This is a genomic window from Micromonospora sp. CA-246542, assembly GCF_050942905.1.
In the GTDB taxonomy this organism is placed as follows: Bacteria; Actinomycetota; Actinomycetes; order Mycobacteriales; family Micromonosporaceae; genus Micromonospora.
Genome location: NZ_CP192040.1, coordinates 2,742,501 through 2,800,171 on the forward strand (window position 1 = coordinate 2,742,501; position 57,671 = coordinate 2,800,171).

The 57,671-nt window shown below is 70.8% G+C and carries 43 protein-coding genes, 1 tRNA gene, 2 rRNA genes and 4 pseudogenes (1 of these 50 only partly in view); 33 read left to right on the forward strand and 17 right to left on the reverse strand.

All coding sequences use genetic code 11. The annotated features are described in order from the left end of the window. Positions 1–121 precede the first annotated feature (121 nt). Both ACQP0N_RS12855 and rrf read left to right on the forward strand, forming a co-directional pair. Positions 122–3,234: ribosomal RNA gene (locus ACQP0N_RS12855) — 23S ribosomal RNA — on the forward strand. Positions 3,235–3,310: 76 nt separating this feature from the next. After that, positions 3,311–3,427, forward strand: a 5S ribosomal RNA gene (gene rrf, locus ACQP0N_RS12860). A 90-nt stretch (positions 3,428–3,517) separates the two neighbouring features. Here the strand turns inward: rrf and ACQP0N_RS12865 are convergent. Further along, a complete protein-coding gene (locus tag ACQP0N_RS12865) occupies positions 3,518–5,365 on the reverse strand; it encodes a hypothetical protein (RefSeq protein WP_433120231.1) in 1,848 nt (615 codons plus the stop codon). Between ACQP0N_RS12865 and ACQP0N_RS12870 the strand changes: the two genes are divergently transcribed. Both ACQP0N_RS12870 and ACQP0N_RS12875 read left to right on the forward strand, forming a co-directional pair. After that, complete coding sequence (locus tag ACQP0N_RS12870; protein WP_433120233.1) at positions 5,354–6,322, forward strand: tetratricopeptide repeat protein; 969 nt, start codon at positions 5,354–5,356, stop codon at positions 6,320–6,322. The genes ACQP0N_RS12865 and ACQP0N_RS12870 overlap by 12 nt on opposite strands. Beyond that, positions 6,319–7,344: an HAD-IIA family hydrolase gene (locus ACQP0N_RS12875; protein ID WP_433120235.1), complete on the forward strand. Its 1,026-nt coding sequence runs from the start codon at positions 6,319–6,321 to the stop codon at positions 7,342–7,344. The genes ACQP0N_RS12870 and ACQP0N_RS12875 overlap by 4 nt, the downstream gene beginning before the upstream one ends. A gap of 135 nt (positions 7,345–7,479) precedes the next feature. Here the strand turns inward: ACQP0N_RS12875 and ACQP0N_RS12880 are convergent, their stop codons facing one another. Further along, a complete protein-coding gene (locus ACQP0N_RS12880; RefSeq protein WP_355050207.1) occupies positions 7,480–7,818 on the reverse strand; it encodes an SCP2 sterol-binding domain-containing protein in 339 nt (112 codons plus the stop codon). Between the two features lie 111 nt (positions 7,819–7,929). Here ACQP0N_RS12880 and ACQP0N_RS12885 point away from each other — a divergent pair, with 111 nt between their 5' ends. From ACQP0N_RS12885 to ACQP0N_RS12905, 5 genes are all read left to right on the forward strand, one after another. After that, positions 7,930–8,670: a hypothetical protein gene (locus tag ACQP0N_RS12885; RefSeq protein ID WP_433120237.1), complete on the forward strand. Its 741-nt coding sequence runs from the start codon at positions 7,930–7,932 to the stop codon at positions 8,668–8,670. Then, positions 8,657–8,947, forward strand: coding sequence for a hypothetical protein (locus ACQP0N_RS12890; protein ID WP_433120239.1), 291 nt, complete (start codon positions 8,657–8,659; stop codon positions 8,945–8,947). The genes ACQP0N_RS12885 and ACQP0N_RS12890 overlap by 14 nt, the downstream gene beginning before the upstream one ends. Before the next feature lie 42 nt (positions 8,948–8,989). After that, positions 8,990–9,844 (forward strand): TlyA family RNA methyltransferase, encoded by an 855-nt coding sequence (locus tag ACQP0N_RS12895; protein ID WP_433120241.1) that lies wholly within the window; start codon positions 8,990–8,992, stop codon positions 9,842–9,844. 88 nt (positions 9,845–9,932) lie between these two features. After that, the gene (locus ACQP0N_RS12900) at positions 9,933–10,817 is read left to right on the forward strand and encodes an NAD kinase (protein ID WP_355050203.1); all 885 of its coding nucleotides are present in this window, start codon (positions 9,933–9,935) and stop codon (positions 10,815–10,817) included. A gap of 158 nt (positions 10,818–10,975) precedes the next feature. Beyond that, a complete protein-coding gene (locus tag ACQP0N_RS12905) occupies positions 10,976–14,695 on the forward strand; it encodes a S8 family serine peptidase (RefSeq protein WP_433120243.1) in 3,720 nt (1,239 codons plus the stop codon). Positions 14,696–14,749: 54 nt separating this feature from the next. Here the strand turns inward: ACQP0N_RS12905 and ACQP0N_RS12910 are convergent, their stop codons facing one another. Then, a complete protein-coding gene (locus ACQP0N_RS12910) occupies positions 14,750–15,769 on the reverse strand; it encodes a helix-turn-helix domain-containing protein (protein ID WP_433120245.1) in 1,020 nt (339 codons plus the stop codon). Positions 15,770–15,871: 102 nt separating this feature from the next. Between ACQP0N_RS12910 and recN the strand changes: the two genes are divergently transcribed. From recN to ACQP0N_RS12955, 9 genes and pseudogenes are all read left to right on the forward strand, one after another. After that, the gene (gene recN, locus ACQP0N_RS12915; protein ID WP_433120247.1) at positions 15,872–17,629 is read left to right on the forward strand and encodes a DNA repair protein RecN; all 1,758 of its coding nucleotides are present in this window, start codon (positions 15,872–15,874) and stop codon (positions 17,627–17,629) included. Positions 17,630–17,748: 119 nt separating this feature from the next. Continuing rightward, positions 17,749–18,927: a putative cytokinetic ring protein SteA gene (steA, locus tag ACQP0N_RS12920; protein WP_433120249.1), complete on the forward strand. Its 1,179-nt coding sequence runs from the start codon at positions 17,749–17,751 to the stop codon at positions 18,925–18,927. Positions 18,928–18,954: 27 nt separating this feature from the next. Then, positions 18,955–19,896 (forward strand): copper transporter, encoded by a 942-nt coding sequence (locus tag ACQP0N_RS12925; RefSeq protein WP_355050198.1) that lies wholly within the window; start codon positions 18,955–18,957, stop codon positions 19,894–19,896. Positions 19,897–19,939: 43 nt separating this feature from the next. Further along, positions 19,940–20,805, forward strand: a pseudogene (locus tag ACQP0N_RS12930) (hypothetical protein). 1 nt (position 20,806) lies between these two features. Beyond that, positions 20,807–22,489: a murein biosynthesis integral membrane protein MurJ gene (gene murJ, locus ACQP0N_RS12935; protein ID WP_433120251.1), complete on the forward strand. Its 1,683-nt coding sequence runs from the start codon at positions 20,807–20,809 to the stop codon at positions 22,487–22,489. Positions 22,490–22,520: 31 nt separating this feature from the next. Then, positions 22,521–23,668 (forward strand): annotated as a pseudogene (locus ACQP0N_RS12940) (glycosyltransferase family 4 protein). Beyond that, positions 23,668–26,064, forward strand: a pseudogene (locus tag ACQP0N_RS12945) (hypothetical protein). The pseudogenes ACQP0N_RS12940 and ACQP0N_RS12945 overlap by 1 nt, the downstream one beginning before the upstream one ends. Positions 26,065–26,227: 163 nt before the next feature. Next, positions 26,228–27,973 carry a CTP synthase gene (locus tag ACQP0N_RS12950; protein ID WP_355050193.1) on the forward strand — a complete coding sequence of 582 codons (1,746 nt, stop codon included), beginning with the start codon at positions 26,228–26,230 and terminating at the stop codon, positions 27,971–27,973. Continuing rightward, positions 27,970–28,569, forward strand: a complete 600-nt coding sequence (locus ACQP0N_RS12955) for an NUDIX domain-containing protein (protein WP_433120253.1) — start codon at positions 27,970–27,972, stop codon at positions 28,567–28,569. The genes ACQP0N_RS12950 and ACQP0N_RS12955 overlap by 4 nt, the downstream gene beginning before the upstream one ends. A gap of 159 nt (positions 28,570–28,728) precedes the next feature. On the opposite strand, the gene ACQP0N_RS12960 is transcribed toward ACQP0N_RS12955, so the two are convergent. Next, positions 28,729–29,052 (reverse strand): TM2 domain-containing protein, encoded by a 324-nt coding sequence (locus tag ACQP0N_RS12960; RefSeq protein ID WP_433121598.1) that lies wholly within the window; start codon positions 29,050–29,052, stop codon positions 28,729–28,731. Between the two features lie 225 nt (positions 29,053–29,277). Between ACQP0N_RS12960 and ald the strand changes: the two genes are divergently transcribed. The 11 genes from ald to ACQP0N_RS13015 all read left to right on the forward strand — a co-directional run bounded on the left by ald (position 29,278) and on the right by ACQP0N_RS13015 (position 39,645). Beyond that, positions 29,278–30,393: an alanine dehydrogenase gene (gene ald / locus ACQP0N_RS12965; protein WP_433120255.1), complete on the forward strand. Its 1,116-nt coding sequence runs from the start codon at positions 29,278–29,280 to the stop codon at positions 30,391–30,393. Next, positions 30,390–31,385, forward strand: a complete 996-nt coding sequence (locus tag ACQP0N_RS12970) for a site-specific tyrosine recombinase XerD (RefSeq protein ID WP_433121601.1) — start codon at positions 30,390–30,392, stop codon at positions 31,383–31,385. Before ald ends, ACQP0N_RS12970 begins: the two co-directional genes overlap by 4 nt. 181 nt (positions 31,386–31,566) lie before the next feature. After that, entirely contained in the window at positions 31,567–32,490 is a 924-nt protein-coding gene (locus ACQP0N_RS12975) for a ParA family protein (RefSeq protein WP_355050189.1), read from the forward strand. A 41-nt stretch (positions 32,491–32,531) separates the two neighbouring features. Beyond that, positions 32,532–33,476 carry a segregation and condensation protein A gene (locus ACQP0N_RS12980; protein ID WP_433120258.1) on the forward strand — a complete coding sequence of 315 codons (945 nt, stop codon included), beginning with the start codon at positions 32,532–32,534 and terminating at the stop codon, positions 33,474–33,476. Positions 33,477–33,801: 325 nt separating this feature from the next. Beyond that, complete coding sequence (gene scpB, locus ACQP0N_RS12985; protein ID WP_433121603.1) at positions 33,802–34,635, forward strand: SMC-Scp complex subunit ScpB; 834 nt, start codon at positions 33,802–33,804, stop codon at positions 34,633–34,635. Further along, positions 34,622–35,392 carry a pseudouridine synthase gene (locus ACQP0N_RS12990; protein ID WP_355050187.1) on the forward strand — a complete coding sequence of 257 codons (771 nt, stop codon included), beginning with the start codon at positions 34,622–34,624 and terminating at the stop codon, positions 35,390–35,392. The genes scpB and ACQP0N_RS12990 overlap by 14 nt, the downstream gene beginning before the upstream one ends. A 195-nt stretch (positions 35,393–35,587) precedes the next feature. After that, positions 35,588–36,268: a (d)CMP kinase gene (gene cmk, locus ACQP0N_RS12995; protein ID WP_433120260.1), complete on the forward strand. Its 681-nt coding sequence runs from the start codon at positions 35,588–35,590 to the stop codon at positions 36,266–36,268. Beyond that, on the forward strand, positions 36,265–37,668 hold the full coding sequence (der, locus tag ACQP0N_RS13000) for a ribosome biogenesis GTPase Der (RefSeq protein WP_433120262.1): 1,404 nt from the start codon (positions 36,265–36,267) through the stop codon (positions 37,666–37,668). The genes cmk and der overlap by 4 nt, the downstream gene beginning before the upstream one ends. A 171-nt stretch (positions 37,669–37,839) precedes the next feature. Beyond that, positions 37,840–37,913 (forward strand) — tRNA-Pro (locus tag ACQP0N_RS13005). 119 nt (positions 37,914–38,032) lie between these two features. Beyond that, positions 38,033–39,178: a tyrosine-type recombinase/integrase gene (locus tag ACQP0N_RS13010; protein WP_433120264.1), complete on the forward strand. Its 1,146-nt coding sequence runs from the start codon at positions 38,033–38,035 to the stop codon at positions 39,176–39,178. Between the two features lie 221 nt (positions 39,179–39,399). Then, complete coding sequence (locus ACQP0N_RS13015; RefSeq protein ID WP_433120266.1) at positions 39,400–39,645, forward strand: helix-turn-helix domain-containing protein; 246 nt, start codon at positions 39,400–39,402, stop codon at positions 39,643–39,645. 525 nt (positions 39,646–40,170) lie between these two features. Here ACQP0N_RS13015 and ACQP0N_RS13020 read toward each other — a convergent pair. Next, positions 40,171–41,497, reverse strand: a pseudogene (locus ACQP0N_RS13020) (IS701 family transposase). 69 nt (positions 41,498–41,566) lie between these two features. Here ACQP0N_RS13020 and ACQP0N_RS13025 point away from each other — a divergent pair. Then, positions 41,567–42,208: a DUF4259 domain-containing protein gene (locus ACQP0N_RS13025; protein WP_433121605.1), complete on the forward strand. Its 642-nt coding sequence runs from the start codon at positions 41,567–41,569 to the stop codon at positions 42,206–42,208. Here ACQP0N_RS13025 and ACQP0N_RS13030 read toward each other — a convergent pair. The 3 genes from ACQP0N_RS13030 to ACQP0N_RS13040 all read right to left on the reverse strand — a co-directional run bounded on the left by ACQP0N_RS13030 (position 42,128) and on the right by ACQP0N_RS13040 (position 44,722). Next, positions 42,128–42,658 (reverse strand): hypothetical protein, encoded by a 531-nt coding sequence (locus tag ACQP0N_RS13030; protein WP_433121915.1) that lies wholly within the window; start codon positions 42,656–42,658, stop codon positions 42,128–42,130. The two genes, ACQP0N_RS13025 and ACQP0N_RS13030, sit on opposite strands and share 81 nt — an antisense overlap. A gap of 606 nt (positions 42,659–43,264) precedes the next feature. Beyond that, positions 43,265–43,546 carry a cupin domain-containing protein gene (locus tag ACQP0N_RS13035; RefSeq protein ID WP_433121607.1) on the reverse strand — a complete coding sequence of 94 codons (282 nt, stop codon included), beginning with the start codon at positions 43,544–43,546 and terminating at the stop codon, positions 43,265–43,267. A 366-nt stretch (positions 43,547–43,912) separates the two neighbouring features. Then, the gene (locus ACQP0N_RS13040; RefSeq protein WP_433120268.1) at positions 43,913–44,722 is read right to left on the reverse strand and encodes a hypothetical protein; all 810 of its coding nucleotides are present in this window, start codon (positions 44,720–44,722) and stop codon (positions 43,913–43,915) included. A gap of 204 nt (positions 44,723–44,926) precedes the next feature. Between ACQP0N_RS13040 and ACQP0N_RS13045 the strand changes: the two genes are divergently transcribed. Then, complete coding sequence (locus tag ACQP0N_RS13045) at positions 44,927–47,602, forward strand: LuxR C-terminal-related transcriptional regulator (RefSeq protein ID WP_433120270.1); 2,676 nt, start codon at positions 44,927–44,929, stop codon at positions 47,600–47,602. Here the strand turns inward: ACQP0N_RS13045 and ACQP0N_RS13050 are convergent. Together ACQP0N_RS13050 and ACQP0N_RS13055 are read right to left on the reverse strand one after the other, a co-directional pair. Further along, complete coding sequence (locus ACQP0N_RS13050; protein WP_433120272.1) at positions 47,541–47,735, reverse strand: hypothetical protein; 195 nt, start codon at positions 47,733–47,735, stop codon at positions 47,541–47,543. The genes ACQP0N_RS13045 and ACQP0N_RS13050 overlap by 62 nt on opposite strands. A 163-nt stretch (positions 47,736–47,898) precedes the next feature. Continuing rightward, on the reverse strand, positions 47,899–48,039 hold the full coding sequence (locus ACQP0N_RS13055; protein WP_433120274.1) for a hypothetical protein: 141 nt from the start codon (positions 48,037–48,039) through the stop codon (positions 47,899–47,901). A 598-nt stretch (positions 48,040–48,637) separates the two neighbouring features. Here ACQP0N_RS13055 and ACQP0N_RS13060 point away from each other — a divergent pair. Beyond that, positions 48,638–49,102, forward strand: a complete 465-nt coding sequence (locus tag ACQP0N_RS13060) for a hypothetical protein (protein ID WP_433120276.1) — start codon at positions 48,638–48,640, stop codon at positions 49,100–49,102. A 466-nt stretch (positions 49,103–49,568) separates the two neighbouring features. On the opposite strand, the gene ACQP0N_RS13065 is transcribed toward ACQP0N_RS13060, so the two are convergent. The 7 genes from ACQP0N_RS13065 to ACQP0N_RS13095 all read right to left on the reverse strand — a co-directional run bounded on the left by ACQP0N_RS13065 (position 49,569) and on the right by ACQP0N_RS13095 (position 56,451). Next, entirely contained in the window at positions 49,569–49,850 is a 282-nt protein-coding gene (locus tag ACQP0N_RS13065; protein ID WP_433120278.1) for a cupin domain-containing protein, read from the reverse strand. A gap of 284 nt (positions 49,851–50,134) precedes the next feature. Further along, complete coding sequence (locus ACQP0N_RS13070) at positions 50,135–50,545, reverse strand: hypothetical protein (protein WP_433120280.1); 411 nt, start codon at positions 50,543–50,545, stop codon at positions 50,135–50,137. 530 nt (positions 50,546–51,075) lie between these two features. Next, on the reverse strand, positions 51,076–52,017 hold the full coding sequence (hemC, locus tag ACQP0N_RS13075; RefSeq protein WP_433120282.1) for a hydroxymethylbilane synthase: 942 nt from the start codon (positions 52,015–52,017) through the stop codon (positions 51,076–51,078). A gap of 132 nt (positions 52,018–52,149) precedes the next feature. Beyond that, positions 52,150–52,809 (reverse strand): response regulator, encoded by a 660-nt coding sequence (locus ACQP0N_RS13080; RefSeq protein WP_433120284.1) that lies wholly within the window; start codon positions 52,807–52,809, stop codon positions 52,150–52,152. After that, positions 52,806–53,993, reverse strand: a complete 1,188-nt coding sequence (locus ACQP0N_RS13085) for a sensor histidine kinase (RefSeq protein ID WP_433120286.1) — start codon at positions 53,991–53,993, stop codon at positions 52,806–52,808. Before ACQP0N_RS13085 ends, ACQP0N_RS13080 begins: the two co-directional genes overlap by 4 nt. 123 nt (positions 53,994–54,116) lie before the next feature. Continuing rightward, entirely contained in the window at positions 54,117–55,742 is a 1,626-nt protein-coding gene (locus ACQP0N_RS13090) for a COX15/CtaA family protein (protein WP_433120288.1), read from the reverse strand. Between the two features lie 52 nt (positions 55,743–55,794). Beyond that, a complete protein-coding gene (locus tag ACQP0N_RS13095) occupies positions 55,795–56,451 on the reverse strand; it encodes a DUF2306 domain-containing protein (RefSeq protein WP_433120290.1) in 657 nt (218 codons plus the stop codon). Between the two features lie 1,205 nt (positions 56,452–57,656). Here ACQP0N_RS13095 and ACQP0N_RS13100 point away from each other — a divergent pair. After that, on the forward strand, positions 57,657–57,671 hold the beginning of the coding sequence (locus ACQP0N_RS13100) for a hypothetical protein (protein ID WP_433120292.1). It continues 351 nt past the right edge of the window; only the first 15 of its 366 coding nucleotides appear in the window; the start codon lies at positions 57,657–57,659; its stop codon lies off the right edge, out of view.

The window sequence follows — 57,671 nt, forward strand, 5'->3', positions numbered from 1 at the left end:
GGAGTCTGCCAGGCATGGCCTGGCCTCACATACCGATCACTGTGGTGGTGCTGGTGTGGGGTTGTTGGGTTGTGGGTTGGTTGTTTGTTGAGAATTGCACAGTGGACGCGAGCATCTTTGTGGTCAAGTTGTCAAGGGCGAACGGTGAATGCCTTGGCACCAGGAGCCGATGAAGGACGTGGGAGGCCGCGATAGGCCTGGGGGAGCTGTCAACCAAGCTGTGATCCCAGGGTGTCCGAATGGGGAAACCTGGCACCAGTCATGTGGTGTCACCCACACCTGAACACATAGGGTGTGTGGAGGGAACGCGGGGAAGTGAAACATCTCAGTACCCGTAGGAAGAGAAAACAATTTAGTGATTCCGTGAGTAGTGGCGAGCGAAAGCGGATTGAGGCTAAACCGGCTGCGTGTGATACCTGTCAGGGGTTGCGTGGTCGGGGTTGTGGGACCCTGCTGAACAAGCTGACACTTGTTCGAGGAGTTACAAAGTTGATGGCTAGTCGAACAGTCTGGAATGGCTGACCGTAGACGGTGAGAGTCCGGTAGGTGAAAGCTGTTGACCTTCTGTGGGTGTTCCCGAGTAGCGGCGGACCCCTGAAATCTGCCGTGAATCTGCCAGGACCACCTGGTAAGCCTAAATACTTCCTGGTGACCGATAGCGGACGAGTACCGTGAGGGAATGGTGAAAAGTACCCCGGGAGGGGAGTGAAATAGTACCTGAAACCGTTCGCCTACAATCCGTCGGAGCCTTGCGGGGTGACGGCGTGCCTTTTGAAGAATGAGCCTGCGAGTTAGTGGCATGTGGCGAGGTTAACCCGTGTGGGGGAGCCGTAGCGAAAGCGAGTCTGAATAGGGCGCTTTAGTCGCATGCTCTAGACCCGAAGCGGAGTGATCTAGCCATGGGCAGGCTGAAGCGCGGGTAAGACCGCGTGGAGGGCCGAACCCACCAACGTTGAAAAGTTGGGGGATGACCTGTGGTTAGGGGTGAAAGGCCAATCAAACTCCGTGATAGCTGGTTCTCCCCGAAATGCATTTAGGTGCAGCGTCGCGTGTTTCTTGCCGGAGGTAGAGCACTGGATGGTCTAGGGGGCCCACAAGCTTACCGAAATCAGCCAAACTCCGAATGCCGGTAAGTGAGAGCGCGGCAGTGAGACTGCGGGGGATAAGCTTCGTAGTCGAGAGGGAAACAGCCCAGATCACCAGCTAAGGCCCCTAAGCGTGTGCTAAGTGGAAAAGGATGTGGGGTCGCATAGACAACCAGGAGGTTGGCTTAGAAGCAGCCACCCTTTAAAGAGTGCGTAATAGCTCACTGGTCAAGTGGTTCCGCGCCGACAATGTAGCGGGGCTCAAGCACACCGCCGAAGCTGTGGCATTCACATTTTAACCACGCGGAGACTTGATTTTCCGTGCAGGTGTGTGGATGGGTAGGGGAGCGTCGTGCCGGGGGTGAAGCAGCGGGGTGACCCAGTTGTGGACGCGGCACGAGTGAGAATGCAGGCATGAGTAGCGAAAGAAGGGTGAGAAACCCTTCCGCCGGATGACCAAGGGTTCCAGGGCCAGGCTAATCCGCCCTGGGTGAGTCGGGACCTAAGGCGAGGCCGAGAGGCGTAGTCGATGGACAACGGGTTGATATTCCCGTACCCGCGAAAGAGCGTCCCTGATGAACCTCGTTGTGCTAACCACCCAAACCGGCTGCGACCTTCGGGTCAAGGTTGGGGAGCGTGGGAACCTGGCGGGTAGTAGTCAAGCGATGGGGTGACGCAGGAAGGTAGCTGAGCCCGGCCGGTGGTTGTGCCGGGGTAAGCGTGTAGGCCGTGTCGTAGGCAAATCCGCGACACATGGAGGCTGAGACGTGATGCCGAGCCGATTCAGGTGAAGTCAGTGATCCTATGCTGCCGAGAAAAGCCTCTAGCGAGTTCTTAGCGGCCCGTACCCCAAACCGACACAGGTGGTCAGGTAGAGAATACCGAGGCGATCGGGCGAACTGTGGTTAAGGAACTCGGCAAATTGCCCCCGTAACTTAGGGAGAAGGGGGGCCGGAGACGTGAAGCCCCGCGCGGGTGGAGCGTTGTATGGCCGCAGAGAGCAGGGGGAAGCGACTGTTTACTAAAAACACAGGTCCATGCGAAGAAGTAATTCGATGTATATGGACTGACGCCTGCCCGGTGCTGGAACGTTAAGGGGACCTGTTAGCTCTTTCGGGGGCGAAGCGGAGAACTTAAGCGCCAGTAAACGGCGGTGGTAACTATAACCATCCTAAGGTAGCGAAATTCCTTGTCGGGTAAGTTCCGACCTGCACGAATGGCGTAACGACTTCCCCACTGTCTCAACCACAGGCCCGGCGAAATTGCAGTACGAGTAAAGATGCTCGTTACGCGCGGCAGGACGGAAAGACCCCGGGACCTTTACTATAGCTTGACATTGGTACTTGAGTTAGCTTGTGTAGGATAGGTGGGAGCCGGTGAAGTCCATACGCCAGTATGGGTGGAGGCAATCTTGAAATACCACTCTGGTTGATTTGGGTATCTAACTTCGGACCGTTATCCGGTTCAGGGACAGTGTCTGGTGGGTAGTTTAACTGGGGCGGTTGCCTCCTAAAAGGTAACGGAGGCGCCCAAAGGTTCCCTCAGCCTGGTTGGCAATCAGGTGTTGAGTGCAAGTACACAAGGGAGCTTGACTGTGAGACTGACAGGTCGAGCAGGGACGAAAGTCGGGACTAGTGATCCGGCACTTGCGAGTGGAAGCGGTGTCGCTCAACGGATAAAAGGTACCCCGGGGATAACAGGCTGATCTTCCCCAAGAGTCCATATCGACGGGATGGTTTGGCACCTCGATGTCGGCTCGTCGCATCCTGGGGCTGTAGCAGGTCCCAAGGGTTGGGCTGTTCGCCCATTAAAGCGGTACGCGAGCTGGGTTTAGAACGTCGTGAGACAGTTCGGTCCCTATCCGCCGTGCGCGTAGGATACTTGAGAAGGGCTGTCCCTAGTACGAGAGGACCGGGACGGACGAACCTCTGGTGTGCCAGTTGTCCCGCCAGGGGCACGGCTGGTTAGCTACGTTCGGAAGGGATAACCGCTGAAAGCATCTAAGCGGGAAGCCTGCTTCAAGATGAGGTATCCCACCCACCTTTGGTGGGGTAAGGCCCCCAGCTAGACGACTGGGTTGATAGGCCGGAAATGTAAGCCCGGTAACGGGTTCAGTTGACCGGTACTAATAGGCCGAGGACTTGACTACTAAGCTGCTACGCGTCCACTGTGCAACTCTGAACAAACACCCACCGTGTTGGTGATGGTTGATATGTTCATAGAGTTACGGCGGTCATGGCGGAGGGGAAACGCCCGGTCACATTCCGAACCCGGAAGCTAAGCCCTCCAGCGCCGATGGTACTGCACTCGTGAGGGTGTGGGAGAGTAGGACACCGCCGGACAATCTTCCAGTCGAGGGCCGCCCCATCAGGGTCGGCCCTCGACTGCGTGGCGCCATTGGTGGCGCAATCAGGAAGGATGTACCTGTGAGTTCAGGACCGCAGGGCGGAGACCGTCCCCGTCGTAACGAGGACCGCACCGACGGCCCCGGTGGACGCGACCGTGGAGCGCGCCGCGACGACCGGCCCCCGTACCGGGGAGACCGTGACAACGCCGGCGGCGCCCGTGGCGGCAACACCGGCGGCCGCGACGGCGGCGCCCGCAGTGGCGAGCGTCGTGAGGGCGGGTTCCGTGGCGGCGACCGTGACGGTGGCTTCCGTGGCGGTGACCGTGGTCGTTCCGGCCCGTCCCGTGAGGGTGGCTTCCGCGGCGGTGACCGCGAGGGCGGTTTCCGTGGTGGCGACCGTCGTGAGGGTGGCTTCCGGGGCGGTGACCGCGAGGGCGGTTTCCGTGGTGGCGACCGTCGTGAGGGTGGCTTCCGGGGCGGTGACCGTGACGGTGGTTTCCGTGGTGGAGAGCGCCGTGAGGGTGGCTACCAGGGTGGCGGTGACCGTGGTCGTTCCGGTCCGTCCCGTGAGGGTGGCTTCCGTGGTGGCGACCGTGACGGTGGTTTCCGTGGTGGAGAGCGCCGTGAGGGTGGCTACCAGGGTGGCGGTGACCATGGTCGTTCCGGTCCGCCGCGTGAGGGTGGCTTCCGCGGTGGTGACCGCGAGGGCGGTTTCCGTGGTGGCGACCGTCGCGAGGGTGGCTACCAGGGTGGCGGTGACCGTGGTCGTTCCGGTCCGTCCCGTGAGGGTGGCTTCCGTGGTGGCGACCGTGACGGTGGTTTCCGTGGTGGAGAGCGCCGTGAGGGTGGCTACCAGGGTGGCGGTGACCGTGGTCGTTCCGGTCCGCCGCGTGAGGGTGGCTTCCGCGGTGGTGACCGCGAGGGCGGTTTCCGTGGTGGCGACCGTCGCGAGGGTGGCTTCCGTGGTGGTGACCGTGACGGTGGTTTCCGTGGGGGCGACCGCCGTGAGGGTGGCTCCCGCGACGCGACGCGCTCCGGCGGGCCGCGCGAGGGTGGCTTCCGCGGTGGTGACCGCGAGGGTGGTTTCCGTGGTGGGGACCGTCGTGAAGGTGGCTACCAGGGTGGCGGTGACCGTGGTCGTTCCGGTCCGTCCCGTGAGGGTGGCTTCCGAGGCGGCGACCGCGAGGGTGGTTTCCGTGGTGGAGAGCGCCGTGAGGGCGGCTACCAGGGTGGCGGTGACCGTGGTCGTTCCGGTCCGTCCCGTGAGGGTGGCTTCCGAGGCGGCGACCGCGAGGGCGGTTTCCGTGGTGGAGAGCGCCGTGAAGGCGGTTTCCGTGGTGGTGACCGTGACGGTGGTTTCCGTGGGGGCGACCGCCGTGAGGGTGGCTCCCGCGACGCGACGCGCTCCGGCGGCCCGCGCGAGGGTGGCTTCCGTGGCGGTGACCGCGACGGTGGCTTCCGTGGGGGCGACCGCCGTGAAGGCGGTTTCCGTGGCGGTGACCGCGAGGGCGGCTTCCGTGGTGGGGACCGTCGTGAGGGCGGCTACCAGGGTGGTGGTGACCGTGGTCGTTCCGGTCCGTCCCGCGAGGGTGGCTTCCGGAGCGGTGAGCGTGGCGCGTCGCGCGAGGGTGGTTTCCGGGGTGGCGACCGTGATGGCGGTTTCCGAGGTGGCGACCGCCGGCAGGGTGGTGCTCCCCGTGAAGGTGGGTACCGCGGTGGCGACCGTGACGGCGGCTTCCGGTCCGACGACCGGCCGCGTCGCGAGGACGACCACCGCCGCGACGAGCGTGGGGCGGGCCCGGAGGCGTCCGAGGGTGGGCGCGGCGCGGCCCCGGCACTGCCGGACGACATCGTCGCGACCGACCTCGACAAGGACGTCCGTGCCGAGCTGCTCTCGCTGAACAAGCCGGTCGCCGAGACCGTGGCCCGACACCTGGTCGCCACCGGTCAGCTGATCGACGAGGACCCGGCCGAGGCGTTGGCCCACGCGCTGGCCGCCCGGCGGCTGGCGTCGCGGATCTCCGCCGTCCGCGAGGCGGTCGGCCTGGCCGCGTACCACGCGGGGGAGTGGCAGAGCGCGATCGCCGAGCTGCGGACGTACCACCGGATGACCGGTTTGCAGAGTCACCTTGCCGTGCTCGCCGACTGCGAACGCGCGCTCGGCCGGCCGGAGCGGGCGATCGACCTGTACCGGGGCGCCGACCAGGAGAAGCTGGACCAGGCCGTCGCGATCGAGCTGCTGATCGTCGCCGCCGGAGCACGGGGTGATCTCGGCCAGAAGGACGCCGCTGTCGCCATGCTCCAGGTGCCCGACCTGACCAGCGAGACGGCAGCGCCGTGGACGGCGCGACTCCGGTACGCGTACGCCGACGCGCTGCTCGCGGTGGGCCGGCGTGAGGAGGCCCGCGAGTGGTTCTCCCGCGCCGCCGACGTGGACACCGAGGGCGAGACCGACGCCGCGGAGCGGTTGCTCGAGCTCGACGGCGTCGTCATCGAGGGCGACGAGGAGGACGAGGCCGAGGAGATCGCCGCCGGACCGGGCACGCCGGGCGCCGTACCGGCTCAGCCGGACACGGACCTGACCGCCGGTGACGACGCTGACGAGGACGACCCCGACGGCGACGAGGACTTCGACGACGAGGACGAGGACTTCGACGACGACGAGGAGGACGGCGTCACCGGCCGCCTGGCGCAGGACGCCGACCGGGTGGACGACGAGGACGTCGACGGTGACGACGAGGACGTCGACGCTGACGACGACGTGCTCGCTCCGGAGAGGGACGACTCCTCCCCGGCCCTGACCACGCCCGCCGACGACGGTGGCCGTGTCGTGAGCGGCGACGGGACCGCCCCCGTCCGGGGCGACGAGCCGGAGTCGACGCAGCGGTGAGCGCGGACGCCGGGAAGCGGCTGATCGACGGGTACAGCCTGGTCGTCTTCGACCTGGACGGTGTGATCTACCTGATCGACCGGCCGATTCCCGGCGCCGTCGAGGCGGTGGCCCAACTGCACGCCGAGGGGCGGGCGGTGGCGTACGCCACCAACAACGCCTCGCGTCGCTCCAGCGACGTCGCCGACCTGCTGACCGGGATGGGCGTGCCGGCGCGGCCGGAGGAGGTCCTCACCTCCGCGGCGGCGGCGGCCGAGCTGCTCCGCGACCGGCTGCCGGCCGGCGCTCGGGTGCTGGTGGTCGGCGCGGAGGCGCTGCGCGCCGAGCTACGGGCGGTCGGACTGACCCCGGTCGGTCGCGCCGACGAGAAGCCGGCCGCGGTGGTGCAGGGCTACGGCCCGCAGGTCGGCTGGGCCGAGTTGGCCGAGGCGTCGCTCGCGGTCCGGGCCGGCGCGATCTGGGTCGCCACCAACACCGACCGCACGCTGCCGAGCGCCCGAGGCCCGCTGCCGGGGAACGGGTCACTGGTCGCGGTGCTGCGGACCGCGTTGGAACGGGATCCGGACGTGGTGGTCGGTAAGCCGGAGTCGGCCCTGTTCGAGACCGCCGCCCGGCGCGGCGACGGCGGGAAGGCACTTGTCGTCGGAGACCGGCTGGACACCGACATCGAGGGCGCCCGCCGTGCGGGGTTGGACAGTCTGCTCGTCCTCACCGGTGTCAGTGACGTACCCGAGCTGCTCGCGGCCGAGCCACGACGGCGGCCCACGTACGTAGCGCGGGACCTGGCGGGGCTCTTCGACCCGGCGGCGGCGGTGCGGGTCCCGGGCCCGACGGACGCCGGCGGCTGGGCCGTCACGGACCGCGACGGGACGCTGGAGCTGGCGGGGAACGGCCGGGCGCTGGACGCGCTTGCCGCCCTGTGCGCGGCGGCGTGGGCGGCCCCGACGCCGCCGGCGATCCGCCCGGCGGGCACGGACGCGGCTGCCGCCCTGAAGAGCTTCGGGCTGCCCACCAACGCGTGAGGCCAGCCGCCGCGTGAGGCCAGCCGCTGCGTGAGGCCAACCATCGCGTGCGGCGGCCCGTGCGGCGTGCAACCGGCTGACGGCGGGACGGCTGACGGCCAGCCACGCCACACCGGGCCGGGGGAGCGTGAACCTCTAGAGCAGCTTGCGCAGCTTCATCAGGTCGAACGGGTTGGCCTTGATCGACACTCGGCGGGACGTGACCGCCTTGGTGACGTCCAGGTCGCCGCGGACCAGCGCGAGCAGGTCGTCGCTGGACGTGCTGAGCGCGATCTTGGCCTTCGGGTCGTCGCCGTCGGCCAGCTCGACCAGCCGGCCACCGCTGATCCGTCCGTGAAAGGCCGTGTCCAGGTCGGTGATGCGGCAGGCCAGCGTGCGTTCGAGGTCGATACGCTCACGGACCGTCTCGGCGTTGCGGTCCAACCGGGCGGCCAGCTCCTGCAACGCCTGCCGGCACTCGTCCACGCTGGCCACATGTCCCCCTCGCCGATTGCCACGCCGTCCCCGGCACCGTACCGCACGGGACAGTCCGGGGTGCCCGGTAGCGTGACACCTGCAGACCCCGCCCGATGGAAGGACCAAGGCATGCAGGACGCGTGGCGCGCCTACCTCGAACTGGCCCTGGGCCTGGCGGAGGCGCCCCGGAAAAAGGCGCAGGACGCGGTGCGTCGTGTCGTCGGCACAGGCGGGGCGACCGCCGCCCAACTGCAGGCGCTCGGCGAGGAGTTGCTGAGCACCAGCGCCGCCAACCGGGAGGCGTTGACCAAGCTGGTCCGCTTCGAGGTCGACCGGGCCCTCGGCGCGGTCGGTCTGGCGACGGCCGACGAGGTGGCCGAGCTGACCCGACGGGTACGGGATCTGGAGCGGCAACTGCGCGAGGCGCGGGCCAGCGAGTCTCCCGCCGCGACGACGGCCAGCGCTCCGTCCGCCGGTGAACCCGCGCCGAAGTCCGCCGCCGAGCCCGCGCCGAAGTCCGCCGGTGCAGCCGCGCCGAAGTCCGCCGCCAAGCCCGTGCCGCAGCCCGATCCGACCCGCGCGGCGTCGCCCGGTGACGGCCCGGTGCCGTCGGACGGCCCCGCCGGAGCGCCCGTCGCCCAACAAGCCGCCGTGCCCGCCGCGCCCGTCGCGCAGCAGGCCGTCGCGCCCGTCGCCAAGAAGGCGATCGCGAAGAAGGCCGTCGCGAAGAAGGCCATCGCCCGCAAGCCACCCGCGACGATCAGCCGGACCGGCGACGACCAGTCCGCCGACCAGGACGACACCCCGACTCCGGCGGACATGCCGGCGAAGAAGGCCGTCCGTAAGCGCCGCCCGGATGGTGGGTCGTGACCGACGGCGCTCGTCCCGGCCCACCCGGGGCTTCCGGCCCGGCCCGCCGCCGGCCGGCTCGTTCGCGGCCCGGCCGGGTCCGCCAGCCGGCGCCCGCCCCGGCCCGCCGCCCGACCTGCCGACGGGTGCCGACGACGCGGCGAGCCACCCGGCGGTCGAGGCGGCCGTGCGGGCCATGGACAACGCGGCGGCGCTCGCCCCGGCCGACCAGATCGCGCAGTACGAGGCGGCCTACGAGACGCTGCGCGAGACCCTCGCCACCATCGACCAGACCTGACCTGAGCAGGGCGAATCCGCCCGACAGACCGGAGAAACACCCATGGCACGTCGCAACCGGCTGGACGCCGAACTCGTCCGTCGCGGGCTGGCCCGCTCGCGTGAGCAGGCCGCCGCGCTGGTCGAGGCCGGCCGGGTCCACCTGCGCGGAGTGACCGCGCGCAAGGCCGCCGCGATGGTCGACCCCGCCGACCCGCTGCTGGTCACCGGCGAGGACCCGACCGAGGAGTACGTCTCCCGGGGCGGGCACAAGCTCGCCGGGGCCCTCGCCGCGTTCGGTGGGCTGCGCGTCGCCGGGCGGCGCTGCCTGGACGCGGGAGCCTCGACCGGGGGCTTCACCGACGTGCTGCTGCGCGCCGACGCCGCCGAGGTGGTGGCCGTGGACGTCGGCTACGGGCAGCTCGCCTGGTCCCTGCGGACCGACGAGCGCGTCCGGGTCCTGGAACGCACGAACGTCCGTACCCTCGTGGCGGACGCGATCGGTGGGCCGGTCGACCTGACGGTGGCCGACCTGTCGTTCATCTCGTTGCGGCTGGTGCTGCCGGCGTTGGCCGGCTGCACCCGCGACGACGGCGACCTGGCCCTGATGGTGAAGCCGCAGTTCGAGGTGGGCAAGGAACGGGTCGGGGCCGGCGGCGTGGTCCGCGACCCGGCGCTGCGCGCCGAGGCGGTGCTCGACGTGGCCGCCGCGGCGGCCACGCTCGGTCTCGGCCTGGCGGACGTGGCGGCCAGCCCGCTGCCGGGGCCCAGCGGCAACGTCGAGTTCTTCGTATGGTTGCGCCGGGGCGCGCCGGCGGCCGACCCGCAGCGGGTCCGGGCCGTGGTGGACGCCGGGCCGGACGGCACGACGACGGCCGGCGACGTGCCGGGCGTGGCGGCGGAGGAGGTCGCGGGGTGAAGGCTTACAGCGAGCGGCACACGACGGCACGCGGGCGTGCCGGTGCGTGGTCGTCGGGCCGTACGGTCGCGGACGGGCGGCCGGTCCGATGAGCCGCACGGCACTGCTGGTGACGCACACCGGTCGTCGGCGCAGCACCGAGCACGCCCGCTCGGTCGCCGCCGACCTCATCGCGGCGGGCTTCGAGGTGCGGGTGGTCGCCGAGGAGGCCGAGGACCTCGACCTGCCCGGGACGGTTCCGGTCACCGGCCCGGAGGCCGCCGAGGGCGCCGAGATCGTCTTCGCGCTCGGTGGTGACGGCACCTTCCTGCGCGCCGCCGAGCTGGCCCGCCCGGCGAAGGCGCCGCTGCTCGGCATCAACCTCGGCAAGGTGGGCTTCCTCGCCGAAGCGGAGATCAACGATCTGGACCACGCGGTCCGGGACGTCGTCGAGCGCAACTACACGGTGCACGAGCGGCTCACGCTCGACGTCACGGCCGAGTTCGACGGTGGCCCGACCATCGAGTCGTGGGCGCTCAACGAGATCAGCGTCGAGAAGGGCGAACGGGCGCAGATGCTCGAACTCCTCGTCGACGTGGACGGTCGCCCGCTGTCCCGCTACGGCTGCGACGGCGTGGTCTGCGCCACCCCCACCGGGTCCACCGCGTACGCGTTCTCCGGCGGCGGTCCGGTGGTCTGGCCGGAGGTGGAGGCCCTGCTGCTGGTGCCGATCAGCGCGCACGCGTTGTTCAGCCGGCCCCTGGTCACCGCACCCACGTCGACGTTCGTGATCACCGTCGACCCGTTCACGACCCTCGCCGTGCTCGCCTGCGACGGCCGGCGGGTCTACGACCTGCCGCCCGGCGCCCGGGTGACGGTGCGTCGGGGCGCCCTGCCGGTTTGCATCGTCCGGCTGCGTGCCCGTCCGTTCACCGACCGGCTGGTCGCCAAGTTCGGCCTGCCGGTGCACGGCTGGCGGGGCAGCCGCCGGTGACGGTGGCGCACACCGTCGGTGTCCGGCGGTTGTCCACCTGACGACATGTCGCCGCTGCGGCGGCGAGAGGCTAGTGACCTGGTTGTGCGCTGCGTCGCAGACTCCCATCGGTCCTCATCCACGGATGTCGGGCCCGAAGGAGTGAAGGAGCGCATCGCATGCACTGGTCCCCCCGCTGGCTCAGCGCCGGCGCGGTCGGCGCGTTGGTGGTCGGCCTCGCCGCGCCGGCTTCCGCCGAGCCGTCCGTCCGGCCCACCGGCCCGAGCCGGGGCGCGTCCGCCCCGGCCGTCGCGCCCGTCCGCATCACCCTCATCACCGGCGACCAGGTCGAACTGTCGCCGGCCGCGCCGGGTCGGGTTGCCGCCACCGTACGCCCGGGGCCCGGGCGGGAGCGGATCATCTTCCAGACCCTCGAGGTCGACGGCGGGCTGCGGGTCCTGCCCAGCGACGTCGCGCCCTTCATCTCCAGCGGCGTCCTCGACGCCAACCTGTTCGACGTGCAGGAGTTGGCCGCCGACGGCTACGGCGACGCGGCGCAGGGCGCGCTGCCGCTGATCGTGCGCTACCAGCAGCCGTCCGCCGGCCGGGTCCGGCCGCTCGGCGGCGTCACCGACGCCCGGCCCCTGCCGAGCATCAACGGGGCCGCGCTGCGGGTCGGCAAGGCTGACCTGGGTGGCCTGTGGACCACGCTCGCCGGCACGCCGACCGCCCGGACCACGACCGCCGCGCCCCGGCTGGGCGGCGGCGTCGCCCACGTCTGGCTGGACGGCCGGGTACGCCCGACGTTGGAGCACAGCGTCCCGCAGATCGGCGCTCCGGCGGCCTGGGCGGCCGGCCGCGACGGCAGTGGCGTGACGGTGGCCGTGCTCGACACCGGCGTCGACGCCACCCACCCCGACCTGGCCGGCCGGATCGCCGAGGAGCGGGACTTCTCCGGCAGCGGTAGCGCCCGGGACGGCCACGGCCACGGCACCCACGTCGCCGCCACCATCGCGGGCGGCGGAGCGGCGTCGGCGGGGCTGCGCAAGGGCGTCGCCCCGGGCGCGCGGCTGCTGGTCGGCAAGGTGCTCGACGACGGCGGCGCCGGCTACGACTCGGCCATCATCGCCGGCATGGAGTGGGCCGCCCACTCCGGCGCGAAGGTCGTCAGCATGAGCCTCGGCGGCGGCCCGACCGACGGCACCGACCCGATGAGCCAGGCGGTGAACGACCTGACCGCCGAGACGGGCGCGCTGTTCGTGATCGCCGCCGGCAACTCCGGCGAGGCGCGGAGCGTCAACGCGCCCGGCGCGGCCACGGCGGCGCTCACCGTCGGCGCGGTCGACCGCGACGACAACCTGGCGGACTTCTCCAGCCGGGGACCGCGCGTCGGTGACAACGGCATCAAGCCCGAGATCACCGCGCCGGGCGTGGGCATCATCGCCGCGCGGGCCGCCGGCACCATCATGGGTACGCCGGTCGACGACGCCTACACGGCGGCGTCCGGAACGTCCATGGCAACCCCGCACGTGGCGGGCGCGGCGGCGATCCTCGCCCAGGACCACCCGGACTGGAACGCCGGCGCGCTCAAGGACGCGCTGGTCAGCACCACGAAGGCGAACCCGGAGCTGACCGTCTTCGAGCAGGGCGGTGGTCGGGTCGACGTGGCGCGGGCGCTCACCCAACGGGTGTACGGGTCGGCCACCGCCGACTTCGGCCGGGTCACCACCGGCGGGCCGGTGGTCGAGCGCAGTGTGACGTACACCAACGGCACCTCCGTCGCGCGGACCCTGCGCCTGGCCCTGGAGCTGCGCAACCTGGACACCGGCGCGGCCGAGACCGACGGCGTCGCCGTCGGCGCGGGCGAGGTGACCGTGCCGGCGGGCGGCAGCGTGGCCGTGCCGCTGCGCGCGGACCCGGCGAAGCTGGCCCGGGGCCCGCACGGGGGCGCCCTGGTGGCGACCGGCGCGGACGGCGTCGCCGTGCGTACCCCGGTGGGCCTCACCGTCAGCGGGCCGCAGCACGACGTCACGATCAAGGTGCTGGGCCGGCAGGGTCAGCCGACCCTCTCGCCCGCCCTGACCCTCTTCGGTGAGCAGCCCGAGTCGGACTACTGGGGCTGGTGGCCCGGCGAGGGCACCCTGCGGGTCGAGGAGGGCACCTATCTGCTGACCGCGCTCATCGAGCACGGCGCTCCCCTGGACGAGCAGTTGACCCAGACCGTCGAACCCGAGCTGACCGTCGACCGGGACCTGACCGTCGTGCTCGACGCCCGTAAGGGCACGCCGGTACGCGTCGAGACGCCGAAGCCCAGCGAGCAGCGGGCCACCCTCAGCTTCTACGTCCACCGGGTGCTGGGCAACGGCCGGCAGATCGACCACGGCGTCATGGCGTACAGCACCGTCCAGCAGGTCAACGTCACGCCGACCCGTCCGGTGCGCCAGGGTGAGTTCGAGTTCGCCTCCCGCTGGCAGCTCGTCGCGCCCATGGTGGACGCCAGGGTCACCGGTGTGTCCGCGCCGTCGGACATCAACCTGCTGGGCTCGTCCCCGGCGCCGACCGGGCGACGGAAGCTGCCGCTGGTCTGGGCGGGCACCGGCACGCCCGGCGAGCTGACCCGGGTGCGGGGCGCGGCGGCGTTGCTCACCACCGATGAGAACCGCAGCGAGGAGGAGCAGGTGGCCGCGGCGGCGGCGGCCGGCGCGGCGGCGGTGCTGATCGTCCGCCCCGGGGACCAGAGCGCGTGGACGGTCTGGCGTCCCGAGGGGGAGCGGCTTCCCGTCCCGGCGATGGTCGTGGCGTACGACGACGGGCAGCGGCTCATCGCGGCGGCGCGAACGGGTCGCGCGACGCTGGACCTCACGCTGACCGTGGACAGCCCCTACCTGTACGACGTGTGGCAGGTGTCGAAGGGGCGGGTGCCGGAGCGCATCCTGCACACGGTGAACGCGGGAAACACCGCCGAGGTGACCGCGCGCTACGGCGACACGGGCGCGGGTTGGGCCACCGAGGAGCGGTTCGGCTGGCGTCCGTGGCAGGAGTACGCCTGGAACGACGACCAGCGCCTGGTCCACAACGGGACCACCCGGCAGGAGTTCGTCAGCGCCGGTGACAACTGGTGGCAGCACCGGGTGCTGCACAAGCAGATGTTCATGCAGTGGGGGCAGTTGACCGGCGGGCTCACCCAGGAGCCCCGGCGGTACGCCGCCGACGACCGCGAGACCGAGTCCTGGCACGCTCCGGTGGTCCGTCCGGCCGTGCCGGCGACCGGCGTGCCGGTGCCGACGCGCAAGGGCGACGTTCTCGACGTGCGGGTGCCCGAGTTCGTCGACGCCGACGGGCACTACAGCGTGGCGGGCAACAGCGAGGAGTCGGACGACGTCGAGGCCCGCCTCAGCCGGGACGGGCGGCAGATCGCCGACCTGTCCGAGGGCTGGACGCCGGTGTCGACCACGGCGGGGGCGGCCCGTTACCGCCTCGACGTGACGACGCGGCGGGCCTCGGACGGGTGGCGCTACGGCACCCGGACGGACACGGCGTGGCAGTTCACCTCGGCCCGCCCGGCGGGTGCGGCGGCGACGCCGCTGTCGCTGCTGCAGGTGGACTACCGGGTGCCGGCCGACCTGTCCGGCACCGTGCCCGGCAACCGCCCGCACCAGGTGGGGCTGACCCTGCGTCAGCCCGCCGGAGTGGCCGCTCCGAAGGGCGTCGGCGTGACCGTGCAGGTCTCCTTCGACGAGGGCGTCACCTGGCGGTCCGTACCGACCCACGGGTCGGGCGTCCGCTACACGGCGACGGTGCCGGCCGGACGCGGAACGGTGTCGCTGCGGGTGCACGCCGCCGACCGGGCCGGAAACACCGTCGACCAGACGGTGCTGCGGGCGTACGGGCTGCGCTGATCGTCGAACCCGGCCGGGCCCACCGTCGTGTCGATGGTGGGCCCGGCCGCGTCGTCAGAGCCAGCCGCGCCGGGCGACCTGGAACGCCAGTCCGGGACGCGTGTCGACGCCGGCGGCGTCCATCAGGTCGGCGAGGCGGCGCTGCACCGTCCGGCGACTGACCCCGAGTTGGGAGGCGATGGACTTGTCCGGTACGCCGGCCACGAACAGCGACAGCAGTCGCGCCTCGTCGGCGTCGGGCCGGTAGCCGTCGGCCGGACGGTCGTCGCCGGTGTCGCGGCGGTGCTCGGTTGTCGCTCCGGCGAGCGGGTCGTCGAGCCGCAGTCGGGTGGCGACCCGCCAGTGACTCTCGAAGAGGGCGAGCAGCGCGTCGAGCAGTTGGCTGCGACCGATCACCGCGGCGCTCGGCTCGCCGCCGTACCGGTCGGGCACCAGCGGGCAGATGGCGGTGCGCCCGTCCACGATGGCCAGTCGGACCGGCAGGCGGTCCAGCACGCGGGCCTGCTCACCGGCGGCGACCCCCTTGCCCAGGTCGGCCAGCGCGCCCGGTTCCAGCAGCAGGTCCCGCTCGTAGATGGCGCGGTAGCTCACCCCGCGGGCGAGGGCGTCGAACTCCTCGACGTTCTCCGGGCCGGCCATCGCGAGGGGGTTGGCGCGGCAGAACCACAGCACCTCCTCGCGGGCCGAGTTCTGCAGGTCACGCAGTCGGTCGCGGAGCGTCCGTCCGCCACGGATCACCTCGACCAGGTGGTCGACGTGGTGGCGGCGCAGGCCGGCGCGGTACTCCTCGGCCAGTTGGGTGACCCGGCGGCGGGCGGCCTCCAGGTCCTCCTGGCGGCGCAGCAGGGTGGCGCCGAGGGCGACATCCGGCGCGGTCGGGCGCAGCGGGCCGTCCGGGTCGTTCTCGGTGGGCTGCACGAGACCCTTGGCCCGTAACGCCTCGATCTGCTCGACGACCTGCGCCCGGGGCCGTCCCAGCCGGCCGGCCAGCTCGTCGACGCGAGCCGTGGTGAGCTGGAGCAGGCAGCGGTACAGCTCCTCCTCGGCGGGGGTCAGGCCGATCACGTCCAACACGGGGCAAGACTGTACGTCGGGGAGGTAACGGCCGCAGCGCGGCCCGGTCGTGGGGCCCGTCGGCTGGTCAACTGTCGGCCCACGCGTCTACTGTCGGGTGCTGTGCTGGAAGAGCTGCGCATCACCGGACTCGGCGTCATCGAGGACACCACACTGCCGTTGACCGGCGGCATGAACGTCATCACCGGCGAGACCGGTGCCGGCAAGACGATGGTGGTCACCGGCCTCGGCCTGCTCTTCGGCGGCCGGGCCGACGCCGGGCGGGTGCGTGCCCAGCCGGGCCGGGCCGTGGTCGAGGGACGGCTGCGCCTCACCGGTCGCGTCGCCGACACGGTGCACGCCCGGATCGGCGACGCCGGTGGCGAGCCCGACGAGGACGGCTCGCTGCTGCTGAGTCGTACGGTGACCGTGGAGGGTCGCTCGCGGGCCCACCTGGGTGGCCGCAGCATGCCCGTGTCGATGCTCGGCGAGGTCGGCGAGCAGGCGGTGGCGGTGCACGGTCAGTCCGACCAGCTGCGCCTGCTGCGCCCGGCCGAGCAGCGGGCCGCGCTGGACCGGTTCGCCGGGCCGGCGCACGAGAAGCTGCTCGACGCGCTGCGCGAGGCGTACACCGGTTGGCGGCGGGTCGTCGACGACCTGGCCGACCGGCGGCGCAACGCCCGCGAGCGCAGCCAGGAGGCCGACCTGTTGCGGCTCGGCCTCGACGAGATCACCCGCGTCGACCCGCAGCCCGGCGAGGACGACGAGCTGAAGACCGAGGCGCAGCGGCTGGAGCACGCCGAGGGTCTGCGTACGGCCGCGCAGCTGGCCCAGCAGTGCGTGGCGGGTGGCGCGGACGCGGCCGACGAGACGCCGGACGCGGCGTCGCTGCTCGGCACGGCCCGGCGCACCCTGGAGGCGCAGGCCGGCACCGACCCCGCGCTGGGTGAGCTGGCGGCCCGTCTGGAGGAGGCGGCCACCCTGGTCACCGACGTGTCGGCCGAGCTGTCGGCGTACCTGGCGACGCTGGACGCCGACCCGGCCCGGTTGCAGCACGTCTACGAGCGGCGGGCCGCGTTGCGCGCGTTGACCCGCAAGTACGCCGACGACGTCGACGGGGTCGTCGCGTGGGCCGAGCGGGCCCGCACCCGACTGTCCGACCTGGACACCTCCGACGATCTGCTCGACGAGCTGGACCGGGAGGGGCAGCGGCTGGCCGCGGAGGTGGCCGACCTGGCCGCCCGGGTGTCGGTGTCCCGGCAGGAGGCGGCGGTCCGCTTCGCCGACCAGGTCACCGTCGAGTTGGCCGGTCTGGCGATGCCGCACGCGCGGATCGAGGTGGCGGTGCTGCCCCGACCGGCGGGCCGGGCCGAGCCGTCGTTGACGGTCAACGGCGTCGAGGTGGGTGTCGCGGCCGACGGCGGCGACGAGGTGGAGTTGCGGCTGTTGGCCCACCCGGGCGCGCCGTCGTTGCCGTTGCAGCGCGGCGCCTCCGGCGGTGAGCTGTCCCGGGTGATGCTCGCCATCGAGGTGGTCTTCGCCGGCTCCGGTGGCCCGCCCACGCTCGTCTTCGACGAGGTCGACGCGGGCGTCGGCGGTCAGGCCGCGGTGGAGATCGGCCGGCGGCTGGCCCGGCTGGCCCGCAGTCACCAGGTGTTGGTCGTCACACACCTGCCGCAGGTGGCCGCGTTCGCCGACCGGCATCTCGTGGTCGCGAAGGACACCGGCGGCGCGGTGACGACCAGCGGCGTACGGGTCGTGGAGGACACCGAACGCGCCCGCGAACTGGCCCGCATGCTGGCCGGTTTGCCCGATTCGGATCTGGGTATCGCCCACGCCGAGGAGCTTCTGGCCGTCGCGGCGAAGGAAAGGCGGTTGTGACGCCGCGTATTGTGGGCGCAAGCACACCGGCGCGCGTCGGCGTGTGCTTCCCTGGGTAGGCGGCCCTGCTCAGGCATGTCGCGACAGAAAAGCCTGCCTCACATGCCAGGATGGTCACGATGCGTCTACCCACGTTGCGCCGGAACCGGAATGCCGAACCGGGCAGAGTCCTCGGCGCCGCGCGCCTTGATCGCCGGACGAAACGCCTGGTCGGTCGGCTTCGCCCCGGTGACATCGCGGTCATCGACCACGTCGACCTGGACCGGGTGGCGGCCGACTCGTTGGTCGCTGTCGGTGTCGCCGCGGTCCTCAACGCCAAGCCGTCGGTCTCCGGCCGCTATCCCAACCTCGGCCCGGAGGTGTTGATCGCCGCCGGGATCCCGCTGCTGGACGATCTCGGCGAGGGCGTCTTCGAGCGCATCCGCGAGGGTGACCAGGTACGCGTCGAGGGCAACACCGTGTTCGCGGGCGAGGAGCCGGTGGCGCACGGCACCCTGCAGGACGCCGAGTCGGTCGCCAAGGCGATGTCCGACGCCCGGGAGGGGCTGTCGGTGCAGTTGGAGGCGTTCGCCGCCAACACGATGGACTATCTGCGCCAGGAACGCGACCTGCTGCTCGACGGCGTGGGCGTACCGGACATCCAGACCCAGATCCAGGGCCGACACTGCCTGATCGTGGTGCGCGGCTACGACTACAAGGCCGACCTGGACGTGCTGCGCCCGTACATCCGGGAGTTCAAGCCGGTGTTGATCGGCGTGGACGGCGGCGCGGACGCGCTGGTCGAGGCCGGGTACACCCCTGACATGATCATCGGGGACATGGATTCGGTCACCGACGACGTCCTGCGCTGCGGCGCCGAGGTGATCGTGCACGCCTACCCGGACGGGCGGGCGCCCGGTCTGCCCCGGGTCAACGGGCTCGGCGTCCCGGCCATCACGTTCCCGGCCGCGGCGACCAGCGAGGACCTGGCGATGTTGCTGGCCGACGAGAAGGGCGCCTCCCTGCTGGTCGCGGTCGGCACCCACGCCACGCTCGTCGAGTTCCTCGACAAGGGGCGTGGCGGGATGGCCTCGACGTTCCTGACCCGGCTGAAGGTCGGCGGCAAGCTGGTCGACGCCAAGGGCGTGAGCCGGCTCTACCGGCAGAGCATCTCGGGTTCGTCGTTGCTGCTGCTGGTGCTCTCGGCGATCGCGGCGATGGCCTCCGCGGTGGCGGTCTCCACCGTCGGTAAGGCGTACCTGGGTGTGGTCGCCGAGTGGTGGGACAATTTCGTGTTCCAGCTGTACCGGCTCTTCTAGTTCCCGAGCGATCAAGAGGCTGCAAGCGTGATCAACTTCCGCTACCACGTGGTGTCCCTCACCGCGGTCTTCCTGGCTCTGGCGATCGGCCTGGTGGTCGGCACCGCCGCCCTCAACGGCCCGGTCGCCGACTCGCTCAAGCAGCAGGTCACCGGGCTGCGCAAGGACAACCAGCAGTGGCGTCAGCAGGTCGCCAACATGGAGAAGCAGCTCGGTCTGGAGGAGGAGTTCGCCGAGGAGATGTCCCAGGTGGTCCTGCCGGGCACCCTCACCGGACGCCGGGTGGTGGTGCTCAGCCTGCCGAACGGGCGTGACCACACCGAGGGTGTGCTCAAGAAGCTGCAGCAGGCCGGTGCCACCATTACCGGTCGGGTCGACCTGCAGGACAAGTTCATCAACCCGGACAACAACTCCAACCTGCTGGAGTTGGCCGTCACCGCCGCCCGGCCCACCGCGCAGACCACCGGCCTGCCCGGCAACGGGCACGGCGTGGAGACGTCCAGCGCGCTGCTGGCCAGCGTCCTGCTGGACCGCGCCCAGGGCACCGCGCCGGTCAGCGACGCCGACCGGCGGGCGGTGCTCGCCGCGTACAACAACGCCGGCTACCTGACCACCGACAACAACAAGGTGACCGGCCCGGCGGAGGCGGTCGTCGTGGTGAGCGGCCAGCCGTACGTCGACAAGGACTCCGAGAAGCGGGACGAGTCGGTCGTCAAGATCGCCGAACAGTTCGACCGGACCGGGGCGATCGTGGTGGGCGGCAACGGCTCCGCCGGCGGCAACGTGGTGTCCGTGGTCCGTGGCGACCCGGTGCTGTCGCAGACCATCTCGACCGTCGACAACGCCAACACCGTCCAGGGGCAACTGGTCACCAGCCTGGCGCTGGTGCAGCAGCTCACCGAGAAGAAGGCCGGTCAGTACGGCGTCGGCGACAACGCGGCGTCCCTGCTGCCTAGACTGCCCCAGTGAGCGAACGACGTACCGCCGTGTCCGTAATCGACGAGGTGCCGGCATGAGCACGCTGGGACGGCTGCTGGTCGCCGCCGCCGGAGCGGCCGCCGCCCGGTACGCGCTGCGCGAGGTGCGGACCGCCCCGGTGGGGCCGGCGCTGGAGCGCACCAACTTCCGTGGCCGTACGGTGACCCTCGCCGCCGGTCCGGCGCTCGCGGCCGGCGCGACCGCCGCGGGCGCGTTCGGCGCGACGAGCGCCGCCTCCGGGGCGCCGCCCTGGTCGCCGGCCTCGGCGCCGGTGGCGTCGGGCTCTACGACGACGTGGTCGGGGCACGACCGGAGCAGAAGGCGGCCAAGGGCTTCGCCGGGCACCTCGCCGCGTTGCGCGAGGGACGGGTCACCGCCGGGCTCGTCAAGGTGGTCGGGGTGGGCGCGGCCGGGCTGGGCGCCGCCGCGCTGCTCGCCGCCGACCCCCGCGTCGCCGCGCACCCGCGCCGGCAGCGCCACGGCGCGTTCGGCCGGGGAGTCGACGTGCTGCTCGGCGCTGGCGTGATCGCCGGCACCGCCAACCTGCTCAACCTGCTCGACCTGCGACCCGGCCGGGCCATCAAGTCCGGGCTGCTGCTGGGCGCGCCGCTGACCGGCGGCCCGCACGGCGGGATCGCCGCCGGCGCGGCCGGCGCCGCCGCCGGACTGCTCGGCGACGACCTGTCCGAGAACGTCATGGTCGGCGACAGCGGCGCGAACGCGCTCGGCGCGCTGCTCGGTGTGGCGCTCGCCGCCCGCACCGGCCCGCTCGGTCGCGCCGGCCTGCTCGCCGTGCTGGCCGGGCTCACCGCCGCCAGCGAGAAGGTCAGCTTCACGGCGGTGATCCAGCGGACCCCGGGCCTGCGGGAGCTCGACGCACTGGGCCGGCGCACCGACTGACGTGACCAGACCGGCCCCCCTCGCCGGCGCCGGCCGGCTGGCCGGGGCAGCCGCGCTCATCGCCGTCCTCACCGTGCTCAGCCGGCTCGCCGGCTTCGGCCGGACCGCCCTGTTCACCTGGAGCCTCGGGAACACCGACCTCGGCGGCACCTACGTGGTGGCCAACGCGGTGCCGAACTTCATCTTCGAGATCGTCGCCGGTGGCGCGTTGGCGAGCCTCGTCGTACCGCTGCTGGCCGGCGCGGTCGAGGCCGGTGACCGTACGACGGTCGCCCGGACCACCGGCGCGCTGCTGACCTGGACGCTGGCCCTGCTGGTGCCGCTCGCGCTGCTCGTGGCGTTGTCGGCCGGCCCGGTGGTGGAGTCGCTGGGGCACCACCTCACCGACGCCCAGCAGCACAGCGGCGTACGGATGCTGCGGATCTTCGCGCCGCAGCTACCGCTGTACGGGGTCGGCATCGTGCTCACCGGCGTGCTCCAGGCGCACCGCCGCTTCGCCTGGCCGGTGCTCGCCCCGCTGCTCTCCAGCCTCACCGTGATCGTCGTCTACCTGGGGTTCACCGCCACCCAGGGCCGCTATGCCACGGTCGCCGGGGTGAGCCCCGGCGGCGAGGTGCTGCTCTCCGCCGGCACGACCCTCGGCGTGGTGGTGCTGTCGCTGTCGCTGCTCATCCCCGTCCACCGGCTGCGCCTGGGGGTGCGGCCCGGGTTCGGGTTCCCCGCCGACGCGCGGACCCGGGTCGGCGCGCTGGCGGTGGCGGGCGCGGTCACCGTCACGACGCAGCAGATCGCCCTGATCGTCAGCCTGAACCAGGTGACGGCGGGCGCGCGCAGCAACCCCGGCGTCTACAACCTGGCGCAGACCGTCTACCTGCTGCCGTGGGCGGTGCTGGCGGTGCCGGTGGCCGTGGCGGCCTACCCGACCCTCGCGGCGGCCCGGTCGGCCGGCGACGAGGACGCCTACCGGTCGACCCTCGCGCCGGCCGTGCGCGGGGTGCTGCTGTTCAGTTGCCTCGGCGCGGCCGCGCTGGTCGGGACCGCGGGGCCGATCGGGCACTTCTTCTTTCCCGCGTCCACCGCGCCCACGGCCGCCGCCGCGATCATCGGGTACGCCCCGGGCCTGGTCGGCTACGGTCTGTTCGCGATCCTCACCCGGGCGCTCTACGCACGCGGGCAGACCCGGGCGGCGACGGTGGCGACCGCCGTCGGCTTCCTCGTGGTGCCGGTCGCGGTGCTGGCGCTCGGCCGGATCCTGCCGTTGACCGACCGGGTGCTCGCCGTGACGACCGCGAACTCGGTGGGCATGGTGGTGCTGGGCGCGCTGCTGGTCGTCGCGGTGACGCGGGCCGCCGGTGCGCCCGCGCTGGCCGGGTCGGCGCGCGCCGGGTCGGCCGGCGTCCTCGCCGGCCTGCTCGCCGCGCTCGCCGGGCTGGGCCTGAGCCGTTGGCTCGACAGGCTGGACGGCGGTACCCCGACGACGGCCGTGGCGCTCGGTCAGGGCATGCTGTCCGGGGTTCTGGTCGGCGTCGTGTTCCTCGTCGTGGTCTGGTTCGTCGACCGACGGGACGTACGGCCGCTACTGACCGGGGTGGCCCGCCGCCTCCGGCGGGGCCGGGCCGGCACGTCCACGCCGGGCGCGGTGCCCCCGGAGCGGGGCGACGGGAAGGAGACGGCGGTTCGGTGAGCGTTGTCAACACCAACCGGCGGTGGCCGGCATGACGGAGACCAACGGCTGGTCGGGCGCCGTGGCGCTGGTGCTGGCGTCCAGCACCGGTGGGGTCGGCCAGCACGTCCGTTCGGTGGCGCGCGGGCTCGTCGCGTCCGGCGCGACCGTGCTGGTCTGCGGGCCGGCGGCGACGCAGGAGCAGTTCGACTTCACCGGCGTCGGCGCGCGTTTCGAACCGGTGGAGATCCCGGCCAGCCCGACCCCGGCCGACGCGCGGGCGGTGCTCGCCCTGCGGCGGGTGCTCGCCGCGGCCCGGGTCGACGTGGTGCACGCGCACGGCCTGCGCGCCGGTCTCGTCGCCGTACTGGCCCGGCCGTTCGCCCCGCTCGTGGTGACCTGGCACAACGCGGTCCTCGCGGGCGGGCTGCGCGGCGGGGTGTCCCGGCTCGTGGAGCGGGTGGTCGCCCGGGGGCCCGGGTGGCGCTGGGGGCGTCCGCCGACCTGGTCGGGCGGGCCGCCGCGCTGGGCGCCGCCGACGCGCGGCTCGCCCCGGTCGCCGCCCCGACGCTGGCCGCGCCGCGTCGGCGTCGCGCCGCCGTCCGCGCCGAGTTCGGCGTGGGACCGGAGCAGCCGCTCATCCTCTCGGTGGGTCGGCTGCACCCGCAGAAGCGCTACGACGTGCTGGTCGACGCGGCGGCCCGCTGGCGGACGCGTACCCCACCGCCGGTCGTGGTGATCGCCGGGAGCGGCCCGGCGTACCTGTCGTTGGCCGCGCGGATCTCGGCGGCCCGCGCTCCGGTGACCCTGCTGGGGCACCGTACCGATGTGGCCGACCTGCTCGCCGGCGCCGACCTCGCGGTGGTCACCAGCGACTGGGAGGCGCGGCAGTTGTTCGCCCAGGAGGCGATGCGGGCCGGCGTGCCGCTGGTCACGACGGCGGTGGGCGGCCTGCCAGAACTGGTCGGTGACGCCGCCGCGCTGGTCCCCTCGGTCGACGTGGACGCGGTCGACGCGGCGGTGCGCGCGCTGCTGGACGACCCGGCGGCCCGGGCCGAACTGGGTCGGCGCGGCGCCGAACGGGCGGCGACATGGCCCACCGAGGCGGACACGGTCGCCGTGCTGACGGCCGTCTACGCCGAACTGGCCGCCCACCCGGCGGCGCCCGGCTCCGACGCGCCCCTGACGGGACACCGCTGATGGTGCGTCGACTGGCCCCGGCCCTGTTGACCGTGCTCGTGGTGGCGTTGGGCGTCGCCGCGCTGGCCGTCCGACCGCCGCAGGGCACGCCGCAGCGCACCGCCGACTTCGTGGTGCTCGCCGGTGTCGCCGGGCTGCGCTGGGAGGACGTCGACCAGCAGCGCACGCCGACGCTGTGGCGGATGGCCCAGGAGGGTTCGATCGGCTCGCTGTCGGTGCGCTCCGCGCACCGGCCCACCTGCCCGGTGGACGGCTGGTTGACGCTCGGCGCGGGCAGTTTCGCCGGCTGGAACGGCGCCCGCCCCGACGGCGGCTGCCCGCCGGCCTCGGTGGCCGTGGAACAGCCGGACGGGATCGGCGCGAACCTGCCCGACCAGGAGAGCGTGGTCCAGTACAACCAGCAGCGGCTGCCGTGGGGCACGATGCCCGGGTCGCTGTCGGAGTCGGTGCGCTGCTCGGTCGCCGTGGGGCCGGGCGCCGCCGTGGCCGCCGCGCGGCCGTTCGGCCGGGTCGACAGGTACGCCGCGGGGCTGCCGGCCGATCCGCGTCGGTTGCTCGGCTCGTGCGTCCTGAGCATCGTCGACCTCGGGACGATCGAGGGAGCGACCCGGCGACCCGCGCCGAGGAGGCACGGGTCGCCGACGCCCAACTGGCCCGGGTCCTGGCCGCCCGCCCGCCGCGGTCGCTGGTGCTGGTCGCCGGCATCTCCGACACCGAGCGACCGTCGCGGCTGCACGTGGCGATCGCCGACGGGCCGGGTTGGGAGCGGGGCTGGCTCACCTCGGCCAGCACCGGCCGGGACGGTTACCTCCAGCTCGTCGACCTCGCGCCGACGGCGTTGGCCGCGCTGGGCCGGCCGATGCCGGAGCGGCTGTTCCTCGGCCGGCCGGCGGTCAGCACCGGCGGTCGGCCGGCGGACCTGACGGAGGCGATCAACGCCCCGGCGGACGCCGACCGGGAGGCGGCCGCCCAGCGGACCGTCTCCGGCGGGTTCTTCGCCCTGCTCGCCGGGGCGCAGGTGCTGCTGGCCCTGGCCGTGCTGCCGTTGCTGCGCCGCGCGCGGCCGCACGCGGGCCCGACCGGCCCGACCCCGATCCCGGCCCGGGTCCTGGCGGTGGTCGAGCTGTTGCTGGTCGCGGCGGCGTTGACCGTCCCGGCCGCGTTGCTGGCCGACGCCGTCCCCTGGTGGCGCGGCGGGCACCCCGGGTGGATCTTCGCCGGGGTCACCGCGCTGCTGGTCGCGGGGGCACGGCCGCGGTCCGCTTCGCCCCGGGTACGCGAAGACCCTCGGCCCGGTCGGCGCGGTGGCCGGCCTGACGACCCTGGTCGTCGGCGTGGACGTGCTGACCGGGGCCCGCCTCCAGCTCAACGGCGTGGTCGGCTACTCGGCGTTGCAGGGTGGCCGCTACGCCGGGCTGAGCACGGTCGCGCTGGGGGTGTTCCTCGCCGGCGCGCTGGTGACCGGCGGGTGGCTCGCCCAGCGGGTGCACCGTCGCTGGCGGCCCGCCGTGATGGTCGCCGTGGGTGGCCTCGCCGTGGTGGTGGCCGGCAGCCCCTACCTGGGCGCCGACCCGGTCGGCGCGATCGCGCTGACCGCCGGCCTGAGCGTGGCGGCGGCGATCAGCGCCGGTGGCTGGCTGACCATCAGTCGACTGGCGTGGGCCACCATGGCCGCCCTGGCGGTGGGTATCGGCTTCGCCGTGGTGGACCTGCGCCGGCCGCCGGCCGAGCGGGGGAGCCTCGGCCGGTTCCTGTCCGCGGTCGGCGACGGCACCGGCGGTTTCACCGTGCACCGGTCCAGCACGGCGAACTTCGAGACGTTGGTGAACAGCCCGTTGACCGTGCTGGCGCTCGCCGGCGGGCTGCTCGTGTGGTTCGCCCTGCTGCAGCCGTGGGGTGGGCTGATGCGGCTGTTCGGCATCTACCCGGCGGTGCGGGCGGCGTTCGCCGGCACGGCGGTCGCGGCGGTGCTGGGCGGTGTGCTCGACGGCGCGGCACTGGACGTGGCCGGCGCGGCGGCCGCCCTGGTGGTGCCGCTGGCGGCGCTGGCGTCGCTGCGGGTCCTCGGGCACGCCGCCGACCGGACCCGCCCCGCCACGGCCCGCGCGCGGGAGAATGGGGCCGACGACGATCCGGGTTCCGGAGGCGACGGGCCGGCCGGCGGGGGAACGGCCCGACCGGCGGCGGTGGTCCGCTCGGCGCGGGGCACCCCGGCCGGTCGGCGGTGCGCCCGCCGCGCCGCCCCGTACGGTCGTCCTGGGGCCGGACCTGGGCTCGCCGGAGGCCGACGACGCCGGACGGTCGGAGGGTCCGACGGGGGCGCTGCGGCCACCGCTCCGGCGCAACGGCGTCCGGCGGACACGCCAGCGCCATCGAGCGAGGTTGCCGCCTCCTGACCGCCGGGTGTCGCCGGGGTGGCCCGTTCCGGCGCCAGCCGGGGTGCGGCCTGCGAGTACCCGTCGCGGAGGTGTTACCGTGGAATCCCGTGGATCGCGTGATCACTTTGCTGATCGAGCACGGCGGTCTGCATGACCGCGACAGACGACACGGGAGCAGGCCTTGGCCCCATCAGCACGGACGACCAGGCACATTTTCGTCACCGGGGGCGTCGCCTCCTCGCTGGGTAAGGGCCTCACCGCCTCCAGCCTCGGCAACCTGTTGACCGCGCGCGGGCTCCGCGTCGTGATGCAGAAGCTCGACCCCTACCTGAACGTCGACCCGGGGACGATGAACCCGTTCCAGCACGGCGAGGTCTTCGTCACCGAGGACGGCGCCGAGACCGACCTCGACGTCGGGCACTACGAGCGTTTCCTCGACCGGGCGCTGTCCGGCAAGGCGAACGTCACCACCGGGCAGATCTACTCCGACGTGATCGCCAAGGAGCGGCGCGGCGAGTACCTGGGCGACACCGTCCAGGTCATCCCGCACATCACCAACGAGATCAAGTCGCGGATCCTGGCGATGGCGGACCCGGACGAGGACGGCGTCCTGCCCGACGTGGTCATCACCGAGGTCGGCGGCACGGTGGGCGACATCGAGTCGCTGCCGTTCCTGGAGGCGATCCGTCAGGTCCGCCACGACCTGGGCCGGGACAACTGCTTCTACCTGCACGTCTCGCTGGTGCCGTACCTGGCGCCGTCGGGTGAGCTGAAGACCAAGCCGACCCAGCACTCCGTGGCCCAGCTGCGCAACATCGGTATCCAGCCGGACGCCATCGTGCTGCGCTGCGACCGGGAGATCCCGGAGAAGCTCAAGGAGAAGCTGTCGCTCTACTGCGACGTCGACCGCGAGGCGGTCGTCGCCGCCCCGGACGCCCCGAGCATCTACGACATTCCGAAGGTGCTGCACCGCGAAGGGCTCGACGCGTACGTGGTGCGCCGGCTCGGGCTCTCGTTCCGGGACGTGGACTGGGCGAGCTGGGACGACCTGCTGGAGCGGGTGCACCGACCGCGGCACACCGTGACGGTCGCCGTGGTCGGCAAGTACGTCGACCTGCCCGACGCGTACCTGTCGGTGAGCGAGGCGATCCGGGCGGCCGGTTTCGGTAACCGGTCCCGGGTGCAGCTCAAGTGGGTGCCCAGCGACGAGTGCGTCACCCCGGCCGGCGCGGCGGCGGCCCTGGCCGGCGTGGACGGCATCCTCATCCCGGGCGGGTTCGGCGTCCGCGGCATCGAGGGCAAGATCGGCACGGCCCGGTACGCCAGGGAGAACGGCATCCCCCTGCTCGGCCTCTGCCTCGGCCTGCAGTGCATGACGATCGACGTGGCCCGGCATCTGGCCGGCCTGGACGGCGCCAACTCGTTGGAGTTCGACGAGCAGGCCGCGCACCCGGTCATCGCCACGATGGCCGACCAGGAGGACATCGTCGCCGGCAAGGGCGACCTGGGCGGCACCATGCGGCTCGGGGCGTACCCGGCGACGTTGACCGAGGGCTCGATCGTCGCCGAGGCGTACGGCAGCACCGAGATCAGCGAGCGGCACCGGCACCGCTACGAGGTCAACAACGCCTACCGGGACGCGCTGACCAAGGCGGGTCTGCACATCTCCGGCACCTCCCCGGACGGCCGGCTGGTCGAGTTCATCGAGCTGGACCGCGACCTGCACCCGTTCTTCGTGGCCACGCAGGCGCACCCGGAGCTCAAGAGCCGCCCGACCCGTCCGCACCCGCTGTTCGCGTCGTTCGTCAAGGCCGCGGTGGCGTACTCGCAGGCCGACCAGTTGCCGGTCGACCTCGAGCCCGCCGCGGAGGCCCCGTCGGCGCGCAAGGCGGCCCGCAACGGCGCCGCGACGAAGGCGTCGGCGTGACCGAGCACCGCTACGAGGTCCGTTCCCGCGAGGAGCGGTACCGCGGGCGGATCTTCGACGTGGTCACCGAGGAGGTGACCATGCCGGGCGGCGGCACCGCGCTGCGTGACCTCGTGCGGCACGTGGGGGCGGTGGCCGTGGTGGCCCTGGACGACGCCGGTCAGGTGGTGCTGATCCGCCAGTACCGGCACCCGGTGGGCCGGCACCTCTGGGAGCTGCCGGCCGGGCTGATGGACGTCTCCGGCGAGGAGTTGCCGGCCGCCGCGCTGCGGGAGCTGGCCGAGGAGGCCGACCTGACCGCCGGGCGGATCGACGTGCTGGTCGACCTGCACAGCTCGCCCGGGTTCACCAACGAGATCGTCCGGGTCTTCCTGGCCAGGGACCTCGCCGACGTGCCGGCCGACGAGCGGCACGAGCGGCACGACGAGGAGGCCGACCTCCAGGTCGTCCGCGTCGACCTCGACGAGGCGGTCGGCATGGTCCTGGCCGGCGAGATCACCAACGCGTCCGCGGTGGCCGGCCTGCTCGCGGCGGCGCGCGGCCGGGACACCGGCTACGCGGCGCTGCGTCGGGCGGAGGCGCCGCTGCCGCGCTGAGCGCCGCAGTTCGGTCCAGCCGATCACCGAGTACGCGCCAGAGGGGCCCCGCGGTCAGCCGCGGGGCCCCTTCGTTGTCGGCGGTGCTGTCGATCATGAAGTTGTCGCCACCCGCCTCGGCGTGTCGCGGCATTAACCTCATGATCGACGGAAGGTCGGTCAGTCCCGCAGCGGGCGACCCTGCGCGTCCGTGCCGCCGTTGACGAGGATCAGGATGCCGTCGATGAGGCCCCAGAGGCCGCCGGCACCACAGGTCACCAGGCTCACGACGAGCTGGAGCACGGCGATCTTGGTGTGTCCGGTGTAGAACCGACCGGCACCGAAGGTGCCGAGCAGGATGCCGAGGATGCCCGCGACGACCTTGCTCTTGTCGGAGTAACCCGCGGCGTACCCGGGCTGGTATTCAGGAGTGGTCATGGGCGGACACAATAGTGATCCACTCGCCCGCTGTCCGTACCGCCGCCCGGCAGATGGGACGATAATGGGCGAACACTGTCCTGACGGCTGAGGTGACGTCCACCGCCGGCCCGGTCCGTGCCCTGACACTCCGTCAGGTCGTCCGGGCACCGGATGCCACTGTGCTGGCTCGTCGCGCGGCCGGACGCGCCTAGACTGCCGCCGGCGGGACCGGTGGACCGCGGCGGCAATGGGGCCGTCGTGGCGCCGAGCGGTCGGGGGAACTCAACCCCGAAGAGAGGTGTCTGCATCGTGAAGGTCGGAATCCCACGCGAGGTCAAGAACCACGAGTACCGCGTGGCGATCACGCCGGCGGGCGTCAACGAGTTCACCCGCAGCGGCCACCAGGTCTTCGTCGAGTCCGGCGCGGGCGTCGGCTCCAGCATCACCGACGAGGAGTTCGCCGCCGCCGGCGCGAAGATCCTGGCCACCGCCGACGAGGTGTGGGACACCGCCGAGCTGGTGCTCAAGGTCAAGGAGCCGATCGCCGAGGAGTACCACCGGATGCGCGAGGGGCAGGTCCTCTTCACCTACCTGCACCTGGCCGCCTCCAAGGAGTGCACGGACGCGCTTGTCGACCGGAAGGTCACCGGCATCGCGTACGAGACCGTCGAGCTGCCCGACAGGTCGCTGCCGCTGCTCGCGCCGATGTCCGAGGTGGCGGGCCGGCTCGCCCCGCAGGTGGGCGCGTTCTACATGATGCGTACCGGCGGTGGTCGGGGCGTGCTGCCCGGCGGCGTCTCCGGCGTGTACGCGGCGAAGACCGTCGTCATCGGCGCCGGCGTCTCCGGCATGAACGCCGCCGCCATCGCCCTGGGCCTGCAGTCCGAGGTGCTGTTGCTGGACAAGAACGTGGCCCGCCTGCGCCAGGCCGACGCCATCTACCGGGGGCACCTGCAGACCGTCGCCTCCAACGCGTACGAGATCGAGCGGGCCGTCCTCGACGCCGACCTGGTCATCGGCGCGGTGCTGGTGCCCGGCGCGAAGGCCCCGACGCTCATCTCCAACGAGCTGGTCTCGCGGATGAAGCCGGGCAGCGTGCTCGTCGACATCGCCATCGACCAGGGTGGCTGCTTCGAGGACTCGCGCCCCACCACGCACGCCGACCCGGTCTACAAGGTGCACGAGTCGATCTTCTACTGCGTGGCGAACATGCCCGGCGCGGTGCCGAACACCAGCACCTACGCGCTGACCAACGTCACCCTGCCGTACGCCCTCGAACTGGCCAACCAGGGCTGGCGCGACGCCCTGCGCAACGACCCGGCGCTGGCGCTGGGCCTGAACACCCACGACGGCCAGGTCACCTACGGGCCGGTCGCCGAGGCGCACGGCATGCCGGTGCTCCCGCTGGCCGAGGTGCTGGGCTGACCGACTCCACTGTCGAACGGGCCGGTGCGGGCGTCGAACCCGCGCCGGCCCTGCGCCGTGCCGTCCGCGGGTACCTCGACCACCTCACCGTCGAGCGCGGCCTGTCCGCGAACACCCTCGCCTCGTACCGCCGGGATCTGGAGCGTTACCTCACGACGCTGGCCGAGACCGGCGTCGCCGACCTCGCATCGGTCGCCCCCGGCGTCGTCGAGTCACACCTGGCCCGACTGCGCGCGGGCGACGACGACCACCCGCCCCTGGCCGTGTCGTCGGCCGCCCGCGCGGCCAGCGCGGTCCGTGGCCTGCACCGGTTCGCCGTGCGGGAAGGGCTGGCCGGCGCGGACCCGAGCCGCGACGTCCGCCCGCCCACCCCGCCGCGCCGGCTGCCCCGCGCGCTGGGGGTCGACGACGTTTCCCGCCTGCTGGAGACCACCGGTCCGGTCACCGCGACCGGTGACGGCGCGTCGCTCGCGCTGCGCGACCGGGCGCTGCTGGAGTTCCTGTACGGCACCGGCGCGCGCATCTCCGAGGCGGTCGGCGCGGCGATCGACGACCTGGACGTCGACGAGGGCACCGTGCTGCTGCGCGGCAAGGGCGGCCGGATGCGCCTCGTCCCGATCGGCGGATACGCCGTCGACGCGGTCCGCGCCTACCTGGTCCGGGCCCGCCCTGAGTTGGCCGCCGCCGGCCGGGGCACCCCGGCGGTGTTCCTCAACGCCCGGGGCGGCGCGCTGTCGCGCCAGGGCGCCTGGATGATCCTGCGGCACGCGGCCGCCCGCGCCGGCCTGCCGGTCGAGGGACCGTCGGCGGTGTCCCCGCACACCCTGCGCCACTCGTACGCAACCCACCTGCTCGACGGTGGCGCCGACGTGCGGGTCGTCCAGGAACTGCTCGGTCACGCCTCGGTGACCACCACCCAGGTCTACACCCTCGTCACCGTCGAACGGCTGCGCGAGGTGTACGCCACCGCCCACCCGCGCGCCCGCGACTGACGGCCACGACGGGCATCGCCCCGACACGCCGGGCCGGTGCCGAACGCCCTGCTGGTCGGTGGCGTACAGTCGGCATCGGCGCGGACCTCCTGGGGCGACAGACCGGGGTGCGCAGCGGCGCCGCGAAGGACGTCGGACGGCTCCGACGCCGGGTGGGTCGTCGGGAGGGGGCAACGAGCACATGGCTGGCAACGGTGACCGTGCCGAGACGTGGACGTCGGAGCTCCGCGAGCAGCAGGCCGCGCTCGGCAACGACCTGGGTCCGGCCGACCCGGCCGCCTACACGATGCGCAAGCCCATCCCCGAGCCGATGCCCACCGATCGGCACGGTCCGGCGCGCATCATCGCGATGGCCAACCAGAAGGGTGGCGTCGGCAAGACGACCACCACCATCAACCTGGGCGCGGCCCTCGCCGAGTACGGCCGCAAGGTGCTGCTCGTCGACTTCGACCCCCAGGGCGCGCTCTCGGTGGGCCTGGGTGTCAACCCGCACAACCTCGACCTGTCCGTCTACAACCTGCTCATGCAGGACGACGTGATGGCTGAGGACGTCCTCATCAAGACCGACGTCGCGGGCCTGCACCTGCTGCCGGCCAACATCGACCTCTCCGCCGCCGAGATCCAGCTCGTCAACGAGGTCGCCCGGGAGATGGCCCTGGCCCGGGTGCTGCGCTCGGTCCGCAAGGAGTACGACTACATCCTGATCGACTGCCAGCCGTCCCTCGGCCTGCTGGCGATCAACGCGCTGACCGTCGCGCACGGCGTGCTCATCCCGCTCGAGTGCGAGTTCTTCAGCCTGCGCGGTGTGGCCCTGCTGCTGGACACCATCGACAAGGTGCGCGAACGGCTCAACTTCGACCTGGAGCTCGAAGGCATCCTCGCCACCATGTACGACAGCCGCACCACCCACTGCCGTCAGGTGCTCCAGCGGGTGGTCGAGGCGTTCGGCGACAAGGTCTACCAGACGGTCATCACCAAGACGGTGAAGTTCCCGGAGTCCACCGTGGCCGGTGCCCCCATCACGACGATGGACCCGGCCTCCTCCGGGGCGCGTAACTACCGTCAGCTGGCCCGCGAGGTGATCGCCGCCCAGTCGGAGCGGTAGCCGGAAGTCCCGGTGCCCGGCTCGTGGACTACGGTCGTGCGGTGACCGCGCCACCCCTGGACCCGCCCGACACCGCCGATCCGGCCGTGGTCGACGGTGCGCAGCCGACCGGGTTCACGGTGCGACTGGCCAACTTCACCGGCCCCTTCGACCTGCTGCTGCAACTCATCGGCAAACACAAGCTCGACGTCACCGAGGTGGCCCTGCACACGGTCACCGACGAGTTCATCGCCTACATCCGCGCCATGGGCGACGACTGGGACCTGGACGAGGCCAGCGAGTTCCTGCTCATCGCCGCGACCCTGCTCGACCTGAAGGCCGCCCGGTTGCTGCCCGCCGCCGACGTCGAGGACGAGGAGGACCTCGCCCTGCTGGAGGCCCGGGACCTGCTCTTCGCCCGGCTGCTGCAGTACAAGGCGTACAAGGAGGCGGCGGCACACATCGCCGAGCTGGAAGCGGTCGGCGGCCGCCGCTACCCCCGGGCGGTGAGCCTGGAACCCCGCTACGCCGAGGCGCTGCCCGACCTGGTGCTCGGCATCGGCCCGCAGCGGCTGCTGAAACTGGCCGTGAAGGCGATGACCCCGAAGGTTTCGCCGGAGGTGTCCATCGCCCACGTGCACATGGTGCGGGTCAGTGTGCGGGAACACGCGGCGATCCTCACCGCCCGGCTCCGCCGGGCCGGCACGGCCACGTTCTCGCTGCTCTGCGCCGACTGCGAGGCCACCCTTGAGGTGGTGGCGCGGTTCCTGGCCTTGCTGGAGCTGTACCGGGAGGGTCTGGTGGCCTTCGTGCAGGAGCAGGCCCTGGAGGAGCTGACCGTGCGCTGGACCGGGCCCACCGACGGCGAGACCGAACTGCACGTCGACGAGTACGCCGGCACACCCGCCGATGCCGACCCGCCTCCCGGGCCGGAGCCGCCGGCGGCGGGGGAGGAGGCCGGCGGACCGGTCGAAACGGAAGCGACGGAGGGTGCGCGGGATGAGTGACGAGGAGCGCCGGGACTCCCTGGCCGACCAGGCCGCCGCCTGGGTTCCCCCGTGGGAACGCCCACGCCCACCGGCCCCCACCGCCGCACCTGCCGAGGCCGAGGCGGAGTCCTCCGACGCGGCCGCCGGTGAACCGGCCGAGCCGGTCGCACCCCGCGGGACGGGCGAGCCGGTCGCACCCCGCTACACGCGCGAGCCGGTCGAGGCCGCCGAGCCGCTCATGCCCGCCGAGCCGCTGATGCCCGCCGAGGCGGTTGTGTCGGAGGCCGGCGTGCCCGCTGAGCCGGTCGAGGTCGCTGAGCCAATCGAGGCCGCCGAGCCGCTCATGCCCGCCGAGGCGGTTGTGTCGGAGGCCGGCGTGCCCGCTGAGCCGGTCGAGGTCGCTGAGCCAATCGAGTCCGGCGAGCCGGTCGTGCCCGGCGAGCGGGTCGAGGTCGCTGAGCCAATCGAGTTCGCCGAGCCGGTCGTGCCCGCCGAGGCGGTCGTGCCGGAGGCCGGCGTGCCCGCCGAGGCTGGGGAGCCCGCTGCGGCGGGTGCGGCTCGGGGCGTACCTCGGCGGGAGCCCGTCGGGCGGCGGCGGCCGGCGGTCGTGCCGGAGCCCGCGCCCGAGCTGCCCGACGCCGAGCTGCGCGGCGCGCTGGAGGCGATCCTCCTGGTGGTGGACGAACCGGTCAGCGAGCTGGTCCTCGCCCAGGTGCTGGAGCAGCCCGCCGAGCGGATCGGGCCGGTGCTCGACGAGATCGCCGCCGGCTACACGGCCGCCGGGAACGGGTTCGAGCTGCGCCGGGCCGCCGGCGGTTGGCGGTTGTACACCCGGCCGGAATACGCTACGTACGTCGAGCGGTTCGTCCTGGACGGGCAGTCCGTGCGGCTGACCCAGGCGGCTCTGGAGACCCTGGCCGTGGTCGCGTACAAGCAGCCGGTGACTCGGTCGCGGATCTCGGCCATCCGGGGTGTCAACTGCGACGGCGTCATCCGTACGCTGGTCACTCGCGGTCTCGTCGAGGAGTGCGGCACCGAATCGGACAGCGGGGCGTTCCTGTACCGGACCACCACGCTGTTCCTGGAGAAGCTCGGGCTGAACACCGTCGACGAATTGCCACCCCTCGCACCCTTCCTGCCCGACGACGTAGAAGAGCTTGCTGATGCGACCCGATAACCGTTCCCCGAAGTCCGACGCCCCCGTCTACGAGGGCGCGGAACGCCTGCAGAAGGTGCTCGCCGCCGCCGGCGTGGGTTCCCGGCGCGCCTGTGAGGACCTGATCTTTCGGCGCCGGGTCACCGTGGACGGGCGGGTCGCCAAGCTCGGCGACAAGGTCGACCCGGCCCAGGCCGTGATCCACGTGGACGGCGAGCGCCTCCAGGTCGACGTCCGCCTGGTCTACGTGGCGATGAACAAGCCGCGCGGTGTGGTCACCACCATGGCGGACGAGAAGGGCCGTACCGAGTTGGCCGACTTCATCGGCCGGCGGCTGGACCAGCGGGTGTACCACGTCGGGCGGCTCGACGCCGACAGCGAGGGCCTGCTGCTGCTCACCAACGACGGCACCCTCGCGCACAAGCTCATGCACCCCTCGTACGAGGTGCTGAAGACCTACCTGGCCGAGGTGGTCGGGCCGATCCCGCGCAACCTGAGCAAGCGGCTCCTCGCGGGCGTCGAACTGGAGGACGGGCCGGTCAAGGTCGACTCGTTCAAGGTGGTGGGCACCCTGGGCAAGAGCGCCCAGGTGGAGCTGAGCCTGCACGAAGGGCGCAAGCACATCGTCCGGCGGTTGATGGACGAGGTCGGGCACCCGGTCACCCGTCTGGTGCGTACCTCCATCGGTCCGATCCGGTTGGGCGACCTGCGCACCGGGCGTCTGCGGCGCCTGACCAACGCGGAGGTCGCCGCCCTGTTCCGCGCGGTGGGTGACTGACCCCCGGGCTTCGGGGTACGGCTGCCGGTAGGCTCCGCAGCGGCCGGAAGCGGCCGCCGGAGGGTGGCGTGGGTCGCCTCGGGCGGCGGCGCGCGTGGGTGCGCCACGGGCCCCGGGCATGATGGATGACGATGGAACAACCGCTTGCGGCGCCAGCACCGGGCGATCCGCGAGGTACGGGCTGAGGAGGACACGGTGGAGGAAAACGTACGGGCCGAGCGATGTGTGGTCGCTGTGGACGGGCCGTCCGGTTCGGGTAAGTCCACCGTGTCGCGGCGGCTCGCCGTCGGCATCGGTGCGCGCTACCTGGACACCGGGGCGATGTACCGGGCGATCACGTGGGCCGTGCTGCGCTCCGGCGTGGATCTCACGGACGCCGCGTCGGTGGCCAAGGTCGCCGGCGAGGCCGACCTGCGCATCGGCACCGACCCCCAGGGGTACGGCGTGACCGTCGACGGCGTGAGCGTGGACGCGGAGATCCGCGGGCCCGAGGTGACCCAGGCGGTCTCCGCCGTCGCCGCCGTGCCGGCCGTCCGTGAGCTGCTGGTCGCCCGGCAGCGCGAGATGATCGTCAACGCGGGCCGGATCGTGGTCGAAGGCCGGGACATCGCTTCGGTCGTGGCGCCGGACGCCGACCTGAAGGTCTTCCTGACCGCCTCCGAGGCGGCCCGCGCGGCCCGGCGCAGCGCCGAGGACGCCTCCGACGTGGCGGCGACCGCCGCCGACCTGGCCCGCCGCGACCGGCTCGACTCGACCCGCAAGGTCAACCCGCTGGCCCAGGCCAAGGACGCCGTCGTGCTGGACACCACCGAGCTGGGCATCGACGAGGTCGTGGCCCGGCTGCGTGACCTGCTCACCGAGCGGGGAGTGGCATGAGCGAGGGTGGTTCCTGGGTCGAGCTGCGCGAGCCGGACGTCGTTTTCGAGGAGCCGACCGGCCCGCAGCCGGTGGTGGCCGTGGTGGGTCGTCCCAACGTGGGCAAGTCGACGCTCGTCAACCGGATCATCGGCCGCCGACAGGCGGTCGTCGAGGACGTCCCCGGCGTGACCCGGGACCGCGTGCCGTACGACGCGCAGTGGAACGGCCGGTCGTTCACCGTGGTGGACACCGGCGGTTGGGAACCGGACGCGAAGGACCGCGCGGCGGCCATCGCCGCGCAGGCCGAGACGGCGGTGGTCACCGCCGACGTGGTCCTCTTCGTGGTCGACGCGATGGTCGGTTCCACCGACGTGGACGAGGCCGCGGTGAAGATGCTGCGTCGCAGCGCCAAGCCGGTCATCCTGGTGGCCAACAAGGCCGACAACAACTCCATCGAGATGGAGGCCGTGTCGCTGTGGTCGCTCGGCCTCGGCGAGCCGTTCCCGGTGTCCGCGCTGCACGGGCGCGGCTCTGGTGACCTGCTGGACGCCATCCTCGCCGCGCTGCCGGAAGCCCCCGCGATCGTCGAGAACCGGCCACGTGGGCCGCGTCGGGTGGCGCTGGTCGGCCGGCCGAACGTGGGCAAGTCCAGTCTGCTCAACCGGTTCTCCGGCGAGGACCGGGCCGTCGTCGACTCGGTCGCCGGCACCACAGTGGACCCGGTCGACAGCCTCGTCGAGATCGGCGGCCAGACCTGGCAGCTCGTGGACACCGCCGGTCTGCGCAAGCGCGTCGGCAAGGCCAGCGGCACCGAGTACTACGCCAGCCTGCGCACCGCCGGCGCGATCGAGGCCGCCGAGGTGGCCGTCGTGCTCCTGGACGCCAGCGAGCCGATCAGTGAGCAGGACCAGCGGATCCTCACGATGGTGACCGAGGCCGGCCGGGCGCTGGTCATCGCGTTCAACAAGTGGGACCTGGTCGACGCCGACCGCCGGTACTACCTGGACAAGGAGATCGACCGGGAGCTGCGCCGCATCCCCTGGGCGATCCGGCTCAACCTGTCCGCCATGACCGGCCGCGCGGTCGACAAGCTGGCCCCGGCCCTCAACAAGGCCCTGGCGAGCTGGGAACTGCGCGTACCGACCGCGCACCTCAACCAGTGGCTCACCGCGCTCGTACAGGCCACCCCGCACCCGGTGCGCGGTGGACGGGCGCCCCGCATCCTGTTCGCCACGCAGGCAGGGGTGGCGCCGCCGCGGTTCGTGCTCTTCACCACGGGCCCGCTCGACGCCGGATACCAGCGGTTCGTCGAGCGCAAGCTCCGCGAGGAGTTCGGGTACGAGGGCAGCCCCATCGAGATCTCCGTACGCCCGCGCAAGAAGCTCGGCCCCGGTGGTCGGGGCAAGGCGCACGGGTAACTCGCTTCTCTTCGAGGGTGGGTCAGGCGTTCTCGCCTGACCCACCCTCCTAGGACGCTTTAGGGGTTGTGGGTGGTTCGCTGCTCCTGCGATGCGGGTGGGGCCTGTGCGGACGGGGCAGGAGTGCTGCGCTAAGCTGTACCGGCTGTCGCAGGGGGAACTCTGCGGGGGCGGGACGTGGCGCAGCTTGGTAGCGCACTTGACTGGGGGTCAAGGGGTCGTCGGTTCGAATCCGGCCGTCCCGACTGGTGTTCACCAGCGGATATAGAAGATCATGTGTGATCTTGCGGTAACGCTGGCGGTAACGGAGATCGCTTAACGTGGGCTGCATCCCTCGATCCCGTTACTGCGGAGGTGCAGCCTCATGGCTGTCTACAGCTACCGCCTCGCCAATGGCCAGACCCGCTGGTTCTTCGTCATCGACCTCCCGCCGGACGCGAACGGGCGGCGCCGCCAGCACAAGCGGCAGGGTTTCCCGAATCAAGCCGCTGCGCAGAAGGCGGAAGATGACGCACGCGCTGCCTATGGCGGCGCGGACCTCGGCGCGGACGGCAGTGTCGCTGCCGAGCTGGAGAGCTGGCTCAACGAACGCGAGCTGGATGTCCAGGAGACGACGCTCAGCAACTACCGGGACATCATGCGCTGCTACGTCGTGCCGCACATCGGCACGCGGCAGCTCTACGCCCTCGACAAGCGAGTGATCCACGAGCTGTACAAGAAGCTGCTGAAGGGCGGCGGCAAGAACGGCAGTCCGCTCTCGTCGACCACCGTTCGGATCGTGCACCGGGTCATGATGAAGGCGTTGAGCGACCTCGGGGTCAATGTCGACGGTGTGCGGCAACCCCGGCAGGTCGAGCGGGAGACGATGGGACGCAAGGGCGTCTGGACGCCCGCGCAGTCGGCGAAGTTCCTCAAGTTCCACGCCGATCACCGGTTGCGTGCCGCATGGGTCCTGGCGATCGTCGTGGGCACCCGGCGAGGGGAGCTGGCCGGCCTTAAGTGGCCGCGCGTGGATCTCGATCGAGGTGTGTTGCTGCTGCACTGGCAGCGCACCACGACCAGCAACGGCGTGGTTGAGAAGTCACCCAAGGGCAAGAGCAAGCGGGCGGTAGCGCTCGGACCAGCCCTGGTAGCGGAGCTGAACGCTCACCGGACACGGCAGGCGGTTGAGAAGGCCGATGCCGGAGTCCTGTACCACGACGGCGGCTACCTGTTCTGTCGCGAGGATGGAGAGGCGTACTACCCGAAGTACTTCACTGACCAGTGGGCGAAGGCGTGCGCCGACGCCGACGTTCCGGTGATCTCCCTCCCCGATGCGCGGCACACCTCCGCTACCACAGGTGCTGACGCTGGCGTTCCCGAGCACGTGATGCAGCGGCGGCTCGGTCACGCTGACAGCCGTACGACGCGGGAGGTCTACACCCACGTCTTGCCAGAGAGCGAGCGGAAGGCCGCGGAGTTGATGGAGGCAGTGCTCGGCGACGCCGCAAGCTGGTCGCCCAGGACGTAGCCGGGCTCGAGACGGGCGATAACGCTTGGCTGTAGTGCTTACTTGCCCCGGCCTTCTCCTCCCGCTGGCAAGCCGGCGTCCCCGCTGTCAGCAGGGCTGTGGCTGATGCCGTTACCTGTCGCGGTGCACTCAACTGGCAACCCATCGCGCAACCGGCTGAAGGCATCGTGAGGCTGACGCCGATACGGGCGTCTTTACGACCTCAGGGGAGGGCGCCGACGATGTCAACCACCACAAGCGACGAACGCACGCCGAGCCGTGTGCAGGTGCGGGTTTGGACGATCGACGCGGTACGGGACCTCGGTGTCACCACCGATGTGGAGACCGCTGCGACGATCTTGGGAATCGGACGTACCAAGGCCTATGCGCTGGCCAAAACCAATGAGTTCCCGGTGCGCCTTCTGCGAGTCGGCCGGCGGTACCTGGTTCCGGTACAGGCGATCCTCAAGCTACTTGCTGCCGAGTAGTCATCTCTCTGAGCAGGGCCGAATGAGCCCTGTACCCGGTTGGTGTCCCCGCGCCGACCGGCTCGACAATCCAGCGCGAGGAGCATGGCGGAGTTATCGCCCACTTCAGCAGTAGACGGTTCGCCGCTCCGAATGGATGAGTAGTCGATGTAGCGGATTCCGGAGTAGCCAAACAATTGACCGCACGTGCGCGAGCACCAGGCCTACGTTCCCGGCGGGGTGATCTGGCGTTGATGTGACCCTTCCCGTTCGCGCACGGGGAGGGAGGTACGGCCCGTCTGACACGGATTACCGCGTGCGCGGGGAGCAGTCCTTGATAACGTCGCCGTCGGTGTCCACCGGCGGATCATCCCCGCGTGCGCGGGGAGCAGGCTTCTTGACCTGCGGCGCTATAGATCGACTTTGCGGTTTTTATTCACTACGGTCCGCAAGATCGCTCTATTCAATCTCGGTCTCAATGTTGCTGGCGTTGTCGTCAACTAGGAGGTGAGCGAGCTCGGCTAGTACGGCAGCCGCCGTTCGTGATTACTGCTGTAGTTCGAGGTTGAGCCGGCGTGTGTAGTGGGATTGTCGCGCTCGGGCTTGGTGACGTCGCCGCCACTGTAACCAGTGGAGACGGTGGGTGGGGTCGCTGATCGGGCGGATGATGCAGGTGTTGATCAGACGGCGGATCTCGTTGACGGTCAGTCTGATCAAGCCGCTGTCGGTGGGGGCCCCGGTCTCGTGAGTCGCGGCGTCGGCAGCGCAGATCGCCAGGACGGCGAGGGCTGCCAGGGCGAGGATGGTGAAGCGGTACCAGGAGTCCCAGCTGCGGACCTGGTGCTGGTCCAGGCCGACCTGACTCTTGGCAGCCTGGAAGCTCACTTCGACAGTCCACCGGATGCCAGCGACCCGGACGAGTTGGGCGAGTGTCGCTGGGCGTGGGGCCCAGCAGCGATAGAAGGCCAACTCGCCGGTGCTGTTGCGGCGGATCAGGAGGCTGTGCCGGCCGTCGTCGTCGGGGTCTGCGTCGGTGCACACGTCATCGAGCCAGGCCCAGTCGTAGAAGCGTGGGCCCTTGGATCCGGCGCCGGCGCTGCGACGTTGCCACACCGAGTCGGGTAGGTCGGCCGCGACCTGGTCAGCGCGGACTCGGGTCTTGCCGCCGTCGAGTGGGATCAGGTGGCTGCGAGACACCGCGAGGACGTAGCCGAGCCCGTGTTCGCGCAGGTGGGCGCGGAAGACACTGCTGTTGCCGTAGGCCTCGTCTGCGGCGACCCACCCGCTGGCACCCCCGCGTCCAGGGCCGCGGTGACCATGTCGGCTGCCAGCTCGGACCGCGTGGCAAACTCCACGTCGTCGGGCACTGCGGCGGCTCGGCACCGATCGCGGTCGTCGGTCCACGACACCGGCAGGTAGATCCGTCGGTCGATCAAGGTGTGGCCGTGATCGCTGGCGTAGGCGAGGAACACCCCGACCTGGCTGTTCTCGACCCGCCCCGCGGTGCCGGTGTACTGCCGCTGCACCCCAACCGTGTGTGCGCCCTTCTTCAGATCGCCGGTCTCGTCCGGGATCAAGACCGCGTCCGGGTCACCGAACCGGTGGGCGATCAACTGCCGCAGGTCGTCACGGACAGCGTCGGCGTCCCACACCGCCCGGAATAGCAGCCGCTGCATCGCGTCCGGCCGGGCGTGTCCAGCCTGCTCTGCCAACTGCCAGCACGTCTTCACCTCAAGATCGGACAGCAGGCCCGTCACGAACGCCGCCGCCGTGCGACGAGGCTCCACCCGCGCAACCGGCCTGCGAACGAGTCGAGTACCCCGGCCAGGATCCGCTGCCACCGGTCAGGGTTTACGCTGTGGCGCTCGGCCACCGCATGATCTTCAGTTAGGTCCACAACCGTTGATGATCAGCGGTGGCCGTCTATCGAGGCGAGGGCAATGTGGGCACGTTCGGAACCGGGCCGTTCAACAGTGACGGCGCACTGGACTTCCTTGACGAACTCGCCGAGCGACCGCCACAACAGCGCGCCGAGGCACTACGGCACATGCTCGGATACGTCATTGCCAACCGCGACCTCCTCTGGCGGGAGTACTTCCCCGACCGAGTAGTCGCGGCGGCAGCCCTCGTGGCCGCTACCCTTCCCGGCGGGGAGCACCTACAGCACCGCCTCACGCAAGTTCCCGACGAACCGAGCGCAGTGACTCTGCCAGAGCCAGTGCCGGACCTTGCCACGTCCGCACTCGAAGCGCTGCACTTCGTGGCCGGTCCCGGCGGGCCGTGGCATCAAGGATGGACGACCGAGACCGACCAGGCCGAGGCGCAGCAAACCATCGACGGTCTCACCGCCATCCTCCAAGCAACGCACTCGCAAGACCACCAGACACACCAGGTCGACCGAAGATCGCGAACGGCGGCTGCCGTACTAGGCCTGAGCTGCTGTGACAGTCCGCTTACGTCCATGGCTGTCCGTGCTTGGACGTCGTGGTTGTCACTCAGTTTGTCACTCACGGCACGCGTTCACCGGCTGTCGCTGCCCCGCATAGAGCAAGCTGGCTGTGTAACCCGTCGATGTAGTCGGTGACGATCGTTGAAACTCCAAGTTGAAGGTGACCACCTGGCCGCCGAAGTTCTTCTTTCCGCAGACGCTTCGGCTTGTGCCGTCAAGCATCATGTGCCAGCCGTTGGCATTGCCCAATAAGGCGTAGAAGCCTTCGACGGCGGTGTCCCCTGACGGGGGCGTCTTCGTATAGGAGCGAGTAACGAACGCCCCGCCCCAGTAGTTGCTGCCCCAGCCCCTGCAGGGTTCGAAACTGTCCGCCGTCTGCAGCTTCGAATTCGGGAAAGCTTGAACCAGCATGGGATCGGACCTGAGCTCATCCGTCAACTGTGCTTCTGTGTCTGAGCAAGGGCCACCGGGATGGACGAAGGCATCGACGTAGCTTGTCACGGCCCACCAGCCGGTCGCAGCGATGAGCCCCAACGTGGCAGCAACGGTCAGCGCGATAGCGGGAACTCGACCGGGACGCTGCACGAACGCTCTCCTTGCCGGTTGCCTGCCTTGCTCCTCGATCGTTGACCATATCCTCAAGGGCGCTTGAGTCCGCCGGCCGGCGACGCCTCGACCACGGCGGACCCTGCCATCCCGTCTGCCATCGACCCGCCCACACGGGGAGCGGGCCGCCCCCCGTCCCGCCACGTCAAGCGGACCTTGACGCCCTGGGGTGACCGGCGACGAGTCGGGGGCGGGGTTGGCGGCGCGCACCTTGTAAGGGCAGGCCATTGGCCTGCCCACGACACCTGCCCGAGGGTCGCGGAGGCTCCAAGGTCAAGGGCGGCCCATAGGGCCGTCGCTTGCGACGCGTAGCGCCCTTGAGCTTGGAGGAGCGGCCCGGCACACTCACACTGGATCCGGTAGGCGGGAGTCGCCATGATGCGACTCGATATCAAGTGGATATTTGTGTGTGGGGGGTGAAGCGGGTGCAGCTGCTCTGATGATCGTGCGTGGTAAGCGAGTGGCAGCCGAGTGAACCCCGGCGACGAGGTAGGCGCGTGCGCTGGCCGGCAGCCCGGAGCTGGGCCGCACCCAACACCTCGGGCTGTCAGGTCGTTTGTGATTTAGGAACCCTGAGAAGGCGCTTCACGAGGCGTATTCGTTCGAGATCTCAGTGGCGTAGTTCTTCCAGAGCGGTTTCATGGTTTCGGCATTGACCGGCTGCCCGGAATCGATCATGGCCTTTAAGTCGCGGAAGTACTGCACGTACAGGTCTGGTGTGAACGTGTTCAGCATGACCGCGTTCTCGTCGCCGACGTTGGCGAACGTGTGCGGCGCCCCGGTCGGCACGATGACCCAGGTGCCCGGCCCGGCGTCGTATTGGTCCTCGCCGACGGTGAACCGGAAGGTTCCGCCAGCACGTAGAATCCCTCATCATGCTGGGCGTGGCGATGCTGCAACGGGCTCGGAGTGCCCGGCGGAATGGTGACCTCGGCGAACCCTAGCCGGTCGTCGGTGTGCTCGCCGTTCTCCAGGATACGGATCTGCTGCGCCCCGCTGCCGAGGATCTCGCCCTCACCGGGGCGGACGATGTTTACCTTCGCCACGACTTCTCCTCTTGCTATTGCTTGCCTGGCGGTGATCTCCCGTTCGGCGTGGCCGAGATCGTCCGCGGTGGGCCGCGTCTGCTGGACCGGTCACTCGGCCGGCGGCTGGCTGATCGCCCTGGCGATCGGGCCGGAAGACTGACAAGGCGGCCCCGCACCGGCGGGACCGCCTCCTCCGGGTCGGAACTCAGATCAGGGACACCATGCGCTCAGCGGAGCACGTGCTCGTGCCGAGGTTCTTCATATACCACACGAACTCACGCCCGGACGTGCCGTTCGAGCTGACGGTCTGGCGGTAGAACTGGCGGGTGACCTCGACGGAGCACCAGATCTCCACCGGGCTCAGGGCGATCAGGTTCGTCGTCGTGGCCGGTTCGGCGCCGATCCACGTACCGGTCGTCGCACCGGCGCCCACCGACTTCGCCGAGAACTGGTAATCGACCCCGGCGAGGCCCATCTGCACGTCGGCACTGCAGGCGATGTTGCCGGTGTTCTGCACCTCGTAGCGCAGGTACAGCGGCTGGGCGACGTCACCCTGACGCACGCGCTCGTACCACGTCCGCAGCACCTTGAACCGGCAAGGGTTGGCACTGGTCGCCCCGCTGGGCAGCACGCCGAGCAGCGGTACCTCGGACAACGAGCCGATCTGGTTGAGCTGGGTCGAGTAGGTCTTGATCTCACCAGGCTCCACACCACCCGTCGACTGCACATTGCTCGCACTGATCCTCGAAAGCAGGATGTTCGTTCCACAGGAGATCGAGCCGATGTTCTTGATCGTGTAGTAGAACTCGCGTTCGCCGGAGCTCAGCCGGTCGTACCACTGGTTGGTCACCTCGAACTGGCAGGCCGCCACGGTGCTGGCGCCGACCGGCGCCAGCCCGACCCGGTAGACGGCATTCGACAGGGCGTTGTTCCAGTGGCTGGTCTTCGAGGCGCCCGGCGCCATCGTTCCGCTGAACCCCGACCAGGCCACAGTGGCGTGCGCGGGAGTCGTCACGGCAAACGTACTGACCAGTACGAATGCCAGCGTGAGACTGATCGAGCGCAGTAGGCCTTTACGCATAGAAGAACCTCCGTGGAATCATGGGGAGATCGGTTGTTCGGAATGGTCCCGCGCAGATCTGCGGTCCGCATGAGTGCTGGCTACTCAACTGCGCGATCCGGTACTCAAGCCCTCGGGGGCGCCACTAGGATCTGATCCGTGCGTGTCGATCTCCCGAACGACCCGACCGGTGCCGAGGCGGACGCGCTGGCCTGGCCGCTGGTGGGTCGCGGCACGCAACGGTCGATGCTGGTGCGCGCGGTCACCCACGGCCGGGGTGCCCTGATCGTGGGCGAGGCCGGCATCGGGAAGACCCGGCTGGCCACGGCCGTGCTGGACCTGCTCGCGAGCAAGGGCTGGCACATCGTGCGGATCCACGCCAGTGACTGCATCCGGGAGATCCCGCTGGGCGCACTTTCTCCCCTGCTTCCCGCGGTTCGCGCACCTGAACCGTCCTCGACCACGCTCAGCACCGCCCTGAGCGGCCTCAGTGCGCTCGTCACGGACGCCGGGGCCGGGCGGCTCGTCGTCTTCGTCGACGACATCGACGCGCTGGACGGCATGTCCGCCGTGGTGACCAGCCACCTCGCCACCGTCCGGGGAATCCCGGTGCTGGCGACCAGGCGCTCGGGGCGGATGCTGCCCGAGCCCGTACGGCAGCTGGTGGTCGGCGCCGTCCTGGAACGGCTCGACCTGCCCCCGCTGACCGAGGCGCAGATGCTCGAGCTCTTCCGGTCCGTCCTCCGCGGGCCCCTCGCGCCGGAGGCCGCCGCGCGCCTGATCCGCCTGTGCGGCGGCGTGCCCCTGTTTGCGCGCGAGATCGTCCTGGACGGCCTGCAGAGCGCATATCTGCACCGGGTCGGAGCGGAATGGCAGTTCGACCGGCCCGACCCGGCGTCCTCCCCCCGCCTGTCCGACCTGCTGACCGACCGGCTCCGGGACGCCAGCACGGAGGAACGGCAGGCGCTGGAGATAGCCGCCATGGCGGCGCCGATTGGCCTGCGGGAGCTGACCCAGCTGGTGCCGGCCGACGCGCTCGCCGCCCTGGAACGGCGTGGCCTGCTCACCGTCGACCGGCTCGACCGCCGCCTTCCGGTACGGCTCAGCCACCCGCTCTACCGCGAACTGGTCGCCGGCTCCACACCGGCGGCCTCCCGCCTCGGATACGCCCGCCGGCTGGCCGACCAGATGGAGCGGCACGACCTCCGCCGGACCGACGACCTGCTTCGTTGGGCGCTGTGGCGGCTGGACGGCGGAGGCCCGATCGACCGCGCCAGGCTGACCACGGCCGCGGGCCTCGCCGTCGCGCGGCGGGTCGACCTCGCGGTACGCGACAGGCTGACACGCGCCGCCTACGCCGCCGATCCCAGCGTCGCCAACGGCCTCCTGCTCTACCAGAGCCTGGTGGAGGTGGACGTCGACGAACTGGACCCGCTCCTGGCCGACCTCGCGGCGCGGGCGCGGACGGAGCCGGAGCGAGCCGCGATCATGATCGCCCACGCCTACCACATCGGATTGGTCATGCACCGCCCCGACGAGGGCACCGCCGCGCTCGACGAGGTTGCGCGGACCATCCACAGCCCCGCGCTGCTGTCCGACATCAAGGCCCACCGCGCGATGCTGTACGCGATGTCCGGCCGCCCCGTCCCGGCACTGGCGGACGCCCAGGAGGCGCTCGTCGGCTCCGCGCAGCCTGGTGCCCGCATGATCGCCGGCACCGCTGCGGCGCTGGCCAACCTCATGACGGGGTGCTTTCCCGCGGCGCGCGGGGCGGCCGGCCTGGTCCGGACGTTGTCAGCGGAGGCGGACCGCGGCTCGATCAGCCCGGTGCCGACCGCGTTCCTGCTCGAGGTCCGGATTCTCGCGGATCAGGGCTGCGCTCAGGAGGCGCGGCTGCGGGCGGCAGCGGCGGTGACCGACGCCGTCGTCAACGGCGATCCGAAGCGCCACGCATGGTCGACAGCGGCGGTCGCGTACGCCCTCCTGTGCCAGGGCGACCTCGAGGACGCCGCGGCCCGGGCCGCGGAAGCCGGTCGCCTCTTCGCGGGCATGGCGCACCCCAGTGGCCGGCGCTGGACCCTGGCGCTGCAGCTGTTGGCCACCGTCCAGCGCGGACTCATCGACGAGGCCGGCACCCTCGTCACCGCCCTGCGCACCATGCCGGACCTCGGCCAGATCCGCTGCTACGACATCGACGAGGTCGTGGGCTTGGCCTGGTACGAGTTCCTCACCGCCGATCCCGCCGCGGCACAGGATCGGCTGGAGCAGGCCGCCCACGGCTGGCTCGCGGAGCAGTCGGCCGGGCTCGCGTTCCTGGCGGCGTTCGCCCTGTTCCGGCTCCGGTTCGACGACTGCGCCGCCGCCCTCCTCGACAAGATCGACGTGCCGGCCGACTGGCCGTTCGGCACCACCGTCGCCGCGCTCATCCGGGCCCGCAGTCCGGCCGACTACATCACCGCCGGCGACGCCTTCCGTGCCTACGACATGCGCCTGTACGCAGCCGAGGCGTACCACCTGGCGGCCACCCGCACGCGCCCGCCCGGCCCGAAACGCTCCCGTGCCCTGCACCTGGCCGCGGCGCTCGCGCAGCAGTGCGGTGCCGACACGCCGCTGCTCGGGCGGCTGAAACCCGCGACCGCCCTCACCCGTCGCGAGGAGCAGATCGCCGCGCTCGCCGCCGGCGGAGCCAGCAACCGCGTGGTGGCAGAACACCTCGGACTCTCCGAACGAACCGTCGAGAACCACCTGCACCACGCGTTCGCCAAGCTCGGGGTCACCAGCCGCCCGGCGCTCGGCCCGCACGTGACCGCGAAGCGGACGGACCCGAGCCACTGACCGCCTGATCAGGCGATCGAGAACAGAGTGTCGACAGCTCGTTGCCGAACTTGCCCGTCGGGTCGACCTCGCCACGCAGCGCCGCGACGTCCTTCGCCCGCGGAGTCAGCGCGGTGATCTCCGCGGGCGACATCCCGGTCGCCTCCCCCCAGTGCGGGCGCGCACCGAACGGCCGCAGCGCCCCCCACCGCTTGGATCACGGCCGGCCGGCGGTGGGTCGATGACGACCACCCGATCAGTCTCGGTGAGGAAGCCGAGAACCGGGTTCTCGGCCGGACTGCCCATCTCACCATCCATCAATACCGGCTTGCCGAGGTCCGCCCGACTGCCCGGAGAAACTCGCAGAACTCGTCCAGCCGCTCCTGGGCCTGTATTTCACGCAGGTCAAGATCGAAGTCGATCTCCTCGGCTGCACCGAACCAGAAGATAATCAGCATGTGGGCGGATGTCCATACCCTCAGAACCGGGCACTCCGAGCCGGGTTCCCGGGCCAGGATCGCTGTCGCGGTGGGTAACGGCATGACCGTCCCCCTTCGGAATACTCAAACCGCCAACCACGCGCGACGACGAGATTGAGCAGAGCCTGCCAATCCGCCACCGAGGTATGCGGAACGCAGGCGTTGGGAAGTGATCCCATCAGATTCGGATCGAAGAGGTCCCGAACGTCGTCCCAGAGTAGGTCGGCCGCCACGCCATCATCATGGCGAACGCGTGTAGCCGACGGCATCCGGATTCGCCGCGATCCGCGTGCTCGCTACCCATGTCGCAGTGACACCCGGTAGTCGGGAAATAAGCCGCCTGGTGGGGCCAGATGAGACCGTCACACCGGCCGCCCGACGGGCGGCGGCGGGGCCAGACCGCGCCGTCCGGGTGGGGTCGAGCGGGACCGTCAGAATCAGCCGACCTAGTCGGACCCCTTGTATTGAAGCGGGTATCTATCGTCGGGGGATGACGCGGCTCGCGATTCCCCCGACGATAGCCCGCACCAGTGACGAAATCGGCTTCGGCGCGGTCGAAAAGATCTATCGGCCCTAAGTGCTGCGTCACGCCGTGGCGGCGGCCGGCGTCCTCTGCATCGCGGGCCTGGCGGCCTTGGTGGCGGCGTCCGCCACCCGCTACGTGTGGATCATCTGGCTGGTCTTCGCCGTCCTGCTGCTCGGCGTGTTCTGGGGCATCGGCGACGCCTGGCGGTTCTCCCGGCGCCGCTACTACCTGTGCGAGGGCGGGCTGCTCGTGGCGGCGGGCGTCACCCGCTTGACCCGCACGCTCGCCTGGGACCAGGTCGCGGAGCTGTGGCGCTACCAGACCCGGGTCTACAGCGAGGACGGGCCGCAGTCGTTCCACCGCTGCCGGATGCGACTTCGTCGACGGCACCCGAGTCAACCTCGAGAAGCTGCCGCTCGCGGGCGGCGATCAGCTGAGCCAGACGATCGAGGAACGCGTGACGGCCGTCATGCTGCCCGCCGCTCTCGCCGCGCTGGAGGCCGGCGAGCGCGCTGACGGTGACCTTAAGCTACCGCTGGTGACCCCACAGCGGCTGATCAATAGGCGAGCAGGCGACGGACACTCGCTCTGACGAGATCGACGACGCGCTGTTTGTGCGCAACCCTGCGGCCATTCGACACACGAAAGACGACGTGATCACCTGCCCGGTGAGCGGTCTTCGCGGAATCACCGTCGCCCGCCCGTCACGACGCCGACGAACACGGCGACCGCTATCCGGGGCCCCTGGCCAGCTGCAGCTTCACGACGACGATTGGAAGGGCCGGCAACTTCTCACTCGGTCTTGCGCCCGTCCTCGACGGGGGTGGCACCGGGCGGTCCGGACGCGGAGCCGGCTGGCGATCCGAATCTCGCCCCGGTCCGGCTGACCGGTACTGCCGGCATCGGCCCGCTAGACCAGACGAGCCCAGCAGCCGCGACGCTGGCGACGAGGACGAAAGATCCGGGCGATCGGCTTAATCCCTCAACCAGCCGTGCCTGGAAGGATTAGGGGGTTGCATGGCCGCCGGTCGAACCTCGTTCTCGGCGCGCTGACGACCAAGAACCGGGTCATCTGCTCGCTGGAGTTGGCGATCCGGTGCGGCGTGCCGGTGCTGATCTGAACGCCGCTGCCCGCGGGGAGGGAAAGGCGGCGATCGGCGGTCAGCATCTCCGCGTTTCCCTCAAGGATGTAGAAGAACTGCCGTGCCTGGTCGTGCACGTGCCACGTCTCCGTGGTGCCGGGCGGCATGCTTTCCTCGATCACCGACAGGTCGTCGGCGTCGAGCAGACGCCACCCGCTGCAGTGCTCACCCCATCCGAAAGCGGGGACCGTATCGATGGAGACGACCCCTTCCTCGCTGCCGCCGTGGCGGACGCAAGCCGGCGCGCGATTCGGGAACCCATCGCACCCGCTCCGACCCGTCTAACCTACATGTGGCCCCATCCTTACCTCGTGTCTGTCGTCGTCGACGTTGGTCTTGGCCGGTGCGCCGTGGCCGCGGGATTAGCTAGCCGCAAGGCCGGCCCATCACATAGCAGTGCACCCGATCAGCTAACCGGTAACGCGGGTCGGCGCCGGAACAGCCCGGCGACAATGATCACGCCAGTCACGACGGCGGCTGCCAAGCCGATCCACTGGATGACGGTCCCGATCCATGGCCCGAAGTCACCGGGCTCACCCAGGCGACCCCAGCTCGACCCCTCGATCGCCCCGCCGACTGTCACGAACAGCGCCACCAACAAGCTGATCAGGAATATCCACCGCCAACGGAAGCCGACGGCCAGCACCAGGATGCTGGCCAGTCCCAGGATGATGGGGCCCGGGGGGATCTTCGGAAAGCCGGGCACGCCGACGAGGTACTCGACGACGATCCCGAGAGCCGCCACCAGCAGCGCGACTCCATGCAGTAGCGCGACCCGTGAGCGCCGACTATCTGTGGCCATACGTTTCACTTCCATTCGATGAGAGGACTCGTGTTGCCGCGGCCGTCGGTGACCCCGAGATCGGATGACATCGCGATTGGGACCGTGTCGCACCGCTCGTGACGGACATGGTGGTGCAGCTGGGCGACAGCAGCGCGGCGTTCATGTCTGGAGATGGTGTGAACGACGTGCCGCGGCCGCCAGTCACACGGGGCGCCAGTCCAAGCCGGAGCCGCGGGCGAGGAGCACCAGGGAGGGAGCTGACCGGCCACGGGCCTTCCCCGAGAGGCGCAGCGCCGAGGCGACAGCGGGGCTGACGCCGACTGCCGCCTTGGCAATGGGTGGCGGCCGAACGGAGGACCGTCGGCTGGGTGGGGTCGGGCCAGTCATGTCGGCAATGCTGCCGCCCGGGCACGGTGCTGTCGTCAGCTGAGGAACTGACGGGTGATACGTAGGAGGGCGTAGTGGCGGTCTGCCGTCAGGGCGCGAGCGTGCGAGGGCGTGCGCATGCGGGGCCGGCGCCTCTGCCAGCTCGAGATTCGCGGGCTACGGGCTCCGGCGGTCGGTCATTCCGAGCTGTGGGCGGCCCGGTCGAGCAGGTCGCGGGCCCCTTGACGGAGCAGGGCGGCGGCCACGGACGTCCCGAGGGCGATCGGGTCTGCCGCCTGTTCGTGCGCGTCGAGCACCGTCTTGCCGTCGAGGCTGATCACCCTCGCTCGGAGGCTGAGATGCCCGTCGTGCTCGGTCCGGGCGAGTGCGGCGATCGGTGAGTGGCAGTTGCCCTGCAGGATGCGCAGCATGGTGCGCTCGGCGACGGTTTCCCGCGTGGTCCGCGGGTCGGCGAGGCTCGTGGCAATGTCGCGCGTGTGCTCGTCGTCGTCGCGGCACTGCAGGACCAGGGTGCCGGAGCCAATGGCCGGCACCATCGTGTCGACGTCGATCGCCTCGGTGATCCGACCCGCCTGCCCGATCCGCTGCAGTCCGGAAGCCGCGAGCAGCAGGGCGTCGTAGGTGTCGCCGGTGTCGAGTTTGGCGAGTCTGCTGTTCGCGTTGCCGCGGATGGCCACCGGCACCAGGTGCGGCCAGTGCAGGGCGAGCTGCGCGATCCGCCGGACCGCGGACGTGCCGATCCTGGTGCCGGCGGCCAGTTGGTCGGCGCGCAGTCCACCCGGGTGTACGAGGCAGTCCCGGACGTCGTCGCGGGCGAGGTAGGCGGCCATCACCGTGCCGGCCGGTGGCGGCCTGTCCCCGGGTACGTCCTTGACGCAGTGCACCACCAGGTCCACGTCCCCGTTGATCAGGGCCGCGTCCACCTCCTTGGTGAATGCCCCCTTGCCGCCTAGAGCGGCGAGGTCGCCGTGCCACCGGTCCCCGCTGGTCGACATCGCCACCACGTCCACGGTGACCCCTGGGTGGCGCTCGGCGAGCATCGCCCGTACCCGCTCGACCTGTGCCAGCGCCATCGGAGAGTTGCGGGTACCGATACGCAGGAGACGGGAGTCGGCCATACCGGCGAGGGTAGACGGTTGCCGGCGGGGGTAGACGGGCAGGCTGGAGGCGTATCCCATGCGTTCTGTCCTCCTCATCGGGTCCTGATCGACCTGCTGCCGGCCGGGGGTCTCACCCGAGAACGTGCCGGTCTAACGTGGCACCGTCAGCCCTGCTCGTACCGCGATCACGACGAGCTGGGCCCGGGAGCGGGCGTGCAGCTTGGCCGTCACCCGGCTGATGTGGGTACGGACCGTGGCCGGGCTGAGGTAGAGCTCTTTGGCGATCTCTTCGTTCGACCCGCCGGTGGCGACCCAGGCGAGCACCTCGCGTTCGCGGTCGGTCAGGTCGTCCAGCGAGACCGTCCGGGTCGGTCCGGGCGCCGCAGGTTGGGCGAACAACGACACCACCCGCCGCGTCACCGACGGCGACAGCAGCGCCTCGCCGGCGGCCACCGCGCGTACTGCCCGGACCAGATCCTCGGGCGCGGAGTCCTTGAGAACGAACCCGCTCGCGCCGGCCTGGAGCGCCTCGAAGACGTACTGATCGATCTCGAAGGTCGTCACGATGATGACCCGCGTGTCGGCCAGGCCGGGATCGGCCCGCATCCGGCGGAGGGTCTCCAGCCCGTTCAGTCCGGGCATCCGGACGTCGAGCAACACGACGTCCGGCCGCGTCCGGCGGGTCAGCTCCAGGGTGTCCTGGCCGCTGTGCGCCTCACCGACGACCCGCATGTCGTCCTCGCGCTCGATGAGAGTGCGAAGTCCCATCCGGACCAGCTCATGGTCGTCGGCCAGCACCACCCGGATCATGCCCGCACCTCCGCCAGCGGCAGCCGAGCACGCACCCGGAACCCGTCCCTGTCGCCGTGCGCCTCAAGCTCACCGCCGAGAGCCTCCACCCGGCGGCGCATCCCGCTCAGCCCCCTGCCCTCCCGAAGCACGCCAAGCTTCCGGCCGTACCCGTCATCTCGTACCTCCACCAGCAACTGGTCGTCCACGGCAACCCGCACCCGTGCCCGAGCCGGGCCTGCGTGGCGCAGCACGTTGGTCAGCGACTCCTGCACCAGGCGATACGCCACCAGGTCGACCTCCTTGGGCAGGGCGTCCCGCAGACGCAGGTCCAGCTCCACCGGCAGGCCGCCTGCGCGAACCTGCTCGACCAGCTCCAGCAGCCCGATCAGCCCGAATTCGCCGGTCGGCTCGGCCGGTAGGCTCGGCTGGGTATCCCGCAGGCGGGCGTCGACCGACTCCAGCGGCACTTCGTCGTCTCGGGAACCGTGGAACACGTCGAGCATGCGTCGCAGCTCGTCGAGAGATCGGGCACTGGCCGACTGGATCGCCTCCAGAGCTCGCCGAGCCTGGTCGGGCTGTTCCTGGAAGACCAACAGCGCCGTCCCCGCCTGCATCGCCACCAGCGCCAGGCCATGACCTGCCACATCGTGTACCTCACCGGCGATCCGCATGCGTTCCTCCAGGGCTGCTCGCGCGACCAGGTCCCGTCGGGCTTGCTCTCGGCTGACTGCCGCCATGTGGGCCAGGGAACCCAGCGACCACGGGACGATCAACCAGCTCGTCCAGGCCAGTGCCAGCCAACGGGGTTCGGTGGCGTCGGCGGCGAGGCGGACGACGACGGTCCCCGAGGCCAGCGCCGCGGCCAGTCCGCAGACCAGCATGGAGACCCGGATCGGCAGCTGCCGGGCGGCCTCGAACATCGCGATGACGATGCACAGCTGGATCGGCCCGTACGGGTTGCCGAGGATCAGGTAGCTGTTCACCACGACGATCGCGGCGAGGAGCGCGATCACGGGCGCGATACGGCGCAGTGTCATCGTGACGATGGCCGCCAGCACTATGAGCAGGACGCCGGTGGTCTCCAGCGGCGGGTGAGGGTGGTCCTGCTGTGCCCCCGCGACGAGCAGGGTGCCGAGGACCAGACACACCGCCAGGGTGGCACCCAGCAGTAGATCAAGGCGCGACGGGCGACGATGGGACATGCCGCTGCTGGTACGCCGGAGAGCGCCGGCAGCGGACCCCACATCGTCACCATAGCGGGAATCGAGGGACCTGGACCGGCGCCATTCGGCACGGCGAGTTGCCGCCGCATCACCCATCGTCAACTAGAGTCCCTTCGACAATCTGCGGCCGGTCTCGAGGTAGCCGAGTTGTTCGTAGAGGCTCCGCGCGCCGTGGTTGTGGGTGAAGACATGCAGGCCGATCGTCGTGGCGCCGTTCGTTCGGCTCCATCGCTCGCCCGCTTCCATGATGGCGCGGCCGTAGCCCCTGCGGCGCTGGTCCTGCTCGACGGCGATGTTGTACACGAAGGCGGTGAATCCGGTGAGCTTCAACCAGAGGAAACCGACCCGGCGGTCGCCGTCGTAGGCGTACCAGAGGTGGTGGCCCGCCGTCGCGACTCCGTCGGGAAGGAGGGCCGCGAACGTCTCGGCGGCCTCGGCTGCCGCAGCCGTGGCCGGCACACCGGATCGGAGGATGCTCTGTGTGAAGTGCGCCTCCGCGCCCACCTTCCAGGAGCCGAACTCTTCCTCGGTCATCGGTTCAAGCCGCACGTCCACCCTGGCGCCAGGGTAGGGGTCAAGGTGTGAGGAGAACCGTACCCCGTCGGCGCATCGTGGCGGGTCAGCCGGCAGGCCAGGTACCCGGGCATAGAGCCTCCGGGGAGAAGCCGCCACCTCTGACTGGGCAGCTCGCCGACCGGCAGGCGGAAACTCCGGGATGATCGAAGCCCGCGAGGGGACTCGACGAGTGTCGAGGAATACGCGAACCGCGCCAGCCCACACCAGGGCCGAGCCAAGGACGTGCAGAACAACGGCGCCACTGTGTACATCGGTCAGCACCTCAAGTACCCCCACGGCGCCTTGGGCGAGAAGTACGCCGAGCAGCACGGCGGTACGTCGGCGGGCTCCCGCGGGCTGGCACAGCAGCATCGCGATGGTCAACGCGACGACCGCCGTGGCCAGGGTGGCGTGTGCCGTCGTGATGCTGGTCCAGTCGAGAGGCAGGCGTGTGACATCGGAGGAGTCACCCGCGTGGGGTCCAGTGCCGGACACGACGGTGCCCACCACGAGTAAGGCTGCCGACGTGAACAGGAGAATCGTTCCGAGTGCGCGAGCACGAGGTGACGCAGGCGGCGTGGGGACTGCTTCGCGTCGACTCCGGTCCCAGGTGACGGTGGCCGTAGTGAGAAGAAGGATGGCGGCGAGGAAGTGCGCGGCCACGACGTAGGGACTCAATCGCATCCACACCGTGATCCCGCCGACGATGGCGTTGAGAATGATCACCCAGAACTGGAGCCACGCTCCGCGCAGAATCGGCCGGGACAGCGGCCGGCGAAGCCTGGACCCGACGATCAGCCAACCAACGACAAGGCACAGCGCGCCCGTGAGTAGGCGGTTGCCGTATTCGATGGCGCCGTGCAGCCCTGTTTCGGGAGTGGCCGCAAAGGTGGAATCAGTGCAGTTGGGCCACTCCGGGCAGCCCAGGCCTGAGCCGGTGACGCGCACCACGGCGCCGGTGACGATGATCAGTAAGCTGGCCGTCACCGCCACGCCGGCGGCACAAGCAACCTGCCGAGGGCCCACCGAATATTGCTCGGCGAGCCAGGCAAGAGGACTCTTCACGACCTTGTTCCGAATCGCTGCCCGGCTGTCTGTATTGCTGAAGCGGATCGGTAGCGCTGGCCGAGCCCCGGATGCCCGGTTGAATTTGGAGCGCAGCACGATTGACATCCTCTAGCTCCTGCAGCGCGACGCCGACCGTGGACTGGGCGCAGTCCACGGTTCATTTGTCGACCGTCTGCGACGGACCTGTGGCAGTGGCCGCGACGAAGCGCTGCCGGCGGCGTTCCGGGGCGCGTTTGATGATGATCTCGACGACGATCAGGTTGATGATCCACCCCAGGGTCTGGCCGAGGGGGATCATGGACGGGGCCTGAGCTCCGATCGAGCCCGCCTCGACTCTGCCCAGGGGAATCTGGGCCAGTAGGAGCAGGGGGACGAGGATGCGCGATGTGACGGCGAGGAACGTCAGCGCGTAGTTGCGCATCATCCAGGCCCGGTGGGAGGTGACGTCCCCCCGGCGGGCTGCCCGGTACGCGAGACCGCCGGTGGTCAGCCACAGGACCGCCGCGGTGATGAGGCCGGCCTGGGTGAGCAGGCGCCCGGACCAGAGCGCGACCGGGACCGTGGCCAACGCCGACGGCAGGACCCCGGCCAGCAGGTAGGACCGGCCGATCGTCCGGTGGACTCGTCGGCGCGCCCGGATCTTCGGGATGAACTGCAGGGGGCCCAGCACGAGCGCTACCGCGGCCGTGAAGATGTGCACCACCAGGACGACGTAGTGGGTGCCGTCCCGGACCTGCGTACGGCTGTCGGCCATGTCCAGGCTCAGGTAGGGGTACGTGAGCACCAGCGTGAAGATGACCGCCACGACGAACATCAACCACAACGTCGCTCTCCGCATCACACCGACCCCCGCTCGCTCCATGCCTTGCCCGCCATCGTCTGGCAACGGGGGCGGCGCGGTCGTCGTCGTGTGGTCGCAGTGTCCGTACGTCGAGCGTCGTACATGGCGCACTGACGCAGCATGTCGGCAGTCCACCGGCGGCTTCCGCGGCAGGCGTCTAGAGCTACGCAAATCGTCGTAGGCCGGTAAGCGCCTGGGTGGATGCTCCTTGGTCGATTCTCCAGAGGGTGGCAAGGGCGAGGCATTTGCCTCGGTCCACCAAAGGCATCAAGGAGACAATCATGAGCCCAGCCATCCGGCAACGACTGCCTGTCTGGGCCTAGGCGAACCGTCCAGGCAGCCCGTCGACAAACTCGGGAGGGCTGTTTCCTAGGATGGCTACGGGGGGTGCGCTTCATCATGGAACTCTCTGGACCCGATGTCAGTGCGGGTTCTTGACCGGCCGCCGTAACGAATCCAGTAACGGATCGAGGTCCTCGACTTGGGGGTGGTTGGCATGAGGCAGCAGTGGATGCCACCAAGGAACGTCGGTCTGTCCGTATCTGCGGACGTATCAACCGGCTCCGACACTCCGTGACAGAATCGTTGTCAACTGGGGGTCAAGGGGTCGTCGGTTCGAATCCGGCCGTCCCGACCGATTAACCTGGGGAGATGAAGATCATCCCAGGTAACGGCGGTAACATCCGGTAACGGATGATCTTTGTTGGCGGTAACGGCGTGGATGGTTTGCCGTAGACGTGCCTGTTGCACAACGCTCTGACCTGCCGCTTCGTCTGCGTCTTGGATGGGCGGCAGTTCTGCTCTTGATTGCGCGTTAAGTGGTGCCTACGTCGTTGCCGCCTGTCCCGTGGTGGCCTATAGGACATCGCTGTACTGACGCGATCGGCGTCCGTAACCTCAGTCCCATTCCACGATCGGCGACACCGCGGTCGCAGTGGTGGACGCACCGGGAAAGTTTCGCGTCACTACGTCAGGCGGGAAAGCGCAGAGTGCGCTGTTCCGCGATACTCGCCGTCGACGGCCGGGACATTTGGGGCGTCGCCGAGGCTGACGTGTTCCCCGTCCGGGGAGGGCTCGCAACTGGCGACCGTCCCAGGCGCCCGGAGGGAGAGACGATGACAACACCAGCGGCGCCCCGGAGACCAGGCCGCCGTTGGCGCTGGTGGCCGATTCTCGCCGTGGTCATCACCGTC

Bases quoted from the DNA above. Each gene is read 5' to 3' on its own strand.
- ACQP0N_RS12885 (WP_433120237.1), top strand. From the start codon at position 7,930: ATGCAGGACGCGTGGCGCGCCTACCTCGAACTGGCCCTGGGCCTGGCG.
- ACQP0N_RS12890 (WP_433120239.1), top strand. From the start codon at position 8,657: ATGGTGGGTCGTGACCGACGGCGCTCGTCCCGGCCCACCCGGGGCTTC.
- ACQP0N_RS12895 (WP_433120241.1), top strand. From the start codon at position 8,990: ATGGCACGTCGCAACCGGCTGGACGCCGAACTCGTCCGTCGCGGGCTG.
- ACQP0N_RS12900 (WP_355050203.1), top strand. From the start codon at position 9,933: ATGAGCCGCACGGCACTGCTGGTGACGCACACCGGTCGTCGGCGCAGC.
- ACQP0N_RS12905 (WP_433120243.1), top strand. From the start codon at position 10,976: ATGCACTGGTCCCCCCGCTGGCTCAGCGCCGGCGCGGTCGGCGCGTTG.
- steA (WP_433120249.1), top strand. From the start codon at position 17,749: ATGCGTCTACCCACGTTGCGCCGGAACCGGAATGCCGAACCGGGCAGA.
- ACQP0N_RS12975 (WP_355050189.1), top strand. From the start codon at position 31,567: ATGGCTGGCAACGGTGACCGTGCCGAGACGTGGACGTCGGAGCTCCGC.
- scpB (WP_433121603.1), top strand. From the start codon at position 33,802: ATGCCCGCCGAGGCGGTTGTGTCGGAGGCCGGCGTGCCCGCTGAGCCG.
- ACQP0N_RS12990 (WP_355050187.1), top strand. From the start codon at position 34,622: ATGCGACCCGATAACCGTTCCCCGAAGTCCGACGCCCCCGTCTACGAG.
- der (WP_433120262.1), top strand. From the start codon at position 36,265: ATGAGCGAGGGTGGTTCCTGGGTCGAGCTGCGCGAGCCGGACGTCGTT.
- ACQP0N_RS13010 (WP_433120264.1), top strand. From the start codon at position 38,033: ATGGCTGTCTACAGCTACCGCCTCGCCAATGGCCAGACCCGCTGGTTC.
- ACQP0N_RS13015 (WP_433120266.1), top strand. From the start codon at position 39,400: ATGTCAACCACCACAAGCGACGAACGCACGCCGAGCCGTGTGCAGGTG.
- ACQP0N_RS13050 (WP_433120272.1), bottom strand. From the start codon at position 47,735: ATGTCGCCCGCGGAGATCACCGCGCTGACTCCGCGGGCGAAGGACGTC.
- ACQP0N_RS13055 (WP_433120274.1), bottom strand. From the start codon at position 48,039: ATGCTGATTATCTTCTGGTTCGGTGCAGCCGAGGAGATCGACTTCGAT.
- ACQP0N_RS13070 (WP_433120280.1), bottom strand. From the start codon at position 50,545: ATGGAAGTGAAACGTATGGCCACAGATAGTCGGCGCTCACGGGTCGCG.
- hemC (WP_433120282.1), bottom strand. From the start codon at position 52,017: ATGGCCGACTCCCGTCTCCTGCGTATCGGTACCCGCAACTCTCCGATG.
- ACQP0N_RS13080 (WP_433120284.1), bottom strand. From the start codon at position 52,809: ATGATCCGGGTGGTGCTGGCCGACGACCATGAGCTGGTCCGGATGGGA.
- ACQP0N_RS13085 (WP_433120286.1), bottom strand. From the start codon at position 53,993: ATGTCCCATCGTCGCCCGTCGCGCCTTGATCTACTGCTGGGTGCCACC.
- ACQP0N_RS13090 (WP_433120288.1), bottom strand. From the start codon at position 55,742: ATGTCAATCGTGCTGCGCTCCAAATTCAACCGGGCATCCGGGGCTCGG.
- ACQP0N_RS13095 (WP_433120290.1), bottom strand. From the start codon at position 56,451: ATGTTCGTCGTGGCGGTCATCTTCACGCTGGTGCTCACGTACCCCTAC.